This is a genomic window from Epilithonimonas pallida, from assembly GCF_900182975.1.
GTDB lineage: Bacteria > Bacteroidota > Bacteroidia > Flavobacteriales > Weeksellaceae > Epilithonimonas > Epilithonimonas pallida.
Genome location: NZ_FXUO01000009.1, coordinates 57,672 through 115,342, shown reverse-complemented (window position 1 = coordinate 115,342; position 57,671 = coordinate 57,672). Strand labels below are relative to the sequence as shown.

General features: G+C 33.8%; 54 protein-coding genes, 3 tRNA genes and 1 pseudogene (2 of these 58 cut by a window edge). 33 read left to right on the top strand and 25 right to left on the bottom strand.

Going from position 1 to position 57,671, the window contains the following annotated elements:
• The 8 genes from QOL71_RS15975 to QOL71_RS15940 form a co-directional block, all read left to right on the top strand.
• Window positions 1–1,834 carry the 3' portion of a type I restriction endonuclease gene (locus tag QOL71_RS15975; RefSeq protein ID WP_283417888.1) on the top strand. It extends 350 nt beyond the left edge of the window, so 1,834 of the gene's 2,184 nt are visible here — the last part of the coding sequence; the start codon falls outside the window, past its left edge; it ends in the stop codon at window positions 1,832–1,834.
• A gap of 149 nt (window positions 1,835–1,983) precedes the next feature.
• A complete protein-coding gene (locus QOL71_RS15970; RefSeq protein ID WP_283417887.1) occupies window positions 1,984–2,781 on the top strand; it encodes a hypothetical protein in 798 nt (265 codons plus the stop codon).
• A gap of 3 nt (window positions 2,782–2,784) precedes the next feature.
• Window positions 2,785–2,958 (top strand): hypothetical protein, encoded by a 174-nt coding sequence (locus QOL71_RS15965; protein WP_283417886.1) that lies wholly within the window; start codon window positions 2,785–2,787, stop codon window positions 2,956–2,958.
• Window positions 2,939–4,558 (top strand): recombinase family protein, encoded by a 1,620-nt coding sequence (locus tag QOL71_RS15960; RefSeq protein WP_283417885.1) that lies wholly within the window; start codon window positions 2,939–2,941, stop codon window positions 4,556–4,558. The genes QOL71_RS15965 and QOL71_RS15960 overlap by 20 nt, the downstream gene beginning before the upstream one ends.
• Window positions 4,559–4,737: 179 nt before the next feature.
• Window positions 4,738–5,970, top strand: a complete 1,233-nt coding sequence (locus tag QOL71_RS15955; protein ID WP_283417884.1) for a tyrosine-type recombinase/integrase — start codon at window positions 4,738–4,740, stop codon at window positions 5,968–5,970.
• A 184-nt stretch (window positions 5,971–6,154) separates the two neighbouring features.
• Window positions 6,155–6,451, top strand: coding sequence for a helix-turn-helix domain-containing protein (locus tag QOL71_RS15950; RefSeq protein WP_283417883.1), 297 nt, complete (start codon window positions 6,155–6,157; stop codon window positions 6,449–6,451).
• Entirely contained in the window at window positions 6,448–6,858 is a 411-nt protein-coding gene (locus QOL71_RS15945) for a hypothetical protein (protein ID WP_283417882.1), read from the top strand. The genes QOL71_RS15950 and QOL71_RS15945 overlap by 4 nt, the downstream gene beginning before the upstream one ends.
• 10 nt (window positions 6,859–6,868) lie before the next feature.
• Entirely contained in the window at window positions 6,869–7,270 is a 402-nt protein-coding gene (locus tag QOL71_RS15940) for a hypothetical protein (protein WP_283417881.1), read from the top strand.
• A 331-nt stretch (window positions 7,271–7,601) separates the two neighbouring features.
• Here the strand turns inward: QOL71_RS15940 and QOL71_RS15935 are convergent, their stop codons facing one another.
• Window positions 7,602–8,006 carry a hypothetical protein gene (locus tag QOL71_RS15935; protein ID WP_283417880.1) on the bottom strand — a complete coding sequence of 135 codons (405 nt, stop codon included), beginning with the start codon at window positions 8,004–8,006 and terminating at the stop codon, window positions 7,602–7,604.
• A gap of 20 nt (window positions 8,007–8,026) precedes the next feature.
• Window positions 8,027–9,019 carry a hypothetical protein gene (locus QOL71_RS15930; protein WP_283417879.1) on the bottom strand — a complete coding sequence of 331 codons (993 nt, stop codon included), beginning with the start codon at window positions 9,017–9,019 and terminating at the stop codon, window positions 8,027–8,029.
• 512 nt (window positions 9,020–9,531) lie between these two features.
• Between QOL71_RS15930 and QOL71_RS15925 the strand changes: the two are divergent.
• The 4 genes and pseudogenes from QOL71_RS15925 to QOL71_RS15910 all read left to right on the top strand — a co-directional run.
• Window positions 9,532–9,774 (top strand): annotated as a pseudogene (locus tag QOL71_RS15925) (7(1) septoil knot domain-containing protein); the annotation flags it as partial.
• A 31-nt stretch (window positions 9,775–9,805) separates the two neighbouring features.
• A complete protein-coding gene (locus QOL71_RS15920; protein WP_283417878.1) occupies window positions 9,806–11,470 on the top strand; it encodes a hypothetical protein in 1,665 nt (554 codons plus the stop codon).
• Between the two features lie 53 nt (window positions 11,471–11,523).
• On the top strand, window positions 11,524–13,365 hold the full coding sequence (locus tag QOL71_RS15915; protein ID WP_283417877.1) for a nucleotidyl cyclase domain-containing protein: 1,842 nt from the start codon (window positions 11,524–11,526) through the stop codon (window positions 13,363–13,365).
• A gap of 74 nt (window positions 13,366–13,439) precedes the next feature.
• Window positions 13,440–14,807 (top strand): hypothetical protein, encoded by a 1,368-nt coding sequence (locus tag QOL71_RS15910; protein WP_283417876.1) that lies wholly within the window; start codon window positions 13,440–13,442, stop codon window positions 14,805–14,807.
• Between the two features lie 88 nt (window positions 14,808–14,895).
• Here QOL71_RS15910 and QOL71_RS15905 read toward each other — a convergent pair.
• The 3 genes from QOL71_RS15905 to QOL71_RS15895 all read right to left on the bottom strand — a co-directional run bounded on the left by QOL71_RS15905 (window position 14,896) and on the right by QOL71_RS15895 (window position 15,187).
• Window positions 14,896–14,979, bottom strand: a tRNA-Leu gene (locus tag QOL71_RS15905).
• Window positions 14,980–14,992: 13 nt separating this feature from the next.
• Window positions 14,993–15,065 (bottom strand) — tRNA-Gly (locus QOL71_RS15900).
• A gap of 40 nt (window positions 15,066–15,105) precedes the next feature.
• Window positions 15,106–15,187 (bottom strand) — tRNA-Leu (locus QOL71_RS15895).
• 167 nt (window positions 15,188–15,354) lie between these two features.
• On the opposite strand from QOL71_RS15895, the gene QOL71_RS15890 reads away from it, so the two are divergent.
• The 3 genes from QOL71_RS15890 to QOL71_RS15880 all read left to right on the top strand — a co-directional run bounded on the left by QOL71_RS15890 (window position 15,355) and on the right by QOL71_RS15880 (window position 17,343).
• Window positions 15,355–15,735, top strand: a complete 381-nt coding sequence (locus tag QOL71_RS15890) for a DUF3127 domain-containing protein (RefSeq protein ID WP_283417875.1) — start codon at window positions 15,355–15,357, stop codon at window positions 15,733–15,735.
• A gap of 82 nt (window positions 15,736–15,817) precedes the next feature.
• The gene (gene aat / locus QOL71_RS15885; RefSeq protein WP_283417874.1) at window positions 15,818–16,465 is read left to right on the top strand and encodes a leucyl/phenylalanyl-tRNA--protein transferase; all 648 of its coding nucleotides are present in this window, start codon (window positions 15,818–15,820) and stop codon (window positions 16,463–16,465) included.
• The gene (locus QOL71_RS15880) at window positions 16,357–17,343 is read left to right on the top strand and encodes a DMT family transporter (protein ID WP_283417873.1); all 987 of its coding nucleotides are present in this window, start codon (window positions 16,357–16,359) and stop codon (window positions 17,341–17,343) included. The genes aat and QOL71_RS15880 overlap by 109 nt, the downstream gene beginning before the upstream one ends.
• A 6-nt stretch (window positions 17,344–17,349) precedes the next feature.
• Here QOL71_RS15880 and QOL71_RS15875 read toward each other — a convergent pair whose 3' ends face one another.
• On the bottom strand, window positions 17,350–18,186 hold the full coding sequence (locus QOL71_RS15875) for a hypothetical protein (RefSeq protein ID WP_283417872.1): 837 nt from the start codon (window positions 18,184–18,186) through the stop codon (window positions 17,350–17,352).
• A gap of 387 nt (window positions 18,187–18,573) precedes the next feature.
• Here QOL71_RS15875 and QOL71_RS15870 point away from each other — a divergent pair, with 387 nt between their 5' ends.
• The 12 genes from QOL71_RS15870 to QOL71_RS15815 all read left to right on the top strand — a co-directional run bounded on the left by QOL71_RS15870 (window position 18,574) and on the right by QOL71_RS15815 (window position 26,855).
• Complete coding sequence (locus QOL71_RS15870; RefSeq protein WP_283417871.1) at window positions 18,574–18,744, top strand: hypothetical protein; 171 nt, start codon at window positions 18,574–18,576, stop codon at window positions 18,742–18,744.
• 85 nt (window positions 18,745–18,829) lie between these two features.
• A complete protein-coding gene (locus QOL71_RS15865; RefSeq protein WP_283417870.1) occupies window positions 18,830–20,506 on the top strand; it encodes a tetratricopeptide repeat-containing sensor histidine kinase in 1,677 nt (558 codons plus the stop codon).
• Window positions 20,507–20,516: 10 nt separating this feature from the next.
• Window positions 20,517–21,182, top strand: coding sequence for a response regulator (locus QOL71_RS15860; RefSeq protein ID WP_283417869.1), 666 nt, complete (start codon window positions 20,517–20,519; stop codon window positions 21,180–21,182).
• Between the two features lie 129 nt (window positions 21,183–21,311).
• The gene (locus tag QOL71_RS15855; protein WP_283417868.1) at window positions 21,312–21,554 is read left to right on the top strand and encodes a hypothetical protein; all 243 of its coding nucleotides are present in this window, start codon (window positions 21,312–21,314) and stop codon (window positions 21,552–21,554) included.
• Window positions 21,469–21,834, top strand: a complete 366-nt coding sequence (gene yidD, locus QOL71_RS15850) for a membrane protein insertion efficiency factor YidD (RefSeq protein WP_346772108.1) — start codon at window positions 21,469–21,471, stop codon at window positions 21,832–21,834. Before QOL71_RS15855 ends, yidD begins: the two co-directional genes overlap by 86 nt.
• Window positions 21,835–21,841: 7 nt before the next feature.
• Window positions 21,842–22,174, top strand: a complete 333-nt coding sequence (locus QOL71_RS15845) for a YegP family protein (RefSeq protein ID WP_283417866.1) — start codon at window positions 21,842–21,844, stop codon at window positions 22,172–22,174.
• Window positions 22,175–22,183: 9 nt separating this feature from the next.
• Window positions 22,184–23,254, top strand: coding sequence for a type I restriction endonuclease (locus QOL71_RS15840; RefSeq protein WP_283417865.1), 1,071 nt, complete (start codon window positions 22,184–22,186; stop codon window positions 23,252–23,254).
• A 6-nt stretch (window positions 23,255–23,260) separates the two neighbouring features.
• Complete coding sequence (locus tag QOL71_RS15835) at window positions 23,261–23,536, top strand: hypothetical protein (RefSeq protein ID WP_283417864.1); 276 nt, start codon at window positions 23,261–23,263, stop codon at window positions 23,534–23,536.
• Window positions 23,537–23,763: 227 nt separating this feature from the next.
• The gene (locus QOL71_RS15830) at window positions 23,764–24,210 is read left to right on the top strand and encodes a DUF6804 family protein (RefSeq protein ID WP_283417863.1); all 447 of its coding nucleotides are present in this window, start codon (window positions 23,764–23,766) and stop codon (window positions 24,208–24,210) included.
• Complete coding sequence (locus QOL71_RS15825; protein ID WP_283417862.1) at window positions 24,203–24,613, top strand: hypothetical protein; 411 nt, start codon at window positions 24,203–24,205, stop codon at window positions 24,611–24,613. The genes QOL71_RS15830 and QOL71_RS15825 overlap by 8 nt, the downstream gene beginning before the upstream one ends.
• A gap of 3 nt (window positions 24,614–24,616) precedes the next feature.
• Entirely contained in the window at window positions 24,617–25,954 is a 1,338-nt protein-coding gene (locus QOL71_RS15820) for a coiled-coil domain-containing protein (RefSeq protein ID WP_283417861.1), read from the top strand.
• Window positions 25,955–25,967: 13 nt separating this feature from the next.
• Entirely contained in the window at window positions 25,968–26,855 is an 888-nt protein-coding gene (locus QOL71_RS15815) for a hypothetical protein (RefSeq protein ID WP_283417860.1), read from the top strand.
• 28 nt (window positions 26,856–26,883) lie between these two features.
• Here the strand turns inward: QOL71_RS15815 and QOL71_RS15810 are convergent, their stop codons facing one another.
• The 18 genes from QOL71_RS15810 to QOL71_RS15725 all read right to left on the bottom strand — a co-directional run bounded on the left by QOL71_RS15810 (window position 26,884) and on the right by QOL71_RS15725 (window position 47,969).
• Complete coding sequence (locus QOL71_RS15810) at window positions 26,884–28,254, bottom strand: tetratricopeptide repeat protein (RefSeq protein WP_283417859.1); 1,371 nt, start codon at window positions 28,252–28,254, stop codon at window positions 26,884–26,886.
• A 161-nt stretch (window positions 28,255–28,415) separates the two neighbouring features.
• Complete coding sequence (locus QOL71_RS15805; RefSeq protein ID WP_283417858.1) at window positions 28,416–29,096, bottom strand: hypothetical protein; 681 nt, start codon at window positions 29,094–29,096, stop codon at window positions 28,416–28,418.
• On the bottom strand, window positions 29,089–29,958 hold the full coding sequence (gene rfbD / locus QOL71_RS15800) for a dTDP-4-dehydrorhamnose reductase (protein WP_283417857.1): 870 nt from the start codon (window positions 29,956–29,958) through the stop codon (window positions 29,089–29,091). The genes QOL71_RS15805 and rfbD overlap by 8 nt, the downstream gene beginning before the upstream one ends.
• A gap of 1 nt (window position 29,959) precedes the next feature.
• Complete coding sequence (locus tag QOL71_RS15795) at window positions 29,960–30,439, bottom strand: acyl-CoA thioesterase (RefSeq protein ID WP_283417856.1); 480 nt, start codon at window positions 30,437–30,439, stop codon at window positions 29,960–29,962.
• Window positions 30,440–30,497: 58 nt separating this feature from the next.
• Entirely contained in the window at window positions 30,498–30,998 is a 501-nt protein-coding gene (locus QOL71_RS15790) for an OmpH/Skp family outer membrane protein (protein WP_283417855.1), read from the bottom strand.
• 28 nt (window positions 30,999–31,026) lie between these two features.
• Window positions 31,027–31,680 (bottom strand): OmpH/Skp family outer membrane protein, encoded by a 654-nt coding sequence (locus QOL71_RS15785; RefSeq protein WP_283417854.1) that lies wholly within the window; start codon window positions 31,678–31,680, stop codon window positions 31,027–31,029.
• Window positions 31,681–31,702: 22 nt separating this feature from the next.
• Window positions 31,703–34,237, bottom strand: coding sequence for a BamA/OMP85 family outer membrane protein (locus QOL71_RS15780; protein WP_283417853.1), 2,535 nt, complete (start codon window positions 34,235–34,237; stop codon window positions 31,703–31,705).
• 34 nt (window positions 34,238–34,271) lie between these two features.
• Complete coding sequence (gene uppS / locus QOL71_RS15775) at window positions 34,272–35,015, bottom strand: undecaprenyl pyrophosphate synthase (protein WP_283417852.1); 744 nt, start codon at window positions 35,013–35,015, stop codon at window positions 34,272–34,274.
• Window positions 35,016–35,020: 5 nt separating this feature from the next.
• The gene (porG, locus tag QOL71_RS15770; RefSeq protein WP_283417851.1) at window positions 35,021–35,818 is read right to left on the bottom strand and encodes a type IX secretion system protein PorG; all 798 of its coding nucleotides are present in this window, start codon (window positions 35,816–35,818) and stop codon (window positions 35,021–35,023) included.
• Between the two features lie 177 nt (window positions 35,819–35,995).
• On the bottom strand, window positions 35,996–38,500 hold the full coding sequence (locus QOL71_RS15765; RefSeq protein WP_283417850.1) for an exopolysaccharide transport family protein: 2,505 nt from the start codon (window positions 38,498–38,500) through the stop codon (window positions 35,996–35,998).
• The gene (locus QOL71_RS15760; RefSeq protein ID WP_283417849.1) at window positions 38,500–39,372 is read right to left on the bottom strand and encodes a polysaccharide biosynthesis/export family protein; all 873 of its coding nucleotides are present in this window, start codon (window positions 39,370–39,372) and stop codon (window positions 38,500–38,502) included. The genes QOL71_RS15765 and QOL71_RS15760 overlap by 1 nt, the downstream gene beginning before the upstream one ends.
• Window positions 39,373–39,401: 29 nt before the next feature.
• A complete protein-coding gene (locus tag QOL71_RS15755) occupies window positions 39,402–40,511 on the bottom strand; it encodes a glycosyltransferase family 4 protein (protein WP_283417848.1) in 1,110 nt (369 codons plus the stop codon).
• A 19-nt stretch (window positions 40,512–40,530) separates the two neighbouring features.
• Window positions 40,531–41,541: a glycosyltransferase family 2 protein gene (locus QOL71_RS15750; protein ID WP_283417847.1), complete on the bottom strand. Its 1,011-nt coding sequence runs from the start codon at window positions 41,539–41,541 to the stop codon at window positions 40,531–40,533.
• 128 nt (window positions 41,542–41,669) lie between these two features.
• The gene (locus QOL71_RS15745; protein ID WP_283417846.1) at window positions 41,670–42,740 is read right to left on the bottom strand and encodes a formimidoylglutamase; all 1,071 of its coding nucleotides are present in this window, start codon (window positions 42,738–42,740) and stop codon (window positions 41,670–41,672) included.
• A gap of 4 nt (window positions 42,741–42,744) precedes the next feature.
• Window positions 42,745–44,301, bottom strand: coding sequence for a hypothetical protein (locus QOL71_RS15740; protein ID WP_283417845.1), 1,557 nt, complete (start codon window positions 44,299–44,301; stop codon window positions 42,745–42,747).
• A 6-nt stretch (window positions 44,302–44,307) separates the two neighbouring features.
• Window positions 44,308–45,441: an EpsG family protein gene (locus QOL71_RS15735; RefSeq protein ID WP_283417844.1), complete on the bottom strand. Its 1,134-nt coding sequence runs from the start codon at window positions 45,439–45,441 to the stop codon at window positions 44,308–44,310.
• A gap of 113 nt (window positions 45,442–45,554) precedes the next feature.
• Window positions 45,555–46,607 carry an acyltransferase family protein gene (locus QOL71_RS15730; protein ID WP_283417843.1) on the bottom strand — a complete coding sequence of 351 codons (1,053 nt, stop codon included), beginning with the start codon at window positions 46,605–46,607 and terminating at the stop codon, window positions 45,555–45,557.
• A 12-nt stretch (window positions 46,608–46,619) separates the two neighbouring features.
• A complete protein-coding gene (locus QOL71_RS15725) occupies window positions 46,620–47,969 on the bottom strand; it encodes a hypothetical protein (protein WP_283417842.1) in 1,350 nt (449 codons plus the stop codon).
• Between the two features lie 375 nt (window positions 47,970–48,344).
• Here QOL71_RS15725 and QOL71_RS15720 point away from each other — a divergent pair, with 375 nt between their 5' ends.
• The 5 genes from QOL71_RS15720 (at window position 48,345) to QOL71_RS15700 (ending at window position 52,880) form a co-directional block, all read left to right on the top strand.
• Complete coding sequence (locus QOL71_RS15720; protein WP_283417841.1) at window positions 48,345–49,424, top strand: serine hydrolase domain-containing protein; 1,080 nt, start codon at window positions 48,345–48,347, stop codon at window positions 49,422–49,424.
• 204 nt (window positions 49,425–49,628) lie between these two features.
• On the top strand, window positions 49,629–50,105 hold the full coding sequence (locus QOL71_RS15715) for a hypothetical protein (RefSeq protein ID WP_283417840.1): 477 nt from the start codon (window positions 49,629–49,631) through the stop codon (window positions 50,103–50,105).
• Window positions 50,106–50,468: 363 nt separating this feature from the next.
• On the top strand, window positions 50,469–51,167 hold the full coding sequence (locus tag QOL71_RS15710) for a S1 family peptidase (protein ID WP_283417839.1): 699 nt from the start codon (window positions 50,469–50,471) through the stop codon (window positions 51,165–51,167).
• A gap of 159 nt (window positions 51,168–51,326) precedes the next feature.
• On the top strand, window positions 51,327–52,100 hold the full coding sequence (locus tag QOL71_RS15705; protein WP_283417838.1) for a hypothetical protein: 774 nt from the start codon (window positions 51,327–51,329) through the stop codon (window positions 52,098–52,100).
• A 108-nt stretch (window positions 52,101–52,208) separates the two neighbouring features.
• Window positions 52,209–52,880 (top strand): hypothetical protein, encoded by a 672-nt coding sequence (locus QOL71_RS15700; RefSeq protein ID WP_283417837.1) that lies wholly within the window; start codon window positions 52,209–52,211, stop codon window positions 52,878–52,880.
• A gap of 261 nt (window positions 52,881–53,141) precedes the next feature.
• On the opposite strand, the gene topA is transcribed toward QOL71_RS15700, so the two are convergent.
• Complete coding sequence (gene topA / locus QOL71_RS15695; RefSeq protein WP_283417836.1) at window positions 53,142–55,682, bottom strand: type I DNA topoisomerase; 2,541 nt, start codon at window positions 55,680–55,682, stop codon at window positions 53,142–53,144.
• A gap of 248 nt (window positions 55,683–55,930) precedes the next feature.
• On the opposite strand from topA, the gene QOL71_RS15690 reads away from it, so the two are divergent.
• Window positions 55,931–57,671 carry the beginning of an MMPL family transporter gene (locus QOL71_RS15690; RefSeq protein ID WP_283417835.1) on the top strand. Its footprint extends 1,925 nt past the window's final position, so only the first 1,741 of its 3,666 coding nucleotides appear in the window; the start codon lies at window positions 55,931–55,933; the stop codon falls past the right edge of the window.

Here is a 57,671-nt window from a genome sequence, read left to right as displayed (position 1 = left end):
CGATTGTGAATACACAAGTACTTTTCAAAGTGGCAAGGGATTCAAGCAAAGAAATTTCCAAATTTCTAAAAGTAAAAATTACATTCATACAAACAACACGCTTACCTTCCTCAAATCTACAGTTGATGTTGATACAGATTTAACAGGAACAACTTTAAAACTAAGCGGACTTATTGATGATAAAGATAAAATTAACTATCTATTTCAAGTAGAGGAACTAAAAGAAAAATTACTTAATCATTACATTCAAAGATTCTGCTTAATAAAAGAAAATCTACCTGAGATTACTCTTGAACAATACATCAATGAAGAATTTGACAAATCAGTTTCAATTACAGAAGATGACATTCCTTCGGAGGATAAAACATTGCCTTTTGAGGTTGATTATTACAAACTAAGTCTGGACAGTCGGACTATTGAAAAAGCAAATAAAAAAGAGGCATTCAGCATAAAATCCTTCAAAATACAAAAGGATAAATTATCAGAGAATGCTATAAAATTTATAAGTAAAAATGAAATAGTTGAACTGGATAAGCAGAAAATAAATTTAACGAGCGTCTCAAACAAAGATAATTTTGAAGACCATAGATTTTTATTTCTTGTTTCAAGTAATTATATCAATGACCGTGATTCCGATGTAAGAGGAGAACTTAAAATTCCAACAAAAGATACCTTTAAAAAAGATTTTAATATCTTCCAAGAGGAAGAAATAATGCTGGAAGATATAGAAGAACTTTCAAATGGAACTATAAGAGATGCGTATCCCGAAATCCAACAAAAAATTGAAGAGAAACAGCAAGAGATAGAAGAACTTAAAGAAATGTTTCTTTTGAATGATGAGGTTTTAAAAGAAATTTCTATATCACTTAATGATACTGAAGAGAGCATACTTGAGAAATTTTACGTTGCTGAATCAAGACAGATAGCCAAATCCGATTCAAGGATAAAAAAACAAGTTGACCAGTTAGATAATTTAGACCCGACATCAAAGAACTATCAAGAAGACTTAAATCTATGTATAAACAAACTAGTAAAGGAAATTCCATTACAAAATCGAAAAGCACTTACACATTATGTTGCCAGAAGAAAGTTAGTTCTTGATTTATTTGATAAAGTTCTTGAGAATAAACTTACTGTACAAAATGGTGGAGAACGTTCTAAAACAGAGGCTTTGATTCATAATTTGATTTTCAAACAACACACAGAAAATAGAACTCCAGACTCAAGTGATTTGTGGCTACTTAACGAAGACTTTATACTATTTGAGGGATGTTCTGAATCGACATTAGAAAATGTTAAAGTTGATGGTAAAAAGATTTTTAGAGATGAGCAAGATTTGACAGAGGAAGAACGTAATTTTAAAAATTCTCTAAAGGAAGATAGATATGGGAAAAGACCTGACATTTTATTATTTCCAAAAGAAGGTAAATGTGTGATTATTGAATTAAAATCTACTGATGCAAAAGTCTCCGATTACATAAATCAAATTCAAAACTACGCTACTCTTATAAGAAATTTCAGTACGGATGACTTCGAGTTTACTACCTTTTATGGTTACTTGTTCGGTGAGCAAATAGATACTTTTGATGTTCGGTCGAAGGATTCAGATTTTAAAGAAGCTACTTTTTTCGATTATCTATACAGACCAGCAAAACCTATATCAGGCTTTTTCAGGCATAGAAAAAATCAAGATGGCACAATCTATACTGAAATTATGAAATACTCTACCTTGTTTGCAAGAGCTAAAAATAGGAACGATGTATTCATTAAAAAATTAACGCAAAATTTTATAATCCATGACTATACTGATGATGATAAGGACTTGCCATTTTAATCTCACTTAGTCAATTAAATTATATAAGACTTTCCCTATAAAAGGAAAGTTTTTTTTGTGAAAATCCGAAAAATACATTTATTTGAAATAAAATAATATTTTTGTTACATATTAATGTAAAATTTATATCTTTGTTAAAATATTACATTATGGGATTAGATATTGAAAAAGCAAGAAAACAGCAAGAAAGCCTAAGTGACAAAGCATTGCTAGATGTTTACGGAGATTTACCTTTAGAACTTATCCACTTCTTGAAGAATGATGTTTTAAACTATTGCCTGCAAGAATATAAAACAGGAATTAAGCCAGAACATCCTGCAAGAATAGTGAACAGCTGGTTAGCACAAGATGTCATTAAGATACAAGAAGGAGATAAAGGCAAAATAAGAAGGTATAACAGACTAGAGAACATTTGGCTTAATATAGTTTTTGAAGCCCGCAAATTTGGAATCCCAATAGACACCCTAAAAGATGCCAGAAAGACTTTGTTAGAATCCTCAATCAAACATTTTTCGTTATTCAAATTAGAGGTTATTAAAACTCTGTTTGCAATGCCACAAATCTTATATATCCCGATTGAAGGAAATGCAAAACTATATTCATTTGAGGCATATATGAAGTGGTTTCCAAAGGGAAAGTTTCCTGTTCACGCTATTTTCAAGCTGGAGGATTACATCGCTTTAGAATATCCCAATAATGCCTTGTCCGAAGATTTTAAAATTCAAAATCCGTTAGAAGATAAAAATAAAATGCTCCTGCTTTACTTTCTCAAAACAGGAGATTATCAGCATCTCAAATTTCATCTGAAAGAAGGAGATATAAGATTTATTGAAACCTCTCAAAGTTTACTCCAAAACGAAGAAGTAATGAAGTCAATCATTAATTGGGACTTTCAAAAAATTGATATAGCAATCAATGATGAACTGGAGACGAGTATAAAACTTTAAGGTATGGTTACGAAAGAGAAAGCCAGAAAAATTCTACAAAATGAAGGAGAAAATTTTTCTGATGAGGAGATAGAAAAAATTCTTTTTGAACTCCAAAGACAGGCAAAAATAACTATCAAAGAGTTTAAAGCTAATACTGTAAAAACCAAAGTAAAAGATGGAGACCAAAAAGTATAAAACAGCAGTAGGATATTTACGTGTAAGTTCCGCTAGTCAGAAAGACGGCACATCGCTTGAAAGCCAAAAAGAAAGCATCAAAACTTTTTGTATGAATAATAATATTATTCTTCTAAACACTTATGTAGATGTCTACTCTGGTAAAAATTTTAAAAGACCTGAATTTGAAAAGGCGCATAAATTTTTAAAAGAAAACAGAGGAGATATTGACCTTTTTTTAACTAAGAAAGCCGACAGATTTACAAGAGGAGTTAAAACTGGCATTGAAGGCTATGAAGATATTAGGGAATTAGGCATTGAAGTAAATTTTGTTGATGAATGGATTAATGATATTGATTCCGCACAAGGTCAAATGATAATGCATTTAAAATTTACATTTGCTGAATATGAAAGGGCTACTATTAATGAAAGGGCTAGGCTTGGGGAAAATGGGGCAATGAAAAATGGAAGATATATTAAAACTCCCCCTAATGGTTATAAGTGGGGAAGAGTTAATGAAAATGGTACTTTAAAAAAAGGGATAGTACCAAGTGAGAAAGCACCATTAATAAAAGAATTATTTGAAGATTACGCCACAGGTTTATTTACACAGGCAGAGTTAGTTAAAAAATACAAAGCAAAGGGACTAAATATTTCTGAGTCATCCTTAAGCATAACGTTAAGTAATATTTTATACGCAGGTTATATCGACCTTAAAAAGCATAAAATATCTCCTTACAATCTGCAAAAAGGTTTTCATGAAGCAATTATTTCAGAAGAATTATTTTACACCGTACAGGACATTAAAAACGGCAGAAACAGGATGGTCAAAAAAATCCGACCTAAGAATCCCGACTTTCCTTTAAGTGGGTTTCTACTGTGTGCTTGTTGTGGCAGTCCTCTCTATGGAAGCACCAGCAACAATGGCAAGCAGAAAAAAGCATTTCATTCTTCATATAGATGTTCAAAAAACTGTGGAGAAAAATACAGCCCTGAAATTATTCACGAAGAACTATACAGAGTTCTTTCCAAAGCTAAACCTTCAAAAGGCATTCTAAAATTATTTGAAGAGGTTTTAATTGATGAGTATCAAGAAACACTGCAAGAGAGCATTAAACTCTCAAAAAGCATAGAGGACAGAATACATCAAATAGAAAAAGAGCAAATTACACTTGTGGATAAAAACATAAGTGGAATTATTGACGATGGCATGTATTTAAAAATGTCGGAAATGAAAAAATCAGAATTGGTGGAATTGAAATTAAGAAAAAACGAACACAGCGCCTCTAACGATGATTTGAATAAGTTCCTGTCATTCGGGCTTACAGTAATATCAAACCTCGATGATTTTTACAAAAATGCTACTGTAGAAACAAAAGTTCTTTTATTGGGTTCGTACTTCACAGAAAAATTAATTTTTGAAAAAAATAAATTCCGAACCCTTCCTTTCAATGAGGCAATCTCATTACTTTGCAGATATAATCGGGATTTCCAGAGGTTACAAAAAGAAACGGGAGCTGATTCTTCAATCAACTCCCGTTATGTACCCCAGACGGGACTATATTTAATTTATTCAAGTTTTTTTAATTTTAATTTTTTATTACCAAAAACCCAATATTAACAGCACTTACAAGAATTTTAAATTCTAACAAGAAAAATTTAAATCAAATAAAATAAAGAGAAATGTCGGGATTATATCGGGATTATTTATCTTTGCTATCATAAATAATTAAGATGGCGAACATCAAATTTTCTTGTATCAAAAAAAGTAACCCTTCTAATCTTAACATCCGTTTTTATTTGGGTAAAAAGATTGATTGTAATGCGCAGTCTCATATTTTAGTCAATCCAAATGACTGGAGTGAGAAAATGCAAAATTTCAAAGCAAATACCGACATTACTATTAAGAACCATTGTAAACCCCTAATAGACAATCTTAAAAAAGAAATATTAGTAAAATATAATATCGACCATAGTAATGGTGTTATTATAGATTCTAAATGGCTAAAAAAAACCGTTCAGGATTTTCACAAAAGACCAGAAGGAATAGAAGAGCACAAAATCTATTTCGTTCCTTTTGTTGAAAAATTTATAGAAGATTCTAAGATAAGGAGAAATCCTATTTCTGGTAAAACAATAGCCGAAAATACAATTAAGAAGTATGTTACTACTTTAAATAAAATAAAGGAATTTGAGAAGACCTATGACACAAAATTGAGAATTACAGACATAAACATTAAATTCCACGAAAAACTAACCCATTACTTAAAAGATGAACTTAATTATTCTGGCACTTATATTGCCAAAGTAGTTAACCAGATTAAACTATTTGTTCGAGAAGCAAAAGAACAAAAATTGGAAATAAATGATGAGATTGAAAGTAGGAAATTCACGTATAAAACAGACGAAACATTTGATACTTACTTAAACCCATCAGAAATAGACCTCATCTACAACCTTAACTTAACTCATAATGAAAGTTTAGACAATGCAAGAGATTTGTTTATCATAGGTTTATGGACTGGATTAAGGATTAGTGATTTGAAAAATATTAATTATTCCTTATTTACAAAAAATACATTGGTTGTTCCTGAAACTGAGAAAACAGGCAAAATGGTCGAAATTCCAATTCATCCACAAGTTAGAAAAATTCTGGATAAGAGACTAAATGAATTACCAAAAGTTATATCAACTCAAAAATTCAATGATTACATAAAAGAACTATGTAGATTAGCAGGTATAACGGAAGAGGTTTTTGGAAATATCAAAAACCCAATAACAAATAGAAAGGAAAAAGGATTATATGCTAAATATAAACTTATTTCTAGCCATACTGCAAGAAGGAGTTTTGCAACCAACCATTATGGAGAACTGCCGGACAGAACTATTATGGCATGTACTGGACACAAATCACTATCACAGTTTCACAAATATTTGAAAACAACTCAAAAAGACCATATTGAGAAACTTAATAAATATTGGGAACAACAAGATGAACTTAAAAACCCTAAACCTGTTTTGAAAAGAGCATAACCTTTCCTTTATTCATACGAAATCAATAGAATTTATAAATGCACACAATTGTATATCAATAAACTAATTGAAAATTTTTACTCAAAAAATTTGCAAGTAAAATTACATAAAGCTAACTTTACTCTATGTTAAACCATATTATTAGATGTAAATAGACATGTTCTCTTTGCATCTTTCAGACAGAATGCTCCTTAAATCACTATTAAAGGAGGTTGCACTGGAAGTTTTAGAAGAAATTCAAAATAACGATTCTTCTACAAGTGAAAAACTTGACACCAGTTTTACTACTATTGAAGACAAATTTCTAACAAGGGAAGATGTCAGCCAAATGTTAAACGTCTCAATGCAGACACTTAATAACTGGCAAAAAAAACAAATTCTCATTCCTCTTAAAATCGGAAAAAGAGTCCTCTACAAACCAGAGGATGTGGAAAAAGCATTGCAAAAACAAGAATCTAACTCTAAAAATCCTATTATATGAGTGCGATTCGAGTTCAACATTGCGAGTATTCGCAAAGTAAGAAATCCAATGATGTCTATGATTTAGTTGGAGACAAAAAGAGAACTGATATTCATTTTATCAGGGTTGAATTGCCCAAAGAAGAATTTTTAAAAAATCAGCGGGCAAAATATGTAATTCAAAGTTTCAAGGGAAAGAAAAAAATCTTGTTTACTGGTCTTATTCCATTAGGTCAAAATTTCTATTATGGAGACAATGTTAACGCTGATGGAAAGAAGGATTTATTAATTGTCTTTTATAACAAGAGAAGAAAATCCAACTTACAAGTATTCACTTTTAAAAATCGTAATCCTAGAAACAAAATCAATTTCATCAATGAGTTCTTTGAACATCTTATTAGTATGGAATTATTGTTACACACTTTTTAAATCTATTAAAATGAAAAATCAAAATTCGAAAAAAGCCGGGCGAAAACCCGGGTCAAGAAACAGTATCAGACAAGACCTGAGAAAGGAACTAACAGAAATCTTTATGGAACAGTTTACAAGGGAAGTAAGAAACTTTCCCGTAATGGACTATGAGAAAAGAATGAGATTACTGATAGGTATATTACCTTATATACTTCCTAAGGGAAATCTTACACAAGGAGAAAGTGAGATACAGAGTTTTATCTTTGAGAAGATACATCCAGAATTTAGGAAACTAAACTCTTACCTTAATGTAATCCCGAGTGAAAAAAAAGCCTCGATTTTGGTAAGTTTTATCAAAAATCTGAATTTAACCTCATCTCAACAAAATCAAGTCTCAACCCTTATTAATAAAGGGAATAACAGACCTTAGGGGGTTTAAAGAAGTCACTTTTTCGATTATTTTTTTAGGCTACTTTTACCAGTAGCCTATTTTTATTAACTAACTCATTATCAATGCTAATAGGTGCAGAGAAGTACTCAAAACATAGAGAAACCGACAGTCTTAAGAAAACAAAACTAGGATAGACCTCTATTTTTGCGAAAAAAAATTCCAAAATTCACAGTTAAATTTTTAATCTAACAAAAATAAGCCCCACCCTTTAAATTTTATTTTTAGAAAATAAGTAGCAAACTAGGGTAAATACCTATTAGCGAAAAATTCAGGGTTTTAATAGTTAATATTTAATTGGGTGAAGATTAAATTATAGTTTTTCGTTTACGAAATCTCGTAAATCCATTTCTATAAGAGTAAATCCCATTTGCCAAATCGGGTTAGATTCCCAACTTTCACTACTTAGGTTTTCATAAGATTTCTCAATAGTCTTTATCCAAAGACCTAATTGTTTAACATCTTTATCCGCTGGAGATTTTGTATTAAGTAGTGTGTAATCCTTTTTAGCACTTTCTATATTCTTTTTCAAAACCGGCAAAATAGAACTTCTTTCTTTTTGCACATCCTCGGCATTTTTCAAATAATTCAAATCATAGCAGATATTCCATAAATGATTTGTTGCCTTTAGATATTCCTTACTAGATGAAACCTGAGAAAATAACGATGAGGTTACGGAGGAAATAAGAATAAATAATAAAGTAATTGTTGTTTTCATTTTGATTGTTTTATTTTAAATTAAAATTTCGATACTGAAAGTATATTCCCATTTAAGTCAGCCTTAGCAGTTACAGCATTTAAAACAGTTGCACCAAAGGCATTTTTACCTCTAAATGACATCTGCACTATAATATAATCTCCTTTATCTTTGTAAGTAGTATTCACGTGTTCAAAACTAGATGGGTCATTCATAGCACTTTTCACTAGACGTTTTAATTCCCTATGAGAACCATCCCAAGCCGAAAACTGAACTTTTATTTGACGTTTTCTATCAGCCAATGCCTCATTAATTTTTTGCTGACCGGAATCAGGAATAATAATAATTTTTGTCTTTAAGAGGTTATATTTATTATTAAAATTTTGTTTTAATAAACTATCATATTCTTTCTGATATATTTCTCGGTTCATCTCAGCCGAACTCTGCCAATTGCCAGTTGAGGCAACTTTTATTAATTCAAACTTTATTGTATCTCCTGATTTTGATACTGAACTATTTTTAAAATAGTCTCCCTTCCAATCTTTTACAATGTTCTCAGACCATTTAGTTTGAAAATCTTTAAGAGTTTGTATTTCTTCTGGAGTTAATTTATTTGGCTCAACTTCTTTTTTATTAGATTTTGCAATTTCTTTTTGCCTTTCTTCTAATTCTATACTATCAATTTTAGGTTTTAATATTGCAATCTTTGCAAGAGCATCTTTATAATGTGCATCATCTGGTTTTACCCTTCTCAGAAAATAATCTGCATTTTTGTAATCCCTTTTATAATAGCTATCCATACCTTCTTTATAATTATCAATAAAAAAAGAAGCAATTATAGCAGTCGGAAATAAGAGTAGTAGAAATGCGCATGGTAAAATATAGATTACTTTTTTCCAAATAGCTGTCTTGTGTTTCAGCATTCCGTAAATTCCCATTGGCGGAAATAAAAAGAAAAGTACAATCAACAGAATTTTGTTATCATACCATTGTTTAGAATTTGCAGGATTAGTTTGTAGGTTTTCAGTTTCCATAAATAAATTAGTTTTCAAATCTAAATTGAATCCTAAAATAATCTTTACGGAAAACCGTATTTACTGAAAATAAAAACAGCGTATCCATATCACGCTGTAAGTAGAGGCTCGGCAAAAGCCATAGCAAAACAACGGAACGAATACGCCTTTACAGGCGTACTAACAAATCCGTCTTGTTTTGCTAATTGAAATTTTGCCGATTTCTACTTACAAGACTATTTTAGTACGAATATTATTTTACCAAATCAATTGGTATATATTTCTACTACAAATATAATATTTAATTTCACTCAAATTAAATAACTAGACATCATCAATATTTTTTTATGTTTTTCAAGTCGCTCATATTAGCGAGATTTCCGCCGGGCGATTTTCCAAAAATCACAGTAATTTTAATTTAACGGAGATTAAGTATATTTGATTAAACTAAAACTTATAACCTTTGAAAATTATCTACACTCTCCTACTCTTTTTTATAAGTCTAAAAATTTCGGCTCAAAAAAGTTTATTACACGACTTTTAAATCTGATGCAGATTTGGTTGTTTATGTAACTAAGAATAAATCCGATGCAGATATTATTGTAAAGAAAGTACAATACAATGATGAGGTAAAACCCGGATTCTGGAAAGAAGTAAAACAGAAAATGGATGCTGACCTAATTGTTTATATATCTGATAAAAATACTACGGATATTAAGAAAGTGTATTTCACGAAATTTGGGGATGAAGTTAAGTCTTTAATTTTACCATATTAACATAAATATTCTATAATTATTATTTTAACTGATGCCTATATATTTTACTCCTAATGGAAGATTAATTGCTTGGTATGATGAAACAGCAATTAATAAATTTAGACCTTTATTATCTGCCGAATTAATTGAAAAATTTGGACAAGGAAGTTACAATGAGGAAGAAATAAAAAACATTCTTTTCTTTTCATTAGAATGGTTTCAAAGTAATTTTTTGAAAGTACTGAGTACACAAATAGATTCAGCATTTTACCTAGGATTATTTTTACTACACGATTTTTCTTGTCTATTTCATTCCGAAAATCCAAATTATTCTCCGATAAAACAAATGAGAAATCAAGATTTTGCTGTTTATAGAAGAGTTTTGAAGTTATGTCTTGAGCAAGCATGTGATTTGGAACTAAAATCTGGTAAAATAGGAAGTAAAGAATATCTTAAAGAGAAAGAACCTATTATAGATGAATTGCTTTATTTGGGTGATTTTATGTTTGCAATATCAAATCTTTTAGCTGAACAACACCTAGTTGAAGATTGCATTGATTTAAAATTTACGGAGGAAGATTTATTTTATTTTGACCACAAACATCATTATGAGTTTATAATAAATGAATTTGGGAAAATACATCCCGAACATTTGAAAGAAGCTGTTGTGGATGGAAACCATATTCAAGAATTTAAAGATGCATTTAAAAATTGTTTTAAAACAGATTTTAATAATATTCCAACAATCATAGAAGAAATTCATAAGTCATTAGAAGCAGGAAAATATAGTTTTATTGAATGGAAATATTTCGCCATAAATTTAGAACACTTCTTTAAAGTTCCTATTGAAATTGGTAATAAAATATTTGCAGGACTGACATTAACCAGATTAAATAAAATGTCCATCAATGAAGAAATATATAAACCTCATAATCTAAACAAATATCTTTATAGACCTATATTAGTATGGAATGTTGATGGAAATGACTATGCTATTATCAGTCCCGAATCTTTTATTGAAAGTATGGTCTCATTATCAACAAATGCATTTGGGTGGAAAAAATATCCTCTGGAATGGGAATGCCCGTGTTTTGAAGATTATATAAAGTCTCTATATACAAAAAATGATAAAATACTAGAAAATGCTATAGAAAAAATTTTAAAAAATAACAATATCATTTTCGATAGGAATATAAAAAATTTAAAGAAATGGAATAATCAAAATATTAATATTGATAACTCAGATTGTGGCGAATTAGATTTTATTTTTATTCTAAATGATAAAATATTTATAGCGGATAGTAAACACCTAATCAGTCGTTATGATATGAATAATTATAAAAACGATTATGCCTACTTTGAAACGAACAAAAATAATTACAATAAAACAATGAAAAGAAAACTTGATTTTTTATCAAGAAATAAAACTTTATTGGAAGAACATTTTCAAGTAATTCTAAATAGTCATTCATATAAATTACCAGAAATAAATTTAGAAGGTATTTTTATAATTAACACACCAACTTTTATAATGTATAATAATACTTTTAGAATCTATACAATAAAATGGTTTAGGGAATTAATTGAAAATACTTTTCAAGATAAATCTTTTACATTTATGATTGACGAAGAAAGTCAACAAAGGATAATTAATATTGGATATCCATATTTTAGAAAACCAGAATACAAAATTTTTGATTTTGACATTGAAGAATAAACCCTAATCAAATATACATAACCATCACTCTAACAAATAAAACTTAAATGTAAATGGCTATAACTTTAACCTTCAAAATATATAATTTCCCTGATAACTTTGAAGAGGTTCATAAAGAACATTTTGATAAGATTATTTCTGTTTTAAATGAAGCTAATCTATTAAGCCAAAACATTACAGAAATTATTATTACTGATAAAATTGAGGATGAAATTAATTCATACTGCTCAGAAAGAAAATTCCCTATTGAATTAACTAAATCAAGAGAATATAAAGCAATCAGTAAAATTGTTGATTTTGACAAAACAAAAAAAATATTCTTTGATGCTACGGTAGTGAATTTATTAAACAAATATTCTACTCAAATATTTATAGAACAGGCTATTGAAGTTTTCGCAGAAGATATTTTAAATAAAACTTATACAAGAGAATCATTTTACTCAGTCACCACTTCATTAACTGAACTTACAGAAATATTCCTAACTCAATGGCTGAAAATGGCAATCTCAAATATATTGAGGAGTCGTCTCAGTTATGAGAGACAGATTATACATACAACTGTGAAAATTTATATTGACACTTTTAAAAGGAATATAAAGAAATTGCATTACATGTATCAAAAAAATCAAAACCTTGATGATTTCTGGCTAGAAACAACAAAAGAATTAGATAGATTAATCAGAAGATGTCTTGAAGTTAGATTTGACAATGGAGATTTTAAAGATTTACAGGAATTTCAAAATATTATTCCAGAAATCTTAGATAAAATTGAAGTTCAAAAAGAGAACTACTTAGACGATAAAGAAATTGAAGTAAAAGATTTAGTTGAATCAATTTCAGAACTTTTAAAAATTTGTCTCATCAATGTTGAGCATAATTCTAACTTAAAAAGTAACTCAATTAAAATCATTGATTCACCTAAAAAGTTATTTAAAAACAATTTAATAGATACTGAAACTAGAATTGTTGCCTTTATTGATATTTTGGGATTCTCAGCAATAATTGAAGAGTACGATTCTGACGAAACTTCCAATTTGCTAAATGAACTTCACGACACCTTAGACCAAGCAATAAAAATTTCTATAGAAAATATTTTAGACCAAAAAGTTAGAACCGACTTGCAAGAATATTTAGAATACAGGATGTTTTCAGATTGTATTTGTATTTCTCTCCCCTATATTGAATTTGGAAATGATTTTCATCAACAATTTCACTCTTTGGCATTTGTTGTAAAATCTTACCAAATTGCTATGATGCAGAAAGGTTTTTTTGTTAGAGGGGGAATTTCAATTGGAAGCTATTTTTCAGATAAAAATATGATTTTCTCTGGAGGGTTAGTAAAAGCATATAAACTTGAAACCAAAGTGGTCAACCCAATTATTGCGGTTGACAAATCTATAATAGAAAGGTTATCATTAAATTATCTACAGAATGTAGAAGGTCTTTTTTATGAGAACCTATTTATCTTTTCAAATGACAACCCAGATATTATATTTATTAATTCTCTTGATATATTGGATAATTCTGTCAAACATATTGATTATATACAAAATGTTTTATCCGAACTAATTAATGAAAATGAAACGGAAGATAATGACGAAATAGGAAAATTAGGAAATAATCTTTTACAGTTAACAAAATCATTTACTGAGCCACTATACAATCAATTAAAAAATAGTCTAGATAATGAAACTATGGAAGTCGCAAAGAATATAATGTTAGGGTTCGTTAAAGATGCAATTAATAAACATTCCGATTTATTGGAAAAAAATAGTAAAAATGAAGAGTTTGTAAAAGCAATGGAAAAAGTTATATTAAAATATAAATTTCTTGAAGACTGGATTTTATGGACAATGAAAAAAAATGAAAATTTCTCCTTCTATCAATTTAAGTAAAGAAATTAATGGTAAAGAGAAGTAAAAAATATAAGATATTTTTCAATCAATCGGCTATTAACCAAATTGAAACATTGGAAAACAATAACCATAAGGGAAATATTGATTTTAAAAATGACTTGTTCCGGAATTTACCTGAAATCCAATTGAAAAGTTCTTCAAAAAACTATACAATAGAAATTCCAGACATTACACGAAGTTTTTTTGATATTGGATTTAACTTAAAAAATCTATTATTCTCAAACAATAAGATTTCATTTAAACTTGATATGTTTACTTCAAAATATTCAAATGGAAATATTTATGGAGAGGTATATAGAATAAGAAGCACTACTTTTAAATCAAATTTAAAAAAATACTATAAATTAATTATTCCCCTTAATGAAAAAAAAATCGATTTCCTTTATCAACTAAGTAGATATGGATATGCAAGTGAAAATGATAATCATATCTCAACAAATGCTACATCGTTCAATATTGGTAATGAAAACTTTTTCATTATAATCGAGAAAAAAGATGATAAAAGTTATCTAATTGTACATTCAGAGAAAAGACAAATCTATAATGATTTTAGTAAAAAATGTCACAGCATACTGATATGTCTTGGCTATATTACTGGACATTATATCTCAGACAAGGGTTATTATTTCACTTACAATACAAAAAAAATGGATGTTTTCACATCCTATCTATATAGAACATTGAGAGATGGAATGAAAAACTTTTGGCAACCAATTAATTCTAATGCATATTCTTGGGTAGATTCGAGAAATCCTAAAAGAGCTGAAAAAATTTATAAAAAATATAATCTTAGAACTTTAAATAAAAGTGAGTTTTCAAAACTATGTAGTTTATGTATTGAAAACGATGACTTTTTAAGTGTATTATTTCTAATATTGGAATCAAATGATGCAAGTCTAGTATTCCGTCCCGGAGGATACTCTATTGCATTAGAAACATTATCAAATATAATCTCTAGTAAATCTAAAATTAGACAAAAACCTATCACATCCAAAGAAGATTGTAAGAAATTCCAAAATGATTTATACGCAGTTCTTGATAAATATAAAGATTTTGATTCTTTTAAAGATATAGAAACTTTAAAAGGAAAGATTGAATATATAAATCAGATGACTAATCAAGAAAAATTAACAGCTCCTTTCAAAGAGTTGGGAATTAATATAAGCAAGGAAGATTTAGAAGTTGTAAAATCAAGAAATGCATTTCTTCACGGAAGAGTACCAGACTTTAGAAATCTTGGTAAAAATCGAACAATCGAAGAAAAAGATGCTGACCTTTATTACGCATCAGCTAAACTTTATACTTTGTTAAATTTATTAATTCTTAAATATATAGGATATGATAGTTATGTCCTTAATTTTTCAAAACTGTACGAACAAAAAACAAAATATCCTATCAAAGAAGACTATTATAGAAAGTAGCAATTAAAATAATCGGGATTATGTCGGGATTATTTAAAAATAAAAATCCGCAAAATATTTATTTCTAAATAGTTACGGATTTTTAATGTACCCCAGACGGGACTTGAACCCGTACGTCCTTGCGGACACAGGATTTTAAGTCCTGCGTGTCTACCAATTCCACCACCAGGGCAAAGTAGAAAATGAGCGAAAAACGGGATTCGAACCCGCGACCCCAACCTTGGCAAGGTTGTGCTCTACCAGCTGAGCTATTTTCGCATAAAAAAAATTCCTAATTACTTAGAAATTTTTATCGTTGTGCGGATGAAGGGACTCGAACCCCCACGCCTCACGGCACCAGATCCTAAGTCTGGCGTGGCTACCAATTACACCACATCCGCATTATTGAAGAACTTCTTTTCTTTCGTTTTGGTGAGTGCAAATATATAACTCTTTTGTATTCTCTCCAAAATAAAATCAACATTTTTTTAAAGTTTTTTGATCGGACGATTTTTGATTAACATCAATACTTTTTATTACCTTTACACTCTTAAAACATTTTCGAGATATGGAATTAACAGGAACGATAAAGAAAATTTCTGATTTACAAACTTTTAACAGCGGATTTCAAAAAAAAGAACTGGTTCTTTTGACTGAAGAACAATACCCGCAGCCTATTAACATTGAATTTTTGTCAGAAAAAGTTGATCTTCTAAACACCTATAAAGTTGGAGATAAAGTAAAAGTTCATATCAATATCAGAGGTAGAGAATGGACCAGCCCTCAAGGTGAAGTGAAGTATTTCAATTCGATTACAGCTTGGAGAATGGAAAAGGACGGTTCATCTGATTTCAATGAACCAACTGAAGCCGCACCTTCTCACAATTCACCTGCAACTGAAAACAAGAATGTTTTTGCTGAGGATGAAGATGATGACTTACCTTTCTAATTTATAGGAATAATTATCACATACATCCCTGCATTTTAAATTAAGTGCAGGGATTATTTTTGTAAATGCAATATTTGAACTAATGATCTGGCTGGATTCTGATGACATATCTTTTCCCGACCCGGAACTGTATGACCCTGAAAATGGTTTGGTTGCTATAGGCGGTGATCTGAAGCCGAAACGGCTTTGGTTTGCTTATCAATTAGGATTATTTCCTTGGTATAACGAAGATGAGGACATACTCTGGTGGTGTCCCGATCCAAGATTTGTTCTATATCCGGATGCAATCAAAATTTCAAAATCGATGAGAAAAATTCTTAGAGATAATGTTTTTGAGTTTACGGAAAATGAATGTTTCGAAGAGGTGATGCGAAACTGCAAAACTTCAGAACGAAAAGGACAAGACGGAACCTGGATCAATGAAGAACTTATTAAATCATTTGTTACGCTTCATCAATTTGGAAAAGCAAAAAGTTTTGAGGTTTGGCAAAATGGAGAATTGGTGGGAGGTTTTTATGGAGTACAAGTCGGGAATGTTTTCTGTGGCGAAAGTATGTTCTCCAAAGTTTCCAATGCTTCGAAAGCGGGATTTATCCATTTCACAGCCAAATATCAAAATCAATGGGAATTGATCGATTGCCAGATCCATTCCGAACATCTGGAAAGTCTTGGTGCGAAAATGATTCCAAAACAAGACTATCTCAAACTCTTAAAACAACAAAAGCCTTGAATACTGAAAAACAAAAATGGATTCTATTAATAGCATTATCTGTTATTTGGGGATCATCATTTATACTGATAAAAAAATCACTTGAACATTTCAACCCTTTTGAGGTTGGCGCATTACGTGTTTTGATTTCCGGAATCGTTCTAATGCCTTATGCAATTTCTAAAATCAGGCAATTCCCGAAACAACATCTTAAATGGCTGATTGTTGCCGCACTTTCCGGAAACTTCATCCCGATGTTTTTATTTCCGCTGGCCGAAACAGAAATCAGCAGCAGCATTGCCGGCATTATCAATTCTATGATGCCTATTTTTGTGATTATTGTGGGTTCCCTGGTCTGGAAATTCTCAACAACGAGAAAACAACTTATCGGTGTGATGATAAGCTTTGTCGGTGCATGCATCCTGGCTCTCGGAAGCGGTGAAAGCGGTGAAATCAAAATCTACCCCATCCTGTTACTGATTTTGGCAGTTTTGTTATATGCAATCAGCACAACGACAGTAAAATCAAAATTACAGGAAGTTCCTGCAACGATAATGTCTGCATTTGTATTTTCATTCGTGTTGTTTCTCCCATCGTTATTCGCGTTGGTATTTTCAGGATTTTTCAAACATTTTGAAATGAACCAGGACAGTCTTACAGGATTAGGATTTGTGGCGATGTTATCCGTTTTCGGGACTGGACTGGCAATGATGATGAACTATAAACTTCTGAGTATCTCTACTCCACTTTTCGCTTCTACAGTTACTTTGTTAATGCCAATTGTGGCCGTGATCTGGGGAATTCTTGACGGCGAAACTTTGACGACACTTCAGTCTGTTGGAGCATTGATTATTCTGGCCGGATTGATATTTTTGAGAAGTAAGCCTAAATCAGTTTAAATTAAACTATTCTTCAATAGAATCTTTTGACAAAATATATTTGTTCAGCATATGATCTGTTAACTGATGCAGTTCTGTATTATTATCAGGATTTTTTCCGTCCGCAGTAAAAAACTCAACTTCATTCTGATATTTGGAATACCAAATTCCTTTTATTGATCTAATTGTATCTGGCCGGGTAATTTTTTTGAAATTGGCTACTTTTTTAGGATCAATTGCGACTAAATTATCTTTAGTCTGATTACAATCTTCCGGGATGTATTCTTTTCCATTCCAATACATACACTGCTTTGACAAAGTTTGAAGCAGTCCCAGTCCTTGTCCAACATTTTGTGTTTCCGCAACCTTATCATCAGCTTTATACATTTTGCTTCCAACGACCAGGCTTCCACAAAGGATGATGCCAATTATTCCAAGATTGCTTTGTTTGGTGAAAAACTCAGGAAGCTTAAAAACCGGCGCCGTTGTTATATTTACAACAATCTGGGACAACTTTTCCGCTAAAGATTTTGCTTCGTCATCAAAAGTGACATTAACATTGGTAATTGATGAATCATCATTCAACTTGCTGAAATTATGTGTACTACAAAAAGTTTTATAATCTTTATAACCGAGAGATTCACTAAACCAGTCCAAGGTAACATCATCTATATCATAATCTTTGTCCTTTTCCACCAAAGAAGTATAGAACCTGACAAACGTCCTTTCATCCTTTGAAAATCCAAATCTTTTTTCAAATTCCAAACTTAGATAAGACGCGACTGAACTTTTGCTTCCTCTCGGAAGCATTTTTTTTGTCTCATCAAAAACAGTTTTGACTAAAATTTTCTTCTTTTCATACATATAATTTATTTGAAGAATTAAATCGTTGTCCAAATTAGACAAATGCCTGTCCTAAAAATTACGGATTCCCATAAAACATATCATTTTTACGTCCTTATCATGTCCATCGCCTGTCTGGGATCGGACAATCACTTTAACTGAAATTTGTAATCAGAAATCAGTGACAAACAAAACCTTACGAAAACAAAGTTACAAAACTGGTTTCAAAAAACAACCTGATAAGACGGAGGAAGATCTCTGGCTTGGGAAGCAGATATTTCTCTTCCGTTTTTGAAGGTTACTTCCCAAAAATTTAAGAAGCGCTTCTTTTTTCAACAATGTGTAAACATGCTTGCGGCCTGTGTCGCAGGGAAGAACACGAATGTCAATTTTTAAATTTTTAAAACAATGTTAAACTTACTTTTAATATTATTGGGATTAATTTCAAATCCTTCAAGTTCAAATACTTCTAACTGTGGAAATGATGACGGCACAACAACCACCGTTGCGCAGCCAAATCCGGCTGATACCGGAGGGGAAACCGGACATCCTATTCCTCCAAGGATTATAGGCGGGTAATAGAATTCTGTTAAACTTGTCAGAACAATTAGCGAAAGAATATTCTTTCGCTAATTTTTTTTAATTTGGATAAAAATTAATAAACTTGAAATACGTCTACTCTATACTATCAATTTGTTTTATAATAGCCTGTTCAAAACAAGCTAATAACAAGAATGAAGTTAGAAAATCTTCCAATCCGCTATATGAAAAGGCTTTTGATTATAAAGATAATGGCAAAATCGACAGTGCTTTTTTATATTTTTATAAAGCCAAGGATATTTTTCTACAGCAAAAAGACAGTTTCGGAACTGGAAAATGCCTTGCAAATATTGCCATTATTCAGGAAACCAAAGGAGACTATTTTGGAAGTCAGGAAACCGGGCTTTCTGCACTTAAGTATTTTATTGAAAAGGATAGTTTACAACATAATTACCTATCAATCAATTATAATGTATTAAGCTTAGTTTCCAGTAAATTGAAAAATTATAACCAGGCAACTGGATTTTATAAGAAAGCAATTGCCTTTGCAAATGATAGGAATAATAAAATAATCTATGAAAATAATCTTGCAATCAATTACAAAGAACAAAAACAATATCAAAAAGCAATATTAATTTTTGAAAACCTGGTGAAAAATAATCAGACAGATAGTGTCATTTATGTAAAATCAAAAATAATTGATAATCTGGCATTTACAAAATGGTTGCAGAATATCAACTATAATCCAATTCCAGAATTCCAAAAAGCATTAAAAATCAGACTAAAAGAAAAAGATAATTGGGGTTTAAATTCAAGTTTTGCTCACCTTTCAGATTATTACAAAAAAACACGGCCTGATTCTGCATTATTCTACGCCAGAAAGATGTATGATATTGCAAAAAATATAGATAGTCCTGACGATCAGATAGAAGCTCTTGAGAAATTAATTTCTCTGGAAAATCCTCAGAATTCAAAACAATATTTTCAAGTTTATCAATCACTCAATGATAGCCTTCAAACTGCAAGGAATAAAGCAAAAAACCAGTTTGCGCTCATCCGTTATGAAACCGAAAAAAACAAAGCAGACTTTCTAAAAGCAAAAGCAGAAAGCACGCAAAAACAAAATCAAATTATAAAACAATATGTTGTAATTGCAATTATAATCTTATCATTAGTATTATTAATTATAACATTTAGAAAACGACAAAAAAGGCTTCAACAAGAAAAATTATTAGAAGTAAAAAATACAGAACTGAAAATCTCTAAAAAAGTTCACGATAAAGTCGCCAACAGGATATATCAACTGATGTCACAAGTTGAAAACAAGGATCTGATAGACAAAGATGCGCTTCTATTTGGTTTGGAAAACGCTTATGAAACTTCCAGAGATATTTCTTACGACAATAAAGATATTAATGAAAACCAGAGTTTTTCCGAGCAGCTTCATAAGATGCTGGATTCTTATTCTTCTGATTCTGTAAAAGTTGTTTTTATTGGAAACAACGAAAAATTGTGGGAAGGCATCAGCTTTCAAAACAAAACTGAGGTCTATTTGGTGTTACAGGAACTGATGACGAATATGAAAAAACATAGTCAGGCCAATATCGTTTCTATTAAATTTTCCAGAGAGAATCCAGTCATAAATATCTCATACACAGACAACGGAATAGGAATCAAGAAATTTTCTCCAAAAAATGGCTTGCAAAATATGGAAAACCGTATTAATGCGATCAACGGAACAATTATTTTTGACACAGAAAACAATAATCTATTGAAAATCAACATTACATTTCCTGTCTAAAATAATACATATGTTAAAAAAAATTTTAATTGCCGAAGATTACGAAAGCTCCAATATCTCTGTTCAAAAAGCTTTGGAAGATCTCAAAATTCCAGACCCAAAATATGTCAATTATTGCGATGATGCGCTCAGCAGAATCAAAATGAGTCTGCAAGAAAATAATCCTTTTGAACTCCTGATCACAGACCTCTCCTTTGACGAAGATCATAGAGAGCAGAATATCAAAAATGGTCAGCAATTGATCTCTGCTGCAAAAGAACTTCAGCCAAATCTGAAAGTAATTGTTTTTTCTGTTGAAAAAAAAGAAGTGATCATTGAGAAACTTTTCAAAGAACAAAAAATCAACGGCTATGTAAAAAAAGGTCGCGAAGATGTGAAAGATCTGAAAAAAGCGATAAAAGCCGTTTTTAATGGTGAAAAATACCTTTCTTATGAATTAAAAGGTAAAAGCGAAGAAAGAAATTCTTTCGAATTTTCAGAATATGACACATTGCTCGTTTCTCTTTTGGCTAAAGGAATTCTCCTGAAAAACATTCCTGATTATTTAAAAGAAAATCAAGTTAAGCCCGCAAGTATGAGCGCAGTTGAAAAACGATTAAAGGAAATAAAAGAATCTCTGAACATCAACAGTAATGAACAATTGATCGCGTTCTGTAAAGACTTTGGAATTATATAAAATATTCAACAATAAACAGATATGTTAAAACTTTCGAAACTTTTCGAAAGTTTTTTGTTTTACGGAAATCCGTAAAAAAAGAATATCAGGCAGAGGTACTTTTGGATTGTTAAACAAAAACAATTTATTATGGAATACAAAGTAGTGCCTTTTGTTGCAACCCTTAATCAGCAACAGCAAAACACAAGTATAGCAGCTCAACAATTAGAAGATTTAATAAAGAACTATGTTAGCCATGGCTGGGAATATGTGAGAGTTGAGAGTGTATCAACATACGTTCAGCCAGATGAGGGATGTTTTGGAATTGGTGCAAAACAAGGTTTTATGGCTTCATACCAAATGGTTGTATTTAGTAAAGAAAACCATGTCTAAATATCTTTTGATTCTGCTGATTAAGCTTTATTGGTTTTTAATTCCTAAAACCAAAAGAAGGAAATGCATATTCAGAAAAAGTTGTTCAAAATATGTATATGACAAAACTATAAATGAGGGAATTATCCAAGGATTAAAAGCTTTACAATATAGATATTCTAATTGCAGAAGCGGATTCCACATCTTTGAAAACCCGATCACAAAAAAGATTCAAATCATCCTACCTAATAACTCAATTCTTGAAGAATACGAAATATCTGAAAGATTTATAACAAAATAAAAAAACGATGGGAAAATTCATTATTACAAAAAGAAAAGACGGAGAATATCAGTTCAACCTGAAAGCGGGAAACGGAGAGATCATCCTGACAAGCGAAGGTTATGTAGCAAAATCGAGATGTAAAAACGGAATAGAATCCGTAAAAATCAATTCACAAATCGATTCAAGATTTGAAAGAAGAACTGCTGTAAATAAAAAAGATTATTTCGTTTTAAAAGCAGGAAATGGAGAAATAATTGGAAAAAGCCAATTGTACTCCACAAAACAAGGAATGGAAAATGGAATTATCTCCGTGAAAGAAAATGCTCCAACCGCAGAAATCATTGACGAAACAAATTAATTAATAACCATGGAACTCAAATTAAAACTAGAGCAACTGCATCAACGTGTTAACGGACTCAAAGATCAGATACAAACCGAGGAAGCGACAAAAACGGCTTTTGTAATGCCTTTTATTCAGATTCTGGGCTATGATATTTTCAATCCTACAGAGGTAATTCCGGAGTTCATCGCAGATATTGGAACAAAGAAAGGAGAAAAGGTTGATTTTGTCATCAAGAAAGACAATGAACCCATTCTCATTATCGAATGCAAAAGTTGGAAAGAAAATGCAGACGCTCACAATTCTCAGCTTCACCGTTACTATCATGTTTCCAAAGCCAGGTTCGGTGTTCTGACCAACGGGATTATTTATAATTTTTATACTGATCTGGAAAAACCAAATATTATGGACGAGAAACCTTTCTTCACCATCAATCTTGATGATCTGAAGGATAGTTCCATCAAAGTCCTTGAGAGTTTTACGAAATCAGGTTATAATCTTGAATCGATTTTGGATTCTGCAGAAGCATTGAAATATATCAAAGCTATCCGGAAAGAATTCGAAAAAGAAATTGAAAACCCTTCCGACGAAATCGTAAGATTGCTGGTGAACCGTTTTTTTGAAAGACCACTCACAGCCAACAGATTAGCGGTTTTTAAAGAATACACCAAAAGAGCGCTGAACATTTCGATTTCAGAATCCATCAGTTCCCGTTTGAAATCCGCTTTGGTCATCAATGATAATATCGAAACTGAAAAGTCGGCTATTCCTACGCCAAATATTGACCAAAACAATGACATCCCGAAAGTTATAACTACAGAAGAAGAATTGGAGGCATTTCAAATCGTGAAAGCCATTTTGCGGGAGAAAATATCTGCTGAGAGAATTGCATACAGAGATACGCAATCTTACTTCGGGATCCTGCTTGATGATAACAACAGAAAACCGATCTGCAGATTTCATTTTGGAACGAATAGAAAGGTTATCGAGTTGTTCCATAACGGAAAAGATGCAGGAGAGAAGAGGAATCTTAATTCTCTTGACGAGATCTATGATCACAGAAACGAACTTCATAAAACCATTGAAAATTATAATTAAGATATTATGAAAAAACTACTCTTCACTTTACTGACATTAGGATTATTAATCCCGACAACTTTCAGTGCTTCAACAAAAAATCCTTCACGCTCAGAGTTCTTTGCTAAAAAACAAAAGAAGAAAAAAGCTTCTAAAAAGAGAAAATCAAGAAAATCATATGCAGACAACGGCTGTACTTACAATGGATATCCTTTGATCAAAGGAAAAAGAGGTGGCTGCTATTATTGGGCAGGAAATAGCAAAGAATATGTTGATAGAAGTTATTGCTCTGGATGTAATTGATTTTCAACAAATAAGAAAATAATTATGAGAAAAATAATTTTATTTTTTATAATCTCTTTATCATCTAATTCTTGTTCCGGAAATGGAGATTCAGATAGAGATTTAAATGGAAGATGTACTTATAATGGACACACATTGTATGTAGGGGAAAAAGGTGGTTGTTATTATTTATCCTCTGGTGGAAATAAGGAATATGTTGACAAAAGTTATTGTTCCGGATGTAATTAATGATGGAAACAGCAACTTCTCAAAAAGATTTCAGGCGACTGGAAATGATCTATAAAACATTATTCACATTCTGTGCGCTCTGTTGTTTCATCGCTATTCTTCCGTTACCATTACTGTATTACACATTTCTAAGAATCATTGTTTTCATTTCAGCGGGAATTGTGGTTTACCATTTCGGAAGACAGAAAGAACTGCTTTGGGTCATTGTTTTCGGGATCATCCTGATTTTATTCAATCCGATTGTTCCTGTTCATCTTTATTTTAAAAGTATCTGGATTCCGATTGACATTGTCACAGCAATTTTGTTTCTGCTGTTAGTTATCATCAGACTGAAAAAGAAGGAATTACCTCAGGAAATCATTCCGGAAAAACCTCCTCAACTCAAAACATTCAGCAGAGACAGGATTATTAAAACTTCATCAAAAAATAATATCAATAATGAATGAAACTATAGCAACAACCGAAAATCTTAAAGCACATTTTTTAAGGCTTTATCAAATGGCAATCTGTGATGATAATTTTAGTTCACTGGAACTGAAAGCACTTTACAAATCTGCAGAAGAAAGAGGAATCTCTCAGAAAAATCTCGATGAAATTCTTTTAAATCCAACGAATTCAAAATTGACAATCCCCGAAAGCATCGAAGAAAAAATCGATTATCTATATGACCTTACCGTAATGATATGGGCTGACGGAGAAGTTTCTGCCAACGAAAAATCTTCTTTGGAAAAGTACGTCGTAATGTTTGGGTTCATGGAAGAAAACGCCCTCCAAATTGTGGATTTTCTTATCAATTCTGTAAAAGAAGGAAAAAGTAAAACTGCCATTTTTAACGATTTAAAAAACTAAATTATGACCAGTAATATTAAAAATATTTTCAGGCTAAAACCTGTTTCGGCTGATAAGGAAGAATCTCCTCTTCAAGTTGTTGACACCGACAACAATGCAGAATCAACAGAGGAAACAAGAAAAAGAACCTACCACGAATCCGGTTATAGAGACAGTTCCCGAAATAATGGAAATCATACTGCTTTATCAATTTGTCTGGACGCAATTTATTCCAAATTTCAAAATGAGGAAAAAGAATTGGCGGACAAACAAAACAAACTGAAAGAGCCTTACATCAACGAGCAGAAAAATAAAGAAACGGAAATCAAAGGCCTTACTGTTTCTCTTGATAACAAGGAAGATCAAATCAAAGAAGTTCAGCAAAATATTGAAACCGTACAGAATAAGATCGAAACGCTGAAATTTGAAATTAATGATATCCCTAGAAATCCGGAAACTTATCACATCAAAGCCAGCAAAGGTGCTTCTACAAAGTTTTGGATTGGACTGTTACTTTTGATTCCAATCAGTTTGTATCTGTTCACATTTTATATTTCTACTTCCTTTTCGGCATTTTTTAAAACATTTGACCCGAATGTCAGCATAATGCAAAGTGTTCTAGATGCACAGGCATTCAACAAAGCCTGGGACGAAGGTCCATTGGAAGGTGCTTTTGTAACATTGATCCCTTTCGTATTTCTGGGTTTAGGTTATCTCATCCACATGTTCGGGGAAAACAAAAACTGGCTCAATTATGTGAAAATGTTTCTGCTCTTTGTAGTAACTTTTGTTTTCGATGCCATTCTTGCTTATGAAATCGAATCCAAAATCTATGAACTTAATAAAACCTTTGATTCTCCGCCTTTTGACTTATCTATTGCTTTTACGAAGAACCAGTTTTGGGGAATTATCTTTGCCGGATTTGTGGTCTATATTATCTGGGGACTCGTTTTCGATTTCATCATGAAAGAACACAAGGAAAAAGATAAAATCAAACACGAACAAATTAAAAAACAAAAAGACATCCTTGTTCATCAGGACCGGATTACCGGATTTGAAAAACAAATGGAAGATATCAAAAACACTATAGCCAGCATCAAAGAATTGATTATCAAAGCCAGAGGAAGAATCGAAGAGCTTCAGAATATTATCGATGGCGTTATTATTCCTACCAAAGAATACAAATCGTATGCTTCGGAATATGTCCAGGGCTGGATTACCTTCGTCAATGAAAAACTAGCTGTTTCGCATTCCGTAAAGCAAGAAATGATCGAAGAATGTAAAAACCAATACAATTATAATCTGAATAAAGTCGGTGCAAACTCTGACAGTCAAAATTCCGTTTATGTTTCTGTCCTTTAAAAAACCAATACCTATGAAATATATATATTTTCTGCTGCTTGTATCATTTTCTTTGATTCAATGCAAAAAACACGAACCGAAAGTCGGAGACACACACAAGAGTGACTCTATTTCTAACAGCAAAAATCTGAACATCAGCATTCTCATCGATCTTTCCGACAGGATTGACCCGGAAAAATATCCCAATCCTTCAATGCAATATTATCAAAGAGATTTGGAATATATCAAAGCGATAAAAACAGGATTTATAGATCACATCAAAGGCAAAAAAGTGATGCAGCTGAATGACCAGATGCAGATTTTCTTCAATCCTGAGCCATCAGATTTCAAAATCAATGACTTTGCGAAACAACTGAAAGTTTCGTTCGATAAAAATACTTCTAAGGAAAATATCAAATTGGTTGATGAAAAATATTCATCACTTCCGGAAAAAATCTATCAATCGGCCATTGATGACAAACAATATGTCGGTTCGGATATTTGGGGATTTTTCAAAAATAAGGTCAATGACTATTGTATCAAAGATAAACACAGAAACATTCTGTTCATTTTAACGGACGGTTATATGTTTCATAAAGATTCTAAATTCACAGAAAATGGAAAGACTTCTTATCTCACACCGGAATTTGTAAAATCATTAAAACTAAACACTTCCGATTTCAAAACTAAAATCAATGACAAAGGTTTAGGATTTATAAAAGCTAATGACAATCTCGATAATCTAGAAATTGTAGTTCTTGGAATCAATCCTGAAAAAGGAAACCCTTTTGAAGGTGATGTCATAAAAATGTATTGGGAAAACTGGTTAAAGGAAATGAATGTCAATCAATATCAGGTTAAAGATGCTGATTTACCAACCAACCTCGACCCGATTATCCAGAAAATTATTTTCAATAATTAGAAAAAGCTCAGATTACTCTGAGCTTTTTCTATTTTTTCTTGGTCTTTATTTTCTTGACCTGTTCTTTGATGAACGGATACTTCTGCTGCATATCTTTGCTTAATGATGGATCCAGTTGCAAGGCTTTCTCCAGCTTCTGAATGCCTTCGGAATCGTTCTTCAGATTGAAATAACAGTTGCTAAGCTGGTAATACAGCTCGGCACGCTGGTGAGTTTGTAAAGCTTTTTCCAGAACAGTAATGGCTTCTTCATACTCACCAATCAACATCAGGACTTCCGAATAAGCATACCAATTGTAGAATCTGCTTGGTTCCGCTTCTATCAGCTTTTTCAGGCAACTTAAGCTTTCCTCATATTCTCCACAGGTTATATAGAGAAAGGCCAGGCGTTTCTGGTATTCCAGATTACCTTCGTTAAGTGTTGCCGCTTCATGTGCAAAGTAAAGTGCTTCTTTTGTATTTCCCATCTCTTCATAGATCTGGGACTGTTCCATCATTGCCAGATAAAACTGAGGATCTTCTCTTAATGATTTTTGGAATGATGTGAGTGCAGGAACCAATTTACCTGCTTCTTTGTAGCACAGACCAATTTTATAAAAGGTGAACGCTTTGGTATATTCTAGCTCCAGCATCTCCTTGTAAACCGAAATTGCTTTGTCCCACTCGCTCATGGCTTCATAACAGGACGCTTTGTTTGCATACACGCCTACTGCACCCGAGTTGATCGCTAGAAGATAATCGAAACCTTTGATGGCTTCTTCATAATTTTTCTTGTTGAAGAAGAACTGTCCGTACTCGTACCAGGCTGTTTCTGAAAACGGGAATCTGTCGAGATATTGATTAAGGAAATCTAATGCTTCCTGGGGACGATTCAGCTTACTGTAACAAATCATTACATTCTCCAAAGAATAATCGTCATAAGGATCATGTTCCAAAGCTGCCGTGTAATGTTTCAGCGCATTGAAAGGATCGTCGAGATTGACGTACTCATCCGCAATGAAATTGTGAAGAAAGTTTTCTTCTTCTTCCAGCTTCAAGGCTTTCAGACAATATTCTATGGATTTTTTAGGGTTTCCGAGATTAGAATAATATTTAGCGCAACAAACTAAAAAGTCTGTGTCCTCCAAAGATGACTGATGCAATTCGTCAATCAGTTCTTTAGCTTTACCATAACGCTCCAGTTCCAAAAAAACTTCAAGCTGTTTGGTTTTGATTTCCAAAGAATTAGGATGAATTTTCAAAGCATGATTTACGGCAAGTTCCGCATAACTGTAATCTCCTAATTCCAGATAATAAATAATGATATCTACATATTCTTCTGTATCGAAGTACAATTCCTCATTATTCTCTATCATTTCTTCGAACTTTTTTGCAAGTTCGTTTTCAAAAAATTCTTCCAATATGTGTGATTTAGATTTGAGATTTAGCTCCGCTCAGTTAGATTCTGTCCAAGTGAGGTCTGTAAATCAATTACAATTAGCCGGGTTCTTAAATCTTCTTGTATAAAGTTAATCAATTTTATTCTGAAAATAAGTCATACTATTGTTATAACTTATTAACATTAGTCCTTTTTCTGTTCAGAATATATTGTAGTCAAAAACATACCAAACGACTTCTCCAATCCTGTGATGTCGCCTGATTTTAAGTTGATTCCTCCATAGATACTGTCGTTACTACGAATTTTGAAATCGGTCAAAGAAAAGTACAAAGACGGCTGATCTTGTTTTCCTGACAATTTTACCGCTGAACCTAATAATTTTCTTGTAGAAACTGTCAAAACTTCATTATTGATCAATTCCAATCTTAGGAAACTTCTTGGTTTTACCTCAATCGTCTTGTTATTAATATTGATTTTCTGATTTTTGTCCGATGACGAAACCAAATAAACGACATTTTGCTCATCAGTAATATAATCAGCAGGCGTGTAAAAAAGATTCAGAATATAATAAGCCGGATTAAAGTTCTGGAATGTTCCGTCCACATTTTCAATAGGTTTTAATGAAAATGAATTGGCTCCGATTTGCTTTGCTTTTTTATATACCTCTCCAAATACTGTGACGTCATCATTTGAAAATCCATTCACAAGAATTTCGCCCAGAAATTCGGATTTCGACGGTTCTGATATTCTATAAAAAAACTTGTTTTTGTTATCGCTTGTTTTCTCAACCTTATTCAATGTAACCATCTGAAGATAAAACAACTGACAACAAAAAACACCAATTAAAAATAGTAATTTACGCATTCGTTAATTTTAATGTTTCGATGCAGTCGCGAAGACTGTTTTCCCAATGTTTTGGTTCGATATGATAATCGTTTTCAATCTTATCCAATGACATTGTGCTTCTTTTCGGACGTTTTGCCGGCGTCGGGAATTCTTCTGTCGTGATTGCTTTTAATTGAACGTGAGAATCTGAAAATTCTTTTATTTTACTGGCAAAATCAAACCATGTGGTTTCCGGATAATTGGAAAAATGATAGATTCCGAAAGTCTTCTTTTCAGCATCTATGATTTCCATAATCGCCTCCGCAAGATCATTTGCATTGGTTGGCTGTCCAAACTGATCACCTACGATTCCCAGTTCATCTTTAATTTCAAATAAATGAAGCATTGTTTTTACAAAGTTCTTGTTGAACTCAGAATATAACCATGATGTTCTCAGAATCACAGTCTCCGGATTATTTTCCAAAGCCAATTCTTCACCTTTTCTTTTGGAAGCGCCATAAACGCCAATCGGATTGGTAAAATCGTCTTCAGAATAGCTAAGATTAGTTTCCCCGTCAAAAACATAATCTGTAGAAACGTGAATTAAGATTGCATTGTTATCTTTACAAACCTGAGCCAGATTTCCGACACCATCTGCATTGACAGCAAAAGCATTTTCAACTTCTTTCTCCGCCAGATCCACAGCCGTGTAAGCTGATGCATTAATTACAAAATCAGGCTGATATTCTGCAAAAACTGTATCTACTTGCTCGTAATTTGTAATATCCAGAACTGATGACCCTGTAAAGTTAAAGTCATATTGATCATGGTATTTTGGCGCTAACTTTTGCAGACAATGTCCTAATTGACCGTTACCTCCAATAACAAGTATTCTTTTCATATTATTTTGTTTTATTCTGGATTCTTAAATAGTTCACACGTTCCTTAAATGTTGTATGGTCTATCTCGACCAGAAAATGAGCAAACTTTTGCAATGTTGCTTCCGGCATTTTCTCTGCCCTTCTGGTTTTCATATTGAAATAAATAACCGTCAGCCAAAAAACGGCATGAACGATCCCGTTCTCATCTTTCATTAATAACTCCACAACTGCTGTCAGATCATCCACATATATGGTTTTACTTGTAATTTCAACCGTAGAATTATACCTTACTTCCTTGAGATAAGCAATCTCGTTCTGAACGGTAACCCATGTACAACCGGTCTCTCGGGTATATTGTTCGTAAGTGAATCCATAATTCTGTTCAACATGATCTTCTCTGGCGTTCAGCATATATTCCAGATATTTGACATTGTTAAGATGGCCGATCGGATCGCAATCTGCAAAACGGATTTTTACTGTAGATGAAAATTCTTTTTCCATAATACAAAAATAAAAAAACCGCTCCGAAAAAGAGCGGTTTTAATGGTTTAGTAATCTATTAAAGACCTAATTCTTTTTTAACAGCTGGTGTAGCATCGGTTCCTGCTTTATACACTAAAGCCGGGCTGGAAGCGTCAAATACAAACTCATATCCGGCAGCTTTAGAAACTTTAGTAATAGCATCGTTGATTTTTTTCTCAATCGGAGCTAATCCTGCATCTCTTTTATCAGCGATATCTTTTTGAGCAGCAGCATACATCTGCTGAAGATTGTCCTGAAGCTTTTGAACTTCTTGACTTCTTTGCTCGTTGATAGCCTGAGTTTGCTTAGGCGCTTCGTCCTGATATTTTTTCATTAAATCCTGTAAAGATTTTCCTTGCTTTTCCAACTCACCTTGTTTTGCTGTCTGCAAGTTTTGTAATTGCTGATCCAACGCTTTCATTTCCGGCATTGATGTAAAAATTGAATTCACATCAACAGAAGCAATCTTCTGTGCGTTTGCAAATCCTGTAGCAAAAACCATTACAACAGCTACTAATAATACATTTAATTTGTTCATTTTAAAAAGTTATGTTTATATATTTAAATTAATTTTCACTAGCTTTCAGTTCAGTAGCCTCATTTGATGACGCTTTCCTTTGTAAACTATTTATTTTTCCTTTCGGAGTTCTTCCGTTTTGTCCCTTATTATTTCCCCCTGGCAAAGCGTTATTTTTCGTCTCATCAGCTTTTGGCAGATTTTTAACTAATAGACTGAGCACTGCATCCGTATAATCGTATCTTTTATCCAGGAACAAAACATTGTTGGTTGTTTTATCCAAAACTATGCCCAAATTATTTTTTGTAGATACCGTTTTAATAGCGTTCCAAATCTGATCCTGATATGGTTTTGTAAGATTGGAACGAAGCTGGTTAACTTCTCCGTTTGAACCAAATCTTGCACCAATTGTATTACGGATACTGGCTTCCATATCGACAATTTCTTTTTCTCTCAATTTCAATTGTTCTCCAACCAAAAGAACCTTTTCATTTTCAAAAGCTTCTTTTTTTCTTTCATACTCTGTCTGTAATCTCTGTAAGTCCGATTGCCATTGAGAAATCTGAGTATTAAGCCTATTTTCGGCTTCTTTGTACTGAGGTAATTTGCTCAATATATAATTCGTATCTACTACTCCGATCTTCTGCGCATAGATTTGTGTTGCAGTAAAAAGAATTGTTACAATTAATGCTATTTTTTTCATCCTATAAAAATAATATTTTATTTTATAATGGTTGATTCATCAAGAAGTGTGTCTGCCATCCTGATGGTTCTGAACCTCCCAGAGTTTTATCAAATCCATATGCGAAGTCAAATCCAATCAAACCAAATGCTGACATTGAAACTCTGATACCGATTCCTGCAGATCTTTTTAATCTGAACGGATTATAAGTTCCAAAGCTGTTCCAGGCGTTCCCTGCTTCTACAAATGTCAAAGCAAAAATCTTTGCTGTCTGATTCATAGAAATAGGATATCTCAATTCCGCAGCAAACCTGTTATAGATTGTTGCTCCACCATAAGGTGTAATATCATAAGGAGATGAAGAGCTGAACCCTGTAGATGAAGCATTTTCATAACCTCTCAAAGGAACTAATTCTCTACCATCAAATCTACCATTGAACAAACCAACTCCTCCTACATAATATCTTTCAAATGGTGGTGGTCCCAGTTCTTTACTATAGCCATTCAGGAATCCCATTTCTCCTGTTGTTCTAAGAACCAATTTCCCGATCACTTCATTATAGAAATCAGCTTTTAGTTTCACTTTATAGAATTCCATCCACTTATATTTGTCCAAAGTACTCATTGTTGAGTAGTCTTTGTTACTAAACCAGGAATAAGGCGGTGTAAACTTCAACGAGGCTTCTATGTTAGAACCATATGTTGGGAACACAGGATCCAAACCAGCTGAGTTTCTACTTAAACCAATATTGAAACTGAATGATTTTGTGCTTCCGTTATATTCCAGCGCATCTCCAAAATAGAAAGGATAATTACTGAAATTATAACTCTGAAACTGTACCCCGGTATAAAGCGAGAAATAATCATCCGGCCACTTCAATAGCCTTGTCAAACCTGCCGTTGCCGAGAAAATATTCATCGTTTGATCTCCTGTGGAGTAAGAATAATTAACTCTGGAATAATTTAATCCAACACTCAAAGCTGTAGGTCTTGTTCCAAACAACCAAGGTTCTGTAAAAGAAACTCCATAATTGGTAAAATATTGTCCTGCTTGTGCCTGAAGTGATAATGTTTGTCCGTCACCTTGCGGAACAGGCTTGAAATCCTTGAACTTTAGGAAATTCCTCAAAGAGAAGTTATTAAAGGTTAAACCCAGTGTTCCAATGAAAGATCCTCCACCGTAACCCGCTTGTAACTGAACCTGAGAAGAACCTTTCTCAACCAATGTCCAGTGCATATTCACCGTATTATCTTGTGGATTTGGTTTCACATCAGTTCCAATTTGCTGAGGATCAAAAAACTGCATCCCGGCTAATTCGAAGTATGTTCTTTTGATATCTGATTTTGCAAATAAAGTTCCCGGTTTTGTTCTAAGCGCTCTAAGAATAACGTGGTCATGGGTTGTTGTATTTCCAGACCAAGTTACGCGGTTCCAGGTTGCTTTTTCGCCTTCATTAATCCTGATTTCCAAATTAATAGAATCACCTTTAATCGATTTTTCAATTGGGGTTACATTCGAGAACAGGAAACCATTGTTCATGTAAACAGATTTAAGGTCAGAATCATCTTCTTTACCTCCATCTTCTCCAACTTTTTTGTTGAATCCAACAGCATCGTAAATATCTCCTGTCTTATATCCTAAAATTTTCTGTAAGAACTCAGTCGTGAAAGTTGTATTTCCTACGAAGTTGATATCACCGATATAGTACTTTTTACCTTCGTTAAGTTTTACATTGATATTATAACCTTTTTCATTTCTGGTCACAGAATCTGAAACAATTACTGCATCTCGGAAACCTAATGAGTTATAATAACTTATCAAGTTTCTTTTGTCCTCGTCATACTTGTCCTGAACAAATTTTGACGGCTTCAAAATCCCTAGCAAAAATCTTTTCTGCTTAGTATTTTTGAATCCTTTTTTTCTTAGTTTTCTGTCAGAAACTTCTGTATTACCATCAAAAGTAATTTTATTGATTTTAACTTTTTTACCTTTAGCCACTTCAATTGTCCAATCCACCAAATTAGGATCTCCTGCATTAGCTTTTTCCTGGATATTGATCTTGGCATCAGCAAAGCCTTTTGCAATATATTCCTGAGGAATTTTGTTCTGTAAGCTGGAAACTAAGTTGTTATTAATTTTAGTTCCCGGTTTCAGATTATTATCCTTGATCAGTTTTTCGTTTTTGGATTTACCAATTCCTTTACCAGTAAATTTGATTTCTCCAAGTTCTTTAAGATCCTGCAGCTGGAATTGTAAGATCACATTTTGGCCTTCGACATCTTGTACATAGACCTCTACTTTCGAAAATGATTGTGTTTCCCAAAGCTTTTTGACAGCTGAGCTGACTCTTTGCCCTGGTATTTCTAACTTCTCTCCTTTCACAAGACCAGTGAAACGCAAAATCTGAGCTGGGGTGTATCTTTTGACTCCGTCAACAACGATATCTTTCAGAACATACTCTTGGTTTTGGTTTCCTACAAGTTCCGTGTTTTCTGCATTGTTACCCTGTGGAACAACCTGAGCGTGAAAATACACTGAAGCTGTTAACAAAATAATGGGTATAAATCTTAATTTCATTCTTATTGAAGTTGTTCTCTTTTCTATATATTTTTTATGAAAGCTGCTCGCTTGTCATTCCGTATCTTCTCTCCTTATTTTGATAATCTATGATACATTGGAAAAACGTATCCTTCGTAAAGTCCGGCCAAAGCACATCCAGAAACTGAAGTTCTGCATAAGCAATTTGCCAAAGCAAAAAATTACTGATTCTCACTTCCCCGCTTGTTCTTATCATTAGATCAACCGGTGGGAAATTCTTTGTGTAAAGATGATCTTCGAATAATTTTTCATCGATATCATCAACATCTATTTTACCATCTTTCACATCCTGACTGATTTCTTTGATCGCCTTCAGAATTTCTTTCTGCGAGCCATAGTTCAGTGCAAGGATTAGGTTTCCTCTGTCATTATTCTTAGTAAGTTCAATAACATTGAGTAATTGATCTCTAACTAATTCCGGAAGTTGTGTAATATCTCCAACGACATGCATTCTTAATCCCTTTGTAAAAATCTCTTCTGCCTCTAACAATAATGTTTCGGATAAAAGATTCATTAGCGTATCAACCTCTTCTTTTGGACGATTCCAGTTTTCTGATGAAAAAGTGTAAAGTGTAAGATAAGGAATGTGGATCTCGTTACAAGCATTAATAACATTACGAACAGCAGTGATAGCATTCTTGTGTCCAAAGGTTCTTTCTTCACCTCTGGATTTTGCCCACCTGCCATTTCCGTCCATGATGACGGCAACATGTTTGGGTAATTTATCTTTATTAATAAGCTTTTTTAAATCCTGCATAATCATTATTTGCAATAACAAGGTGGTCTTCCAAAAGAATAAGACAAAATAATTGAAGCAGAATTAATCCAATCTTTCGAATTCGGATTGCCGATATTCCTTTGCTGCAGAAATCCCTGAACAATTGTATTGGTCATGTCTTGCCCATAAACTGTTTTTACAACCTTAACATCACTTTCCTTTAATTCGCTATAATCCACCTGATCCGAAAAAGTCGGCCGGAAGGTGAATTCGCCAGATAATGCCCAGTTATAATTGAACTTGTACTTAAGCCCTACCCCAAAAGGCAAACCCATTGTAAAAGTTTTATCCTGAATATATTTTGCCTGAACATTGGTAAGGGATGAGATTGTAAGTTCTGCCTTTACAGAGTTCATATATAAGCCAGAAACTCCGACAAATATATAGGGACTAATCATACTCACCTGCTCTTCATTCACCGGTAAGAAATTGTATTCGAAAAGCAGATCTGCGGACAGTACAGAATTAGTTCCCCACAATTTTCTCATTCTTCGGTAATTCTCGTTTGCATATCTATCGTCAAACTGAATATTGTTAAACCCTACATTAAGTCTTACCGTTTGATATGGATTAAAATTCATCCGATACATCACACCTCCATAAAAAGGCAATCCATAATCAGAAACATTCCCAATAGGTTTTTGCAAAATATAATTGGTTCTACCAATATCTCCAACAAGATTACTCATACCTAACTGTACTCCTATCTCATGTCTCTGAGCTTTTACAAAACTCAAAAAACAAAAAAATACGATAAAGGTATAAGTTAACTCTTTCTTCATTTTCAATACGATGAAACGTGTATTATTCAAAAATTTGGTGCAAATATAAAACATTTTTAGATTAGGGAACTTCTTAAAGTTTAGTTAAATAAAAACAAAAAAATATAATTTATTGTTATAAAAACGAACTTATTGGCAAAATAGTCTATAAAAAAATAAAAGCCTTGAGAAAGGCTTCTATTTTTTATTAAAAAACATTTTCAGCTTGTTCCTTATTTTAGTTATTGTTGGTTCTTTATAATTTTTGTCTTCATCAAAATAACCATAACCATAGCCGTAACCATAACCGTAGCCATAACCGTAGCCATAGCCGTAACCTTGCTTAACGACAAAATCATTATAAACTAATCCCAGGTTAGAAACTTCTTTGTTAAAATATTTCTCCGTGATCATTCTCAACATATGCTTTTCCGTGTATTCATGACGAATAACATATATTGTAGTGTCAGCTTTTTTGATCAATTCAAATGAGTCTGCGACCAAACCTACTGGAGGAGAATCTATAATTACGTATTCATAGATTTCTTTTAATCTTTCTATAAATTTCATATTATTATCGCTCATCAATAACTCCGAAGGATTGGGCGGTATTGGTCCGGAAGTGATAACATCTAAACCGGGAATACTTGTATGGTTAATGATTTCTTCCAGTTCTGCTTGTCCCGTAAGGTAATTGGAAATCCCATTTTTGTTATTAATTTTGAAATCTCCAAAAATTTTAGGCTTCCTGAGATCCATTCCCAATAAGACAGATTTTTTTCCACTAAGTCCCAGAACCGAAGCAATATTAATTGAAACATAGGTTTTCCCTTCTCCACTAATGGAAGATGTTACCAGAATCACCTTACTTTTTTGTTCTTCATCAAACAAAAAGCGGAGATTGGCTCTTACAGCCCGGAACGCCTCTGATATTGATGACTTTGGCTCTTCCAAAACTGTTAAGTTATTATCATAGCTGTTGTGACCAATTACTCCTAATAATGGAATTTTAGTTGCAGTAAGCAGTTCTTTAAGATTTCTGATCTTATTATCAAGTAATTCTCCTATCAGTAAGAACACGAGAGGAATGAGCAATAATCCACCCATAATCTGCATTTGCGTTGCATTGACATCAGGAGCAATCGGCCCTTGTCCGAGATTTTTTGCGTTGTCAATAATATTCAAATTACTTTGGTTTGTAGCTACACGCATCTGGGATTTTGCCTGTTCCGTAAGTAGGGTGTTATAAGTATTTTCAATAATGTTATAACCTCTTTGTGCATCAAGAAAAATCCTTTGTTTCTCGGGAAGCGTCACCAATTCTTTATCAATCTTCCCAATCTGTGCATCCAGATCTGAAAGCTTATTATTGTAACCCTGGAAATACTTTCTCAAACCATCTTGCGATGTATATTTTGCTTCATTAATCAATCTGTTGATCTCCCGCATCGGCTCAGAATTGGGAGTATAAATCTGCGCCATTTCTCTACGCTTTGCATAGAGCTGCTTGAGCTCCGAAACTGATGCCGTGAAACTTCCGTCTTCTATGCCTGCAACATTCAGGCTTATAATCTTTTCTATACTATTTGTACCGACAGAATTCCTTATATCATTAAGAGAGTTGATTTTAGTAAGCAATTCTGCTTTTTGAGTTTCAAGATCAGTCAATTTGCCAAGTGTTTTGGAGTCGATATTCTCCATATCGAAAAGACGATTGTTGATCTTGAGATTATTCAGTACTGCCCCACTGGAATCCAGTTTTTTTCTAATCAAAGAAAGATTTTCATTAAGATATTCTACGGTATTTTTATCTACCATATTCTGATCTAACAATCTTTTCTTTATCAGTTCCTGTACAGAATTATTAAGGAAGCTAACCGTGTTATTCAGGTTATAACCAGTCTTTGTAATAATCATGATAGAAGACAGTTCTTTGTCGAAATCTACATACAAGCTTCCTATTATGCTATTTACAGCCTGATTTACAGGAACAAGCGTTACAATGATATTATCAAGACCCAAATTGCTCGGATTCGGATTTGAGATCAACTTAAATTTGAGATTGGGTGATTCATACCATTCATTCAGATTCAAAATCCTGTTTTTCGGTCTGGCATAAGAAGATACAGACTCAACACTTTCCGTATTATAGTTATAAAGATTTCTGGATTGTCCCTCTTCGGGTAAAATAATTTCGTATTGATTTTTGCCTTTAGGAATAATACTTATCGGATAATTAACCTGCTGTAAATGAGACTTATCAATTTCCAAAAAAACCGGGCTATCTTCCTGATCAAGATAAGTTGTTTTTATCAGTCCTTTTGTTGTGTAATTGGTAATCAGATTTAGTTTTTTTACCAGAAACTCATTGTGGCTTCTTGATAATAATATCTTCTTAAGATAAACCCCATCCTGGTTACCACCCTGCCCCCAGATGAAATTAATAGACTGATTGGGTGTAAAGTAACTTGCTGTATTACTCGAAATACTTAATGACAAACTGGAAGAATAGATCCTTTGTGCATAATACTTACTGTAAACATAAGAAATACAGTAACCTATGAATCCCAGAATTACAAACCAATACCAATTACGAATAACTCTCTGCACAAAGTGAGCAGGGTCAAACAAATTGAAAGAACCCATTTTCTCAGCTGCCTGCGCTGAACCTTGTGTATTATTTCCGCTTTTATCAGGAATCATTATAATCTGGTAATAATTAAGTAAATAGACATTACTGTTGTAATCAATGAGACGCCCGTTGTCAGAGTTTGAAGCGGTTCTTTTCCAAAACCATTGATACTCTTACCATTCGTGTTAAGATAAATTATATCACCATTCTGAAGCCAGTAATATGGAGAGTTCATCGCATCTTCCCTTGTCAGATCCAATCTTGCCGTTTTTATGCCTTCCGGATACTTTCTGTGGATCATAATATTTTTACGGTCAACCGTTCTGTTAAGACCTCCATTCATTGCCAGAGCCTGCATTATATTAAGTTGGGTAACATAAGCGGTTTTTTCTCCCGTTATTCCTACGGTTTCCATATCGCCCAGAATGTAATAGCGGATGCCATCCAGATTCAGTCTGACTTCGGATTTCCCTTGCAAAAAATTCTCGTTGACCTTTTCTTGTAGTTCTTTGGTCATATCTTCCAATGTTCTGCCTTCTGCTTTGATATATCCGATCCCAAAAATATTAACGTCACCATTGGAATCAACCTTTAATCCATTGAAATAAAATGTAGCATTGCCGCCGGAACCGCTACCATTTCCACCAGACTGTGCATTAGAGCCTCCTGTGATTTGCTGACTCCCATTAGCCCCATTGGAAGCATTAAGAGATGAATAGAATTGTGCCGCATCTCCTTTTGGTGTTGTCACCACATTAAGGCTCAAGATATCACCTTTAGTCACTCTGTATTCCGGAACATTATAAGGAACCAAACCTTCTTCATTAATTGTAAGGCTCTCGCTAGGCTGCAAGTACCGAATATCCTTCTTGGAAATACAGGAAGTGCTGATCCCGACTAAGGTTAGCAATAAAAATATATTAAATAAATAACGTTTTATCATCAATAGTTTTTTACAAAAGTATAACAATTTTAATCTTTTTTGAATCGTAATAAAAATATCGGAAGATATGCTCCTAAAAACCCAAGTGCCATAATCAACACTAATAGCCAGTTAACATTCAGATGTCTGAAAAAATAAGCTACAATAATGATTAACAAATAATAGCTTATTATATAAACCGTTGATCTCCTATGGGTTAATCCCAGGTTTAATAACTTATGGTGAATGTGATTCTTGTCCGGAGATAACACCGATTTTTTATGATAGATTCTTGTAATAATCACAGTAAGTGTATCGATGATCGGTAAGATCAGAATTGCAACTGCAATAACAGGAGCAGATTGCAAGTGATAGAAAACCTCATCTCTCTTTGCAATAAAAATCTCTATGAAGGAAATACCGGTAAATGACAATAAGAATCCCAAAATCATAGACCCCGTGTCACCCATAAAAATTTTGGTACTTCTTTTATTTGACAAATTATAGAATAAAAATCCTAAAGATGCCGCTATTAAAATACCACAAAGAATGACCAGCGGATCATTATGACTTCCCAATCTGAAAAAGCTTACACCAAACAAAGCACTTGTTATAATGGTATAACTTCCTGCAAGTCCGTCAATCCCGTCAATCAGATTAAAAGCATTAATCAAAATAATAAATGTTAGTAGACTGAATGCGACACTTACATAATAATTGATCTCATAGATTCCAAAAACACCAAATAAGCTTCTTATACGGACATCAGAACCAATAACCATTAACGCGGAAACTAAAATTTGAGCCAGTAACTTTTTATAAGCTCTCAGAACCATAATATCATCCATAACTCCTACAAAAAACAGAATTATAAAAGAAGCAAATAAAAATTTGTACCGGTCAAATAGTTCGTAAGCGAAAATCGGTGCGCAAACACCTAATGAAAAAAAGATGGCAATTCCGCCCAAATTTGGTATTTTCCTGAGATGAGAGCTTCTTGCGCCCGGTTCATCCATCAGGTTTTTTCTCCTGGAGATTTTTATTATTGTAGGAATTGCGAAGTAAGTAATCAAAAACGAAAACACAAAGCCAAGCAAAAGCTTAAAATAGAAAAAAGATATTCCGGTGCTTTCCAAAAAAGTTTCGAAATTATTAGTCATTAGTGTTTTTTGCTTTGTATTATTGATTAATCAATATCCTGACAAGTCTCCTCAACTTAAAAAGACTAAGGATATAATAAATTTTTTTCTTCAATGGCAAAGATAATAGATAATTCTTACCAAACCGCTTATATTGCAATATATCTTTAATTTTTAAATTATTGACTGTTATAAACCGATCCAATCCTTCTGACATTCTGTAAAAATCAGAGTCCGTTCTCACAAAGGCCAGATAGGCCAGGAAAGTATAAACGCCCTCCAATATCTGAAAATTCTTCAAAGCTTTCGAGTGATAGGAAAAACGGCTTTGGTTAAAACTTTCGCTCACAGTTTCTACAGCTTTCAGTATATCCAAACCTTTTGTTGTGTGGCTTTTACTGATAGAATCCTGTCTTTCCAGATATTGATAATGATAGCTTGGAGTGAATGCCAAAACACGACACCGAAGCAGCAATTGCGGAATCAATTCGATATCTTCAAAATGAATCCCTTTTTTGAACCTTTTATTTTGAAATAATTCCTTTTTAAATAATTTGTTACAAGCGAAATAAGAGATGTCCGAAAAAACAGAAAGGTTATTCTCCAGAACGATTTTCTCCGGAAACCCTGGAAGTTGGGTTAATTTCTGAGTCACATTACCATTTTCATCAACCTTTTGAAGATTACAAATCGTCATTTCTGCCTGATGCTTGACTGCCAGTTCATACATCTCTTCGAACATCGATTCCGACACGTAATCATCACTATCAACAAAACCCAGAAATTCTCCTCTTGCTCTGTCGATTCCGAAATTGCGCGCATCGCTGAGTCCGCCGTTTTCTTTTATGAAACCAAAAATCCTATCCGGATATTCTTGCTGGAATTTTTCGATGATTTGTTGAGAATTATCGCTGCTTCCATCATTCACCACCAAAATTTCGATGTCTTGCAAAGTCTGATTGACCAATGACAACAAGCATTTTTCCAGATATAATTCGACATTATAAACCGGAACAATGATTGAAACTTTGATGTTTAATTTTTCAGACATTACAAAACATATCGCTCCTCTGGAGCTTTACCTGTTGGTTTTTATCTACAAACATTTCGCTCCTACGGAGCTTTCTTCTTGCGCCTTTCTTCTTTTGAACAGTAGTTTTACAACAACATTACTAAATATTAATTTCTGGTAAATCTCGGTCCTAAAAATCCTTTTTTAGCCTCATCAAAATCCGAACGCGAACAAGGGATACAATTATCAATATCCTCATCATCTCCAAAATACCAAAGATTACTGAAAACTTCTCTCTTGAAAGCATATTGCTCGTCATTAATCAAAACATAAAAAGTCTCGTAAGATTTCTCCTTCGGATGAGATCGCTGAATATTGATTCCCTCGATCAGATACCAGATCATTTGTGCCAAAAGCTGATGGTTCAGTTGAGAATCAGAATAGATATTATAATTGAAAATCCCTACAGATTTCAATCTTTCACTCAAGCCGATTTCTTTCATATAGGCACAAATCTCCCTTCTGTTAAGTCCATTCACTTGCGGATTCATAGAAAAAGCCTCACCAAAACTTTCAATCGCATCACAGTTAATTGTAACCAAGTCTGCTTTACGAAAGTATGGTTCTGTTTTCTCAGTAGAATTCATCATCTCTGCCAATCTGATAATATCAAACTGAACTTCTTTGATGAGCTTTACAGAATCCATTTCGTTCAGATGTTTCTGATAGCCCAGATGATGGTAATTTTTGATAGAGAAATTTTTGGAGCCTAAGATTTTACTTAAAAAATTAGACTCATGGATTTCTTCATCCTGTTTCAGCGACACCACATTGCTGATTTGGGTGTAGCTGATATCTTGCTGATGAAAATTGAGCGCTGAAAAAAGCGAAAATGCGAAGTCATTACTTCCGCCAACAATCACCGGGATCGCACCTTTGTAATGACAAGCTGACAAAACTTCCTGCAAGATGTAATGCGAATCCTGCGGCGTCCTTCCGGAAACCAAATCTCCTAAATCCACAACCGGAATCTCAAAATCGAGCTGAGACAGTTTATAAAATTCTTTTCGTATACCTGTAAAATCCTGACTTTCCGCCTCGCCGTCAGCGCCACGGTAATCTGAAACAAATAGCAGAACAATACTGTCTTCTTTGATGTCGTTGGTGATTCCGTCTCCGATTTGCCATTTCTCCGTTCGGATTTTTCTGGGCGCAATAATAAAGTCTTCGAATTCCATAGTTCTAATCTACAATTTTTATGATAACGTCTTTTGGTGTTTCCTTAGAAAATTGAATTAACTGATTTCTAAGTCTCTGGGTATTCTCTTTCTGCACAGAGTAAAAAGAAACTGTTGCTCCTCCTGACATATAATTATTCTGAATCGTCAAAGTTCCGACTTTTGAAAAATAATCCGGCATTTTTACCCATTCATCAAAAACCAAAGCCACATCAAAATTCTGATTTTTTGCCGTATCGTAAACATATTGTTGCAAAGCCTTGTTATCGGTAAATTTTCCGTGATCACTTTTTCTGAGTTTCGCCACTTCTATACTTCCTAAACCGTAAGTGTCCAAAAGATGAATATTATTGAAATAAGTAATCGCCCCGATATCATTGCCAATAACTTTCGAGTTTCCGTAATACTGATGAAGAAAATCCGCCAGCTGAATCTGCTGGTCAAAGATGTTTTTGGATGCGGTCGGCTGCTTTTCCAGCATTGTTCCAAACCGTATATAGAATGTAACCAGTAAAAGAAAAATAGTTCCGAATTTTAGAATTTTATTTGTCGCATTTTTATTGAAAACCTCATTAATAAAAGGCGTTATTGCAAATAAGACAATCACCACAAGATAAGCTTCATACCGGATCAGCCAGCCGAAATTAGCAAATAAAAGATGAACGACAAACCCGCAAAACACCACAAACGGAATAGCATTTTTTGAAATCTTATCCGTTAATGTTGTTTGATGTTTTGATTTGACAAAAACCTGAATCAATAAAATTAGAACTAACACCAGAACTGAAATTCCACGGTAGGCATTTCCTGCAACTCTGGTTAGGAAACCCACAATACCGTCATTGGTATTCCCTTTTAGAATCAAAGAATTTGGTAAGAAAAATGAGCCGTTGTCAATGGAAATATAACCATAAACCAGAACCGGCAAAAGCGCCAGAATTCCTAAAGCCACACTTATAACATAATCTTTTTTGATGAAAAAAAGGTAAATGCAGATAAAGAAAACAAAAAACAAACTCTCATACCGGAAACCGACAGCAATAATTGAGAGCAATGCCAGATTGGAGAAATGTCTCGGCGTTTTATCTTCAAGATATTTTTGAAATCCGAGTAAAACCAAAACCATCACCAACGTGTGAAAAACGTGCTCCATTCCCGTCATTATCATCAGATGCAATGGCATTAGCAGAACGACTGATGACAAAACAACAATATAAGTTGATTGTGAAAATTGTTTCAGATACCTATGAAAAACAAGGATCAAAGCAATTCCGGCAATACTATTGGCAACCAGTGGAATGTATTGCCAATTTCCAAATATCTTAATCAGAACAGCTAACAGAAAAGTGAACAGTGGTGATGACGTGGTAGAGGAAAATTCATATTGCGTGATACCCCACGTTCCAAATTCAGCAAAGTTTTTTGCCATAGATAAGTGGATATATGCATCGTCTAACGGATAAATATATTTTCCTGCAAAATCTATTACAACTTGGGTATTATAAAATATCAATAATCCAAGAACCAGAAATATTACTAAAAGTATTATATTTTTTTTCATCTAATTTTATTGAGTAAACCAAAGGAAGTTTTGATATTTATCCGGTGTGAAGCGCCCTGCGTTCCCCTGATATTTCACAAATACAAAATAGTAAAATATCATAAAAACAACGAAGAACAAATGGAAAAACCATCTTGTATTTTTTTTATCCATAGATGCAATAATATTGGTAATAACCAATGGTGCAAATCCTAAGTAAGAACCTACAAGTCTGGTAGAGAAAACGGGATTACTTCTCATAATAAAATAAAGACAAATTCCCATAATCAGCAGATTCCGCATATACTCATAATAATAGATCTTCTCACAGGCGACCTTGTCATAAGTAATCAGCAGGAAGCTAAAAACCAAAATCTGTCCGTCGAGAAAACTGGAGCCGGAAGCTTCATAATTGATGTAACCATTGTATCCGTTCGAAACGTCCTGAACATTAAGTGTATCCAGAAAACCTGAAAACAAATTATATATCTGAAATGGTGATAATATCACGCAAATCATTATCGAATAGAAGATCCTACTGGGATTCATCGGGATTGTTGCGAGCCAGTAAGCAGGCAAAAAGATAATCGTGGATTTGTGAAACCCATAAGCAATATAAATACACAGAAGATACCACCAGACTTTTCTCTCTTTGATAAATTTGAAAGATATAACACACATTGTCATCCCCAATGCCTGTCTCATATGCCCGCTGTCTGCAATGAAATATCCCGGAATCAGGAAAAGAAGAATTGCAAAAACAGGATATTTGGAATCTTTGTAAAAAACGGCAAGTTTTCCGGTAATTGTTATAATAGCGCTGATCAATGTAAATTCTTTAAACGGAACGCCTGTAGAATAGACCCATTTATTCAGCATGGCATACATCCATTCTACATCGATTCTTGATTTTCTAAACAACATTTTATCAATCAACTGACTATAATCAACAGTAGGAAAATACTGGCTGTACATCGAATCATAAACAGGATAATCCGCACCAACATATCTCCTGTAGCCAATAATTACGATCATATATACGGCAATGGTCCAAAAAATAAATTTGGGAGTTCGCAAGCCATCTTCTCTATTGACTTCCACAAAACTGTAGAGAATCAAGAAGACAAAAAGAACCGTAAAAACCGGATGTAAAAATGCCATTAATTACCTTTGCTAAGTATATCTGTTATAATTAGAATTCAAATATAATTCTTATTTTAAGATTTCGCAGTCTAATAAAACAAGTATTAATTCGATTTAATTCCTCCTAACGTTCAATTATTTTTTATCATTTTTTTCAAAATATATAACCTCACTGGTTCTTCAAAATATTTAAAGGCTAATGACGCCATTAGTAAATTGAGTAAAGCTAAAATCAGCAACTCTATAGAACCGGAAATATATTCCGAGATATTTAATTGGGCTATATAATTCTGAACAGGTTTGAACAAATAAAATGCTGTCAACTGGAACATATAAAAAGCAAACGAAATATTCCCCAGATAAACTATTCTTTTTGAGTTGAATAACTTATCAAAATACGTCGGAAATGACAGTGAATAAATCATCCCCGCAAACAGCAACATACACAGAGCATCCACTTTGTAGTCTGTGATTGTAAGAGTCAGTAAAATCAAAATACTGGCTGCAAAAATCAAGCTCGCTGCTTTTTTAGAAACAGTAAAATCAAACCTTAATAATCCTATTAAAATTCCCAGAAAAAACTCGGGAATAATTCTTTCCAAGCCTTTATAAGTATATTCATTAAGGTCAAAATTCTCGATATTAAACCATCTTACAATAAAGAAAAGAACAACTGCACCAAGAATAATTCTTCCCCAGAATTTATTCAGTTTAATAATGAATGTTGCAGAAATAAATAAAAACAGGTAAGCAAACCATTCATCGGACAAACTCCAGGAATGGGTATTCCAGCTCAAAGCATCATTGATGTTCCAGGCGTGGATCATCAAAAGGTTTGAAACGATATGATCCGGCCTGATGATCAGATCTTTCTGATGAAAAATATATTTGCCGACCAATAAAAGAATACCAACGATCACAAATGTTAATATCTGTAGCGGATAGATTTTCGCAAATCTCTTAACCAGAAAATTATAATATTTCCTGGAGGTTACTTTTTCCAAAATAAAGCTTTTATGATAAGCATAGGTCAAAATAAAACCACTCAACACAAAGAAAATATCCACACCCAGATAACCTTTCTTCACAAAGAAATTATCCATTCCTCCCGTATAAACACAAAAATGATATAGGAAAACCCAAAATGCGGTATAGAATCTTAGTCCTGTTAAATTATTCAGCATCTTCTTTCTGTTTTACCAATAAAAATTCCCGATCATCTGCATCCCAAACGTTTGAAAAAGACAGAGGTAAAACATGATTTTAAAATTGTCTGAACTAATACCCTTCAACAAAATCAAAAAATAAGGAACCAGAAACAAACAGGCCCTCGCTGTTTCGCCCGTTCCGTAAGCACCTGTCAGAAGCATTGCTGAAATCGCTGAAATCGCAGAGAAAAACAGGATATTAATATTCCGGTTTTCAAAAACTTCCGTTCCTGATTTTTTTGAGAAAAAAACAGATAAAAATCCAAAAGATAAAAACAGGAAAATCTCACCAATATCTTCCATTCTTGTCATTAAATAAACAAATGGCTGATGGAACAATCGGAAACCGTCCGGATTTTCTGATTTTGAAGCCAAAAAGAACGTCTCCAATTGATTGTAGCCCGTCATGGCATATATCATTGCAAATACCAAAACAAAAACAACAGTACCCATCAGGCTCAGCCAGACAAAATTCCATTTTCCCTTTAATAAAAAATAGAAACTGATGCAGCCTAAAAATGCAAACAGAAATAATCCCGAAAAGGTCAAAAGATTGGTCAGAATCAACCCTGACGAAATCAGCAAAAATGAAACGGAATCAATTTTATTCTGATGAAAAATTCTCGCAAAGCCTAATAAAAAGATCAGTGTTGAAGTTAAAACCAATGCATCAATCGAAACCAGAAGATAAATATTAACAGAAGGCACAACGGCAAACAAAAGCAGCGCCCACTTCCTTCTGGTTTCTTCGAAGCCGAGATCAACCAAAATCTTATAGAACAGTGGAAATGATAAACTTCCTATCACAAAAAACACAATCGCCAGGGTTTCAATATTGGAAATATTCAGTATCCAATAATGCAGGAGCGTTACAAATGGCGGATGCGTTTTGGTATGCATCTGGAACTGTTCCAGATTCCCGGAGAAATCTCTCAGCCAAATCTGTCCGTCGGTAATGTTGATTGCATCAGCATAATATTGTCTTCCTTTCAGATAAAACGGCTGCAGGAAAGCAATATCGAAATTACCCTGACTCAGATTGCCTAATAAAACCAAAATAACAGCAATCAAAAAGAGAAGATAGACATTCATCTTGTCAGCAAATCTGAAAGCAAAAGTCCCTGAAATCAGAAACAAAAACGCAAACACAAATCCGCTCCATAAAAACTGATTGGGATAGATCACCGAGATTGGGAAAAGAATCCCTGTACCTGTATAACCGCCCTGATGCTGGTAATAGAAATTAGCGCCGGCAATGGCGATCCAAACAGCTATCGCTATAAAAAAAACCAGCCATGGAAAGCTTTTAAGATTCACCCATTGTAATTTTTCACCCATCAGTAACTGTGTTTTCTTGGTTCAAACGTCAAAAATATTAATAAAACTTCAGACTGCTCATTAATTTTTTGTGATTTTGGTTAAATAACGGCTGTGACAGAAGTCGGATTACGAAAAAATTACTGTTTCTGAGGACCTTCGCAAAATCTGCATTTAATAAATCCCAAAGGCACAAAGTTTTATTACAAAGCACCCAAATCTGGAGAAGTCATGATTGTAACCTTGAAAAATCATAATCATTGCAAAACCCTTGTTAGCTTTGCGTTAAACAGCTAAAGATCACTCAAAATAAAATCAATCAACACATATTAAAATTAATTACATTTGACTGCTTAACAACTTGCTAGCACAAGTCCCCTTAAAGTAAACATAAAAATGAAAAAAATAACGACAATACTATTATTAACCATATCAGTAATTTGCTTTGGTCAAAAAACAATTAATTTCGCTGACTCGATTAGGAAATCATATAACATCCCCGAAATTAGTTACGCCGTAATCGACAGCAGATCCACACTGGAAATCGCGGCTTTAGGAAAGCATTCGGTTAATCTTCCGGATGCAGCGACATTAAACGACAGGTTCCATATTGGCTCCAATACAAAAGCGATGACAGCGTTTGTTATTGCCAAATATGTAGAAAATGGAAAACTAAAATGGACAACCCAATTTTTTGATCTATTTCCCGAATGGAAACAAAAAAGCAAACCGGAGTATGCTAATATGACATTACAGGATTTACTGTCACACAAAGCAGGAATACAACCATTCCAAGGAGAAAATGACCCTGCAATTCCTGGCTTCAAAGGGACAAATCCGGAAAAAAGAAAACAATTTGGGCAGTTCGTATTAACGCTGGAACCTGTAAAACCCGACGAGCAAAATCCGTTCATTTATTCGAATGCAGGATATACGCTGGCCACATTAATGCTAGAAAAAGTAACTCATAAAAGCTGGGAACAATTAGTTGAAAAGGTATTCAATAAGGATTTAAAATTAAATGTGAAATTATCCTGGCCCGAAAATCAAAAGCAAAAAGATACCTGGGGACATAGAACAGAGGATGGTAAGCTGGAACCGGTTCCTTCTAACTTTGACTATCATTTGGACTACACCGAACCCGCTGGAGATCTAAATATAAAGCTTAAAGATTACATCAAATTTATTCAGCTCAATTTAAAAGGTCTTGAAAAACAAGATAATTACCTGAAAGCAGAAACATATACTTTTATCCATAAGGGAATCCCAAACTATTCCCTCGGCTGGTTTAATATTTATGAAAACGGAAAAGAACTTTCGACACACTCCGGTACTGCAGGAACATACTATACTCTTGTGCACATCGACAGATTAAAAAATAAAGCCTATATAATTTTCACAAATTCCTTTAATCCGGATACGCAGCAAGGTGTAAGGCTTTTAATGAGAAAGCTGAAAGAAAACTATGGCAGCTAGAAGCGTAACCCAATTGGCTATGTGTAAAATCCATAAATTCTGACATAGCTCAATCCCTGAGGTCTTAAAACACAATTACGAAACCCTCGTAAGTCTTGCATTAAACAGCTATCGCATTTTTTAAAACAAAATCAACCAACACAGACATTTCATATATCAAAATTAATTATATTTGAATCTTTAATAAAAATAAATTCACAAACGATGAGTACAAAAAATCAAATCAGTGTACAGATTCCTGCTACAGTAATCAACAGCGTACAAGAAAAATTACAAGAATGCAGAACACTGCTTGCGCCCTTTTTGCAGGGATTAACACCTGACCAAAGAGAAACTATTTTCAAAATGGGAGACAAAACAGTAGCTACGGTACAAAAAGTGGAAGATTACACAGAAACGAATCCTGAATTTGCTCCCAGCTATATGGATCAACCGGAGTTTCATAAGGATGTAGCAGTAGTTAACGGTCTTTCTCCGATTCGGAATCTGGCCAGTCAGCTAACTGCCGACCTGTCCGATACCATTATGCTGGCGGGTAACGAAGCTCTAATAGCCGCACTGCTGTACTACGGCTCTGTAAAAGAAGCGTCCAGCAAAGGCGTGGCGACGGCAAGACCTATCTATGACGACCTCAGCAAGAGGTTTTCACGAAAAGGCAACAGACCAGCGCCGAAAGAGTAATCATTCTAAGCTTCACATTTCAAAAACGACCCTTTTAGGCTCAAAAACCAGCCCAAAAGGGTCGTTTTTCATGCAAAAAGGGTGGATTCTCAGCCTAAAAGACTCGATGGTGAACCAAAAAGGGTGGAAAACGATGCAAAAAGGTTGATTTTCCAATCTAAAAGATTCAAATCCCAGGCAAAAAGGGTGGTTTTTGATGCTAATTGGATGGATCAACTTGAAAAAAGTTTTAGGTAATTGTGTTTAGCATCCAATATTTGAGGATAAGCGCAACTGGATATAATTTATATTGACGCAATGCGTATATTTGGGTGTTATGCGGCATTTTAGGACGACAACACCAAACCATAAAGACAAACGAATATGATATTTCAAAGAGACGAACTTAGCAACGTAATATGTAACATAAGAATTCCTTCTGCAAACGGAGAAGAAGTTGGTACGGCAATTTTTATCGAAAAAGATAATGAACCATATTTATTGACGGCATCACATGTAATCAAAAACATTAACGCTCAGACTTATGTTGTGCTTTCTGACAAAAATGGTATTCCGACAAAAGTGATGCTTAGTGTACTATTAGGTGGCGCTACATTTACAAACCATAGCCAAGCTGATTTAGCAAAAGCAAAGATTGTTATTACACAAACAAATGCTAAATATCTACAGAGACGATGTTTCCCCTTTGGCCAAATTGATATTAGCAATAGTTCTATTTCAAAAGATGTTGAACTTACGACAATTGGTTTTCCATTAGGTCTTGGAGCAGTTGGGGCAAAATTTTCACCTCTATCATATAGGACATATGCCGCAACGCCTGTAATTACCTTACCTCGATTTGACAATCAAGTTCAGTGCGATTTCATCATCTTAGAATTGCCAAGTATCGGAGGTTATAGTGGTGGACCTATGTTTGATTTGGGTTACATGATTTCTGGAATGATGACTCAAACAAAGGAAAAAACTATTTTGCATGGACTTGTTCATGGCACTATTTCAGACCCGACAGGCGGAAAATTAGCAGCAATAACCCCATGTAAATATTTAAGTGGCTGGCTCTAATGGACAGAAAAAAAACGACCGCATAACAGGCGTTTGGCTCAATGGCGGGTGAAGTGGTTAATTGAACATTCTACCTCGCATCAACTTTTGTGATGTATTGACAGTTTAGTCCTCCGAAATCCGCCACATCGCCAAGCCGTAAACCGTTACTACAATTTTATGACAACTCAACGTATAAATTTAGAATTAAAACAAGAAAATATTAAAAATATTTACACGGATTCCTATGGGAAGTTTATTGCTATTACATCTCAAAATAATCTAATAGGAAATGATTTTAAATTCGAGTTAAAAAACGAATTTCATTTTCCAATTGTAAGATATTTAAACAACGAAAACCTCTTAATTATTGACGATAACGATCAAATTACAAATAATGCTTTTATTCTAGATTTTGAGGGAAATATCATTAAAAAGTTCAATGCTGGAATTCGAATTCAAGATGTAATCATAACTAAAAATAAAATTGTAATTTCATATTTTGATGAAGGAATTTTAGGGAAAAATGGACCAAATAATGAAGGTCTAACCGTTTTCAACTTCAACGGAGAACTTAGATATGGTTATAAATCATCAACTGGTGATAATAATTTAATCGATTGTTATTGTTTAACAAATTTTGGAAATAAAAAAGTCGTATTCTATGGTTATACTGACTTCAAATTACACGAACTTAATTTAGAAACTTATGAAGTAACGAGTTATGAAACACCAAAAGAATTTTTAGGAGCAACTTCTATTTCTTCAAAAAATGACAATTTAATTTTTCATTCTTCATATGAAGACAAAACATCATTTTATATCTGGAATTTACACGCAAATGAAGTCGAAAAAATTGAATCGGAAGAAAAAAAATTAATTGGAACAGACAATGGAAGCTTTTTCAAATTTGACAAAAAACATTTTACTTTGATAAAACTCTACCAAAATTGAATTGGCAGATAACCCGATAATTGATGCGACTAAAAGAAATGAATTTTGGAAGTATAGATGTGCTCAAAGTCAGGAGACTTTGCGCAGCGGGGTAATCATAAAGACAACATGACAACAAATAATTTGGATTTAAACTTTTGGGTAGATATTGCTCAAATAGCTACAATGCTTCTGACCTTAGTTGGCTTGATAATATCGTTTTGGTTATCAAGGGAAGCTTTGAAAGAGGTTCGGCGAGATAGAGTAATTGGACAAAGACCATTCTTGCTATTTGACTATGGAGGTCATCAAAGTAGAATTGAATTAAAAAAGTATAATGATGGAAAAGAATATGCCTCATTCTTTTGGCCTAAATTGGAATCTGGCGGAATTCATGTACCGACAGTTGGTAAGTTGCGAAATTTAGGAACTGGACCTGCGGTGGATGTTAGATTACAATGGATAATAGAGGAAATCTATATTAAGGGGGAGAAATTCAAAATTGATGACACTAAGAGAAAAGAGCCTCAATACTCTCCGGAAAATAATCAGAATCCAATTAGAGAAAGTCACATTTTCCCAAATCAAGAAACCGGTTATCATTTACTTCCTCGATTTATTTCCCACGACTTTAATAGGAAAATTGAACGGGCGGATGGTCATTTTATAATACATTATCAAGACACTTTCAATAATAAACACCAAACATTTCAAAAATTTCATGCGTTTCCCGACTATGAGAAAATGACCTTTCACACTACATTTGGTGACCTAATAAAAAATGAGAATGACTACCGCTAACAGCACATTTGCAATAGGCGGGTTTCGTGCTTTGAAGACACTTTTGTATTCGCCGAAAATTTTGTGATCCGAATAACATTGTGGTAAAAATCCCGCCCATCGAAAATCTGCAAAACGTTGATGGCAATTAAAAGACCGACCCTCGCTGCACAAAGTCTCCCGGCTTTGTGCCAACAACAAAACTGTTAATTAGTACCTCAACAAAAAACCCTTTCAGAGTTTGAAACTCTGAAAGGGTTAATATTTATGGAGAATAAGTTTTTACTTTTTCTTCGCCGGTGCTTTCTTCGCAGCCGGCTTTTTAGCAGCTGGTTTCTTTTTCTCGGCAAAAGCTTTCGGATCCTGCGCGGTGATCCATTTTTTCACTTCGTCGAGAGAAATGTCTTTCAGCTCGTCGGCCTCATATTTAGAATCATTTTTCTTTTTCGGGATTTTGAAATTCGCTTTTCCAAACTTGATGAATGGTCCCCATCTTCCGTTCTCGATAGCGATCTTTTCTTTTTCCCATTGCTGGATGTAGCGGTTGGCCTCTTTGTCCAGTTTGGCATCAATCAGTTCATTGATGTCGCTCTGCGAAAGATTGTCGAAGTCGTAACGCTTCGGCACATTCACGAAGATGTTTTGGTATTTGATAAACGGCCCGAATCTTCCTGTTCCTTTGGTTACCGGCTCACCTTTGTAAGTGGCAATCGGTGCATCGGCTCTTTTCTTTTCGTTGATGATCTCTTCTGCTCTTTCCTGGTTCACAGACAATGGATCTTCTCCTTTCGGGATACTGATAAACGTCTCGCCCCATTTCACATAAGGCCCGAATCTCCCAACACCCACTGACACCGGCTGACCGTCAAAATCCTGAAGATCAAAAGGCAGCTTGAACAGCTCCAAAGCTTCCTCCAGTGTAATGGTAGCGATATTCTGGTTAGACATCAGTGATGCAAATGTCGGTTTCTCCTCATCATCCTGCTCGCCGATCTGGATCATCGGCCCGAATCTTCCGATTCTTGCATGAACATTTTTACCAGACTTTGGATCAATACCTAAGATTCTCTCTCCAGTTGCTCTATCTGCATTTTCTTCGACGTCCTCAATTCTTGGGTGAAATTTGGAGTAGAAATCCGTCATCATTTCTTTCCACTTTTGTTCACCGCTCGCGATCTCATCAAAGCCTTCTTCCACTCTCGCCGTGAAACCATAATCCAGGATCTCCGCAAAGTTATCGGTTAAGAAATCATTTACCACTTCACCGATATCGGTGGGAACAAATTTATTTTTATCACCGCCAAACTTCTCTTCGAGAACTTCTTTTTTGACACCGGATTTGCCCAATGTCATCTTAATGATCTCTCTCGTTTGTGGTTCTATTTCTCTTTTATCCACATACTCGCGGTTCTGGATCGTCTGGATCGTCGGTGCATAAGTCGATGGACGACCAATTCCCAGCTCTTCCAGTTTCTTTACCAATCCTGCCTCTGTAAATCTCGCAGACGGTCTCGTAAATTTTTCTGTAGCTGTGATTGTTTTATAGTCAAGAGTTTCACCAACTTTTACTTTTGGCAACAGCTTTTCATTGCTTTCATCGTCGTCATCTTCTGTTTTGACGATGCCGTAAGCCTTAAGGAATCCATCGAAAACAATCACTTCGCCTTGCGCTTCAAAATGCTGTGGTAATTTCGGATTCCCGATCTCGATCACCGTTTTTTCGATTTTTGCATTTTCCATCTGGGACGCCAGTGTTCTTCTGTAGATCAATTGATACAGTTTGTTCAATTGTGCATCTCCAATTAACTTAACAGAAAAATCTGTCGGACGGATCGCCTCGTGCGCTTCCTGTGCAGAAGAAGATTTTGTTGTATAATTTCTCGGCCTGGAATAGTTCTCGCCGTATTCTGAAATAATTTGCGCTTTTGCACCGTTGATCGCTTCCTGAGAAAGGTTAACAGAATCCGTTCTCATATAAGTAATGAATCCTTCTTCATAAAGTCGTTGCGCCAAACGCATAGTAGTCGTTACATTATAACCCAATCTGGAAGACGCTTCCTGCTGCAACGTAGATGTTGTAAAAGGAGCAGACGCTGTGCGTGTCCCCGGTTTTGTCTCAACATTCAGAACTTTGAATTCTGTAGCTTTGGATTGTTCCAGGAATTTTTCGGCTTCAGATTCTTTTTCGAAATCTTTTTTCAGCTTAGCTGCGATCTCCTGTTTTCCGTCATTCAGGAAGATACCTTCCACTTTGAAACTTGGTTTTGGAACAAACTCACGGATCTCTTTTTCTCTCTCTACAATTAATCTTACCGCAACTGACTGGACTCTACCTGCCGACAATCCTGTTTTAACTTTTTTCCAAAGAACCGGTGACATCTCGAAACCAACGATTCTGTCCAGAACTCTTCTCGCTTGTTGAGCGTTAACCAGGTTTTGATCAATATCTCTTGGATTTTCGATTGCTTTCAGGATCGCATTTTTGGTGATCTCGTGGAAAACAATTCGTTTTATGTTTTCAGGTTTTAATTTTAATTCATCTGCCAGATGCCATGCAATCGCTTCTCCTTCTCGGTCCTCATCGGAAGCCAGCCAGACCATCTCCGCACTTTTAACAGCGCTCTTCAGTTCTGCCACTAACTTTTTTTTATCAGCAGAAACTTCATAATCAGGCGTGAAATTGGAAAGATCAATTCCCATCCCTTTTTTAGGCAGATCACGAATGTGTCCGAAGCTGGATTTGACCTCGTAATCTTTACCTAAATATTTCTGAATCGTTTTTGCTTTTGCCGGAGACTCGACGATGACTAAATTTTTTGGCATTCTAAAAAAATTTTTGCAAAAGTAGGAGTTTTTTTATTACCAATCGATTTAAGAATTATTTCTATTGTCTATTCCTTATATATATTATTGATTTCAGAAAACCTCTTTTAACAAAACATTAACTTTTTTTCATTAAATTCGCAGACTCAATTTAAAAAAAATTGTTTTTAAATATTGAGAATGAACACGTTCGCAGAAATAAAAAACTTTAACCATATTTAAAACTGAATACAGCAGTTTAAATCAAAATGCATCGCTTTTTCATCTTTTTATATTATCTGATTGCCAAGAACCGGCTCATTTCCATTGCGGCAGCTTTGGGGATTCTCTTCATTTGCGGTTTTTTTGCTTCTAAAATTAATTTTGAAGAAGACATCAACCAGATTATTCCGAAAAACGACAAATCTGATTTGACGGCGAAAGTTCTGAAACAATTGAACTTTTCAGACAAAATTATTGTCATCATTGAGAGCAAATCGAAAGATGCTAATTTCCAGCTTTCAGAAACTGCTGATACTTTTTTACATAAAATCGAACCTTTACAACAATACATCGGTTCTGTTCAGGGAAAGGTAAATGACAACGAAATTTCTGAAACTTTTGATTTTGTGAATCAGAATCTGCCTTTATTTCTGGATGAAAACGATTATCAGGAAATTGAAAGAAAACTTAACAAAGACAGTATTGCAAAACAGCTAGAGAACAATTATGTGTCGCTGGTTTCGCCAACAAGTTTAGTCACCAAAGAATTTATCAAAAAAGATCCGCTCGGAATCACTTTTCTCGGAATCAAAAAACTCAATGCTTTAAATATCAGTAAGGATTTCAAGCTGGAAGACAATTACATTGTTACCAAAGACGGAAAAAACCTCCTGCTTTTCATCGATCCTAAAAATAAAAGCAACGACACGAAAAACAACGAAGTTTTCGTCAATCAGTTAAATGAAATTAAAGACAACCTCAACAAAGAATTCAAAGGAAAAACTGAAATCAGCTATTTTGGTTCGCCGGTAATTGCGGTTGCGAATGCCCAACAAATCAAGAAAGACATTCAGAATACGGTTATTATTTCGATGACGGTTCTGTTGATTTTGTTGATGTATTATTTCAGAAATTTCTTTACACCGCTGATTGTTTTTTTACCGACAGTTTTTGCCGTTTTCATTTCACTGATGATTTTATACTTTATTAAAGATAAAATCTCGGCAATTTCGCTCAGCGTCGGAGCAATTTTAATTGGAATTACCATCGATTATGCCCTTCATATTTTAACGCATTACAAGCACAACAACAATATTGAAGAGCTTTACAAGGAAATTACGCAACCGATTATTCTGAGCAGCGCAACTACGGCGGTTTCATTTTTGTGTTTGGTTTTTGTCCGTTCTGAAGCGTTGAAAGATCTTGGGCTTTTCGCTGCGATTACAGTTTTCCTGTCGTCTTTTACCGCTTTAATTATTGTTCCACAACTGTATCATCCGAAAGAAAAATCCGATAAAGTTAGCACGAATTTCATTGATAAAATCGGAAATTACCCTTACGAAAAGAACAAACCTTTGATTATCGGATGTTCTTTGTTGATTATTGCGTGTCTTTTTGGGTTCCGTCAAGTTGGTTTTAACGAAGACATTGGTGATTTAAATTACATTCCAAAAGATTTGAAAATCAGCGAAGCGAAACTTGAAAAATTATCAGACCTTACTTCAAAATCGATTTACACCATTTCTTATGGAAATTCGGAAAATGAAGCTTTGGCGAGAAATTCCCAGCTGAGCCGGTTTTTGGAAAAAGAAAAGCAGGAAGGAAAAATTCTGAGCTATAATTCGCTTGGAAATGTTGTTTTATCGAAAGAAGACCAACAAAAAAAGGTTGAAAAATGGAACCGGTTCTGGAATCAGAACAAAAAAAATCAGACAATCTCTGAATTGGTTCAAAATGGGAATAAATTCGGATTCAATGCTTCTGCTTTCGATAAGTTTAATGAAAATT

Coding starts and splice junctions, on each gene's coding strand:
- QOL71_RS15880 (WP_283417873.1), top strand. CDS start 16,357: ATGGGAATTGATCGATTGCCAGATCCATTCCGAACATCTGGAAAGTCT.
- QOL71_RS15960 (WP_283417885.1), top strand. CDS start 2,939: ATGGAGACCAAAAAGTATAAAACAGCAGTAGGATATTTACGTGTAAGT.
- QOL71_RS15840 (WP_283417865.1), top strand. CDS start 22,184: ATGGAACTCAAATTAAAACTAGAGCAACTGCATCAACGTGTTAACGGA.
- QOL71_RS15875 (WP_283417872.1), bottom strand. CDS start 18,186: ATGTATGAAAAGAAGAAAATTTTAGTCAAAACTGTTTTTGATGAGACA.
- QOL71_RS15890 (WP_283417875.1), top strand. CDS start 15,355: ATGGAATTAACAGGAACGATAAAGAAAATTTCTGATTTACAAACTTTT.
- QOL71_RS15965 (WP_283417886.1), top strand. CDS start 2,785: ATGGTTACGAAAGAGAAAGCCAGAAAAATTCTACAAAATGAAGGAGAA.
- QOL71_RS15715 (WP_283417840.1), top strand. CDS start 49,629: ATGAGTACAAAAAATCAAATCAGTGTACAGATTCCTGCTACAGTAATC.
- QOL71_RS15700 (WP_283417837.1), top strand. CDS start 52,209: ATGACAACAAATAATTTGGATTTAAACTTTTGGGTAGATATTGCTCAA.
- QOL71_RS15835 (WP_283417864.1), top strand. CDS start 23,261: ATGAAAAAACTACTCTTCACTTTACTGACATTAGGATTATTAATCCCG.
- QOL71_RS15745 (WP_283417846.1), bottom strand. CDS start 42,740: ATGGAATTCGAAGACTTTATTATTGCGCCCAGAAAAATCCGAACGGAG.
- QOL71_RS15705 (WP_283417838.1), top strand. CDS start 51,327: ATGACAACTCAACGTATAAATTTAGAATTAAAACAAGAAAATATTAAA.
- porG (WP_283417851.1), bottom strand. CDS start 35,818: ATGAAGAAAGAGTTAACTTATACCTTTATCGTATTTTTTTGTTTTTTG.
- QOL71_RS15970 (WP_283417887.1), top strand. CDS start 1,984: ATGGGATTAGATATTGAAAAAGCAAGAAAACAGCAAGAAAGCCTAAGT.
- QOL71_RS15915 (WP_283417877.1), top strand. CDS start 11,524: ATGGCTATAACTTTAACCTTCAAAATATATAATTTCCCTGATAACTTT.
- QOL71_RS15805 (WP_283417858.1), bottom strand. CDS start 29,096: ATGCGTAAATTACTATTTTTAATTGGTGTTTTTTGTTGTCAGTTGTTT.
- QOL71_RS15860 (WP_283417869.1), top strand. CDS start 20,517: ATGTTAAAAAAAATTTTAATTGCCGAAGATTACGAAAGCTCCAATATC.
- QOL71_RS15765 (WP_283417850.1), bottom strand. CDS start 38,500: ATGATTCCTGATAAAAGCGGAAATAATACACAAGGTTCAGCGCAGGCA.
- topA (WP_283417836.1), bottom strand. CDS start 55,682: ATGCCAAAAAATTTAGTCATCGTCGAGTCTCCGGCAAAAGCAAAAACG.
- QOL71_RS15785 (WP_283417854.1), bottom strand. CDS start 31,680: ATGAAAAAAATAGCATTAATTGTAACAATTCTTTTTACTGCAACACAA.
- aat (WP_283417874.1), top strand. CDS start 15,818: ATGATCTGGCTGGATTCTGATGACATATCTTTTCCCGACCCGGAACTG.
- yidD (WP_346772108.1), top strand. CDS start 21,469: ATGAGGGATGTTTTGGAATTGGTGCAAAACAAGGTTTTATGGCTTCAT.
- QOL71_RS15855 (WP_283417868.1), top strand. CDS start 21,312: ATGGAATACAAAGTAGTGCCTTTTGTTGCAACCCTTAATCAGCAACAG.
- QOL71_RS15945 (WP_283417882.1), top strand. CDS start 6,448: ATGAGTGCGATTCGAGTTCAACATTGCGAGTATTCGCAAAGTAAGAAA.
- QOL71_RS15830 (WP_283417863.1), top strand. CDS start 23,764: ATGATGGAAACAGCAACTTCTCAAAAAGATTTCAGGCGACTGGAAATG.
- QOL71_RS15760 (WP_283417849.1), bottom strand. CDS start 39,372: ATGATAAAACGTTATTTATTTAATATATTTTTATTGCTAACCTTAGTC.
- QOL71_RS15755 (WP_283417848.1), bottom strand. CDS start 40,511: ATGACTAATAATTTCGAAACTTTTTTGGAAAGCACCGGAATATCTTTT.
- QOL71_RS15730 (WP_283417843.1), bottom strand. CDS start 46,607: ATGCTGAATAATTTAACAGGACTAAGATTCTATACCGCATTTTGGGTT.
- QOL71_RS15870 (WP_283417871.1), top strand. CDS start 18,574: ATGTTAAACTTACTTTTAATATTATTGGGATTAATTTCAAATCCTTCA.
- QOL71_RS15930 (WP_283417879.1), bottom strand. CDS start 9,019: ATGGAAACTGAAAACCTACAAACTAATCCTGCAAATTCTAAACAATGG.
- QOL71_RS15735 (WP_283417844.1), bottom strand. CDS start 45,441: ATGGCATTTTTACATCCGGTTTTTACGGTTCTTTTTGTCTTCTTGATT.
- QOL71_RS15710 (WP_283417839.1), top strand. CDS start 50,469: ATGATATTTCAAAGAGACGAACTTAGCAACGTAATATGTAACATAAGA.
- QOL71_RS15940 (WP_283417881.1), top strand. CDS start 6,869: ATGAAAAATCAAAATTCGAAAAAAGCCGGGCGAAAACCCGGGTCAAGA.
- QOL71_RS15795 (WP_283417856.1), bottom strand. CDS start 30,439: ATGGAAAAAGAATTTTCATCTACAGTAAAAATCCGTTTTGCAGATTGC.
- QOL71_RS15750 (WP_283417847.1), bottom strand. CDS start 41,541: ATGTCTGAAAAATTAAACATCAAAGTTTCAATCATTGTTCCGGTTTAT.
- QOL71_RS15825 (WP_283417862.1), top strand. CDS start 24,203: ATGAATGAAACTATAGCAACAACCGAAAATCTTAAAGCACATTTTTTA.
- QOL71_RS15740 (WP_283417845.1), bottom strand. CDS start 44,301: ATGAAAAAAAATATAATACTTTTAGTAATATTTCTGGTTCTTGGATTA.
- QOL71_RS15725 (WP_283417842.1), bottom strand. CDS start 47,969: ATGGGTGAAAAATTACAATGGGTGAATCTTAAAAGCTTTCCATGGCTG.
- QOL71_RS15845 (WP_283417866.1), top strand. CDS start 21,842: ATGGGAAAATTCATTATTACAAAAAGAAAAGACGGAGAATATCAGTTC.
- QOL71_RS15815 (WP_283417860.1), top strand. CDS start 25,968: ATGAAATATATATATTTTCTGCTGCTTGTATCATTTTCTTTGATTCAA.
- QOL71_RS15820 (WP_283417861.1), top strand. CDS start 24,617: ATGACCAGTAATATTAAAAATATTTTCAGGCTAAAACCTGTTTCGGCT.
- QOL71_RS15950 (WP_283417883.1), top strand. CDS start 6,155: ATGCTCCTTAAATCACTATTAAAGGAGGTTGCACTGGAAGTTTTAGAA.
- rfbD (WP_283417857.1), bottom strand. CDS start 29,958: ATGAAAAGAATACTTGTTATTGGAGGTAACGGTCAATTAGGACATTGT.
- QOL71_RS15935 (WP_283417880.1), bottom strand. CDS start 8,006: ATGAAAACAACAATTACTTTATTATTTATTCTTATTTCCTCCGTAACC.
- QOL71_RS15720 (WP_283417841.1), top strand. CDS start 48,345: ATGAAAAAAATAACGACAATACTATTATTAACCATATCAGTAATTTGC.
- QOL71_RS15790 (WP_283417855.1), bottom strand. CDS start 30,998: ATGAACAAATTAAATGTATTATTAGTAGCTGTTGTAATGGTTTTTGCT.
- QOL71_RS15920 (WP_283417878.1), top strand. CDS start 9,806: ATGCCTATATATTTTACTCCTAATGGAAGATTAATTGCTTGGTATGAT.
- uppS (WP_283417852.1), bottom strand. CDS start 35,015: ATGCAGGATTTAAAAAAGCTTATTAATAAAGATAAATTACCCAAACAT.
- QOL71_RS15780 (WP_283417853.1), bottom strand. CDS start 34,237: ATGAAATTAAGATTTATACCCATTATTTTGTTAACAGCTTCAGTGTAT.